At 55.5% G+C, this 56,053-nt stretch carries 55 protein-coding genes and 2 pseudogenes (1 of these 57 cut by a window edge); 30 read left to right on the plus strand and 27 right to left on the minus strand.

What is annotated here, in order from left to right; translation table 11 throughout:
* Positions 1-230: 230 nt before the first annotated feature.
* The 3 genes from MNODULE_RS22065 to MNODULE_RS22075 all read left to right on the plus strand — a co-directional run bounded on the left by MNODULE_RS22065 (position 231) and on the right by MNODULE_RS22075 (position 3,454).
* A complete protein-coding gene (locus tag MNODULE_RS22065) occupies positions 231-593 on the plus strand; it encodes a hypothetical protein (protein WP_168063366.1) in 363 nt (120 codons plus the stop codon).
* A 102-nt stretch (positions 594-695) separates the two neighbouring features.
* Positions 696-2,597 carry a copper resistance system multicopper oxidase gene (locus MNODULE_RS22070; RefSeq protein WP_168063367.1) on the plus strand — a complete coding sequence of 634 codons (1,902 nt, stop codon included), beginning with the start codon at positions 696-698 and terminating at the stop codon, positions 2,595-2,597.
* Positions 2,594-3,454 (plus strand): copper resistance protein B, encoded by an 861-nt coding sequence (locus tag MNODULE_RS22075; protein ID WP_168063368.1) that lies wholly within the window; start codon positions 2,594-2,596, stop codon positions 3,452-3,454. Before MNODULE_RS22070 ends, MNODULE_RS22075 begins: the two co-directional genes overlap by 4 nt.
* Before the next feature lie 153 nt (positions 3,455-3,607).
* On the opposite strand, the gene MNODULE_RS22080 is transcribed toward MNODULE_RS22075, so the two are convergent.
* On the minus strand, positions 3,608-3,769 hold the full coding sequence (locus tag MNODULE_RS22080; protein WP_168063369.1) for a hypothetical protein: 162 nt from the start codon (positions 3,767-3,769) through the stop codon (positions 3,608-3,610).
* A gap of 355 nt (positions 3,770-4,124) precedes the next feature.
* On the opposite strand from MNODULE_RS22080, the gene MNODULE_RS22085 reads away from it, so the two are divergent.
* The 10 genes and pseudogenes from MNODULE_RS22085 to MNODULE_RS22130 all read left to right on the plus strand — a co-directional run bounded on the left by MNODULE_RS22085 (position 4,125) and on the right by MNODULE_RS22130 (position 13,194).
* Complete coding sequence (locus tag MNODULE_RS22085; protein WP_168063370.1) at positions 4,125-4,406, plus strand: hypothetical protein; 282 nt, start codon at positions 4,125-4,127, stop codon at positions 4,404-4,406.
* A gap of 80 nt (positions 4,407-4,486) precedes the next feature.
* Positions 4,487-4,756 carry an SHOCT domain-containing protein gene (locus MNODULE_RS22090; RefSeq protein WP_202882318.1) on the plus strand — a complete coding sequence of 90 codons (270 nt, stop codon included), beginning with the start codon at positions 4,487-4,489 and terminating at the stop codon, positions 4,754-4,756.
* 107 nt (positions 4,757-4,863) lie between these two features.
* On the plus strand, positions 4,864-5,211 hold the full coding sequence (locus MNODULE_RS22095; RefSeq protein WP_168063371.1) for a hypothetical protein: 348 nt from the start codon (positions 4,864-4,866) through the stop codon (positions 5,209-5,211).
* A gap of 49 nt (positions 5,212-5,260) precedes the next feature.
* Positions 5,261-6,700, plus strand: a complete 1,440-nt coding sequence (locus tag MNODULE_RS22100) for an SPW repeat domain-containing protein (protein ID WP_202882319.1) — start codon at positions 5,261-5,263, stop codon at positions 6,698-6,700.
* 6 nt (positions 6,701-6,706) lie between these two features.
* A pseudogene (locus MNODULE_RS25165) lies at positions 6,707-7,612 on the plus strand (glycoside hydrolase family 15 protein); the annotation flags it as partial.
* Positions 7,613-7,673: 61 nt separating this feature from the next.
* Positions 7,674-8,603: a glycoside hydrolase family 15 protein gene (locus MNODULE_RS25170; protein ID WP_272953321.1), complete on the plus strand. Its 930-nt coding sequence runs from the start codon at positions 7,674-7,676 to the stop codon at positions 8,601-8,603.
* Complete coding sequence (locus MNODULE_RS22115) at positions 8,596-9,591, plus strand: SDR family oxidoreductase (RefSeq protein WP_168063463.1); 996 nt, start codon at positions 8,596-8,598, stop codon at positions 9,589-9,591. The genes MNODULE_RS25170 and MNODULE_RS22115 overlap by 8 nt, the downstream gene beginning before the upstream one ends.
* Before the next feature lie 37 nt (positions 9,592-9,628).
* Entirely contained in the window at positions 9,629-10,057 is a 429-nt protein-coding gene (locus MNODULE_RS22120) for a hypothetical protein (RefSeq protein WP_168063374.1), read from the plus strand.
* 66 nt (positions 10,058-10,123) lie between these two features.
* Positions 10,124-10,345 carry a hypothetical protein gene (locus tag MNODULE_RS22125; RefSeq protein WP_168063375.1) on the plus strand — a complete coding sequence of 74 codons (222 nt, stop codon included), beginning with the start codon at positions 10,124-10,126 and terminating at the stop codon, positions 10,343-10,345.
* 74 nt (positions 10,346-10,419) lie between these two features.
* On the plus strand, positions 10,420-13,194 hold the full coding sequence (locus MNODULE_RS22130) for a heavy metal translocating P-type ATPase (protein WP_168063376.1): 2,775 nt from the start codon (positions 10,420-10,422) through the stop codon (positions 13,192-13,194).
* Positions 13,195-13,206: 12 nt separating this feature from the next.
* Here MNODULE_RS22130 and MNODULE_RS22135 read toward each other — a convergent pair whose 3' ends face one another.
* Together MNODULE_RS22135 and merR are read right to left on the minus strand one after the other, a co-directional pair.
* Positions 13,207-15,606, minus strand: a complete 2,400-nt coding sequence (locus MNODULE_RS22135) for a heavy metal translocating P-type ATPase (RefSeq protein ID WP_168063377.1) — start codon at positions 15,604-15,606, stop codon at positions 13,207-13,209.
* A gap of 82 nt (positions 15,607-15,688) precedes the next feature.
* The gene (merR, locus tag MNODULE_RS22140) at positions 15,689-16,090 is read right to left on the minus strand and encodes an Hg(II)-responsive transcriptional regulator (RefSeq protein ID WP_168063378.1); all 402 of its coding nucleotides are present in this window, start codon (positions 16,088-16,090) and stop codon (positions 15,689-15,691) included.
* Positions 16,091-16,249: 159 nt separating this feature from the next.
* On the opposite strand from merR, the gene merA reads away from it, so the two are divergent.
* Together merA and MNODULE_RS22150 are read left to right on the plus strand one after the other, a co-directional pair.
* Complete coding sequence (gene merA, locus MNODULE_RS22145) at positions 16,250-17,647, plus strand: mercury(II) reductase (RefSeq protein ID WP_168063379.1); 1,398 nt, start codon at positions 16,250-16,252, stop codon at positions 17,645-17,647.
* 15 nt (positions 17,648-17,662) lie between these two features.
* The gene (locus tag MNODULE_RS22150) at positions 17,663-18,070 is read left to right on the plus strand and encodes an ArsR/SmtB family transcription factor (RefSeq protein ID WP_168063380.1); all 408 of its coding nucleotides are present in this window, start codon (positions 17,663-17,665) and stop codon (positions 18,068-18,070) included.
* Here MNODULE_RS22150 and MNODULE_RS22155 read toward each other — a convergent pair.
* The 4 genes from MNODULE_RS22155 to MNODULE_RS22170 all read right to left on the minus strand — a co-directional run bounded on the left by MNODULE_RS22155 (position 18,067) and on the right by MNODULE_RS22170 (position 25,198).
* Positions 18,067-18,843, minus strand: coding sequence for a hypothetical protein (locus tag MNODULE_RS22155; protein WP_168063381.1), 777 nt, complete (start codon positions 18,841-18,843; stop codon positions 18,067-18,069). The two genes, MNODULE_RS22150 and MNODULE_RS22155, sit on opposite strands and share 4 nt — an antisense overlap.
* Positions 18,844-19,053: 210 nt before the next feature.
* A complete protein-coding gene (locus MNODULE_RS22160; protein ID WP_168063382.1) occupies positions 19,054-22,212 on the minus strand; it encodes an efflux RND transporter permease subunit in 3,159 nt (1,052 codons plus the stop codon).
* A 70-nt stretch (positions 22,213-22,282) separates the two neighbouring features.
* Positions 22,283-23,917: an efflux RND transporter periplasmic adaptor subunit gene (locus MNODULE_RS22165; RefSeq protein WP_168063383.1), complete on the minus strand. Its 1,635-nt coding sequence runs from the start codon at positions 23,915-23,917 to the stop codon at positions 22,283-22,285.
* A 27-nt stretch (positions 23,918-23,944) separates the two neighbouring features.
* Positions 23,945-25,198 carry a TolC family protein gene (locus MNODULE_RS22170; protein WP_168063384.1) on the minus strand — a complete coding sequence of 418 codons (1,254 nt, stop codon included), beginning with the start codon at positions 25,196-25,198 and terminating at the stop codon, positions 23,945-23,947.
* A gap of 329 nt (positions 25,199-25,527) precedes the next feature.
* Here MNODULE_RS22170 and MNODULE_RS22175 point away from each other — a divergent pair, with 329 nt between their 5' ends.
* The 4 genes from MNODULE_RS22175 to MNODULE_RS22190 all read left to right on the plus strand — a co-directional run bounded on the left by MNODULE_RS22175 (position 25,528) and on the right by MNODULE_RS22190 (position 27,040).
* Entirely contained in the window at positions 25,528-25,995 is a 468-nt protein-coding gene (locus tag MNODULE_RS22175) for a response regulator (RefSeq protein WP_168063385.1), read from the plus strand.
* A 73-nt stretch (positions 25,996-26,068) separates the two neighbouring features.
* Positions 26,069-26,230, plus strand: coding sequence for a hypothetical protein (locus MNODULE_RS22180; RefSeq protein WP_168063386.1), 162 nt, complete (start codon positions 26,069-26,071; stop codon positions 26,228-26,230).
* Positions 26,231-26,465: 235 nt separating this feature from the next.
* Complete coding sequence (locus tag MNODULE_RS22185; RefSeq protein ID WP_168063387.1) at positions 26,466-26,744, plus strand: HU family DNA-binding protein; 279 nt, start codon at positions 26,466-26,468, stop codon at positions 26,742-26,744.
* Between the two features lie 20 nt (positions 26,745-26,764).
* A complete protein-coding gene (locus MNODULE_RS22190) occupies positions 26,765-27,040 on the plus strand; it encodes a response regulator transcription factor (RefSeq protein WP_168063388.1) in 276 nt (91 codons plus the stop codon).
* 31 nt (positions 27,041-27,071) lie between these two features.
* On the opposite strand, the gene MNODULE_RS22195 is transcribed toward MNODULE_RS22190, so the two are convergent.
* The 5 genes from MNODULE_RS22195 to MNODULE_RS22215 form a co-directional block, all read right to left on the minus strand.
* Entirely contained in the window at positions 27,072-27,380 is a 309-nt protein-coding gene (locus MNODULE_RS22195) for a MerR family transcriptional regulator (RefSeq protein ID WP_168063389.1), read from the minus strand.
* Positions 27,377-27,874, minus strand: coding sequence for a hypothetical protein (locus tag MNODULE_RS22200; protein WP_168063390.1), 498 nt, complete (start codon positions 27,872-27,874; stop codon positions 27,377-27,379). The genes MNODULE_RS22195 and MNODULE_RS22200 overlap by 4 nt, the downstream gene beginning before the upstream one ends.
* 10 nt (positions 27,875-27,884) lie before the next feature.
* Positions 27,885-28,166, minus strand: coding sequence for an AbrB/MazE/SpoVT family DNA-binding domain-containing protein (locus MNODULE_RS22205; protein WP_168063391.1), 282 nt, complete (start codon positions 28,164-28,166; stop codon positions 27,885-27,887).
* A gap of 560 nt (positions 28,167-28,726) precedes the next feature.
* Positions 28,727-29,008: a hypothetical protein gene (locus MNODULE_RS22210; RefSeq protein ID WP_168063392.1), complete on the minus strand. Its 282-nt coding sequence runs from the start codon at positions 29,006-29,008 to the stop codon at positions 28,727-28,729.
* 135 nt (positions 29,009-29,143) lie between these two features.
* A complete protein-coding gene (locus MNODULE_RS22215; protein ID WP_168063393.1) occupies positions 29,144-30,859 on the minus strand; it encodes a prolyl oligopeptidase family serine peptidase in 1,716 nt (571 codons plus the stop codon).
* Between the two features lie 804 nt (positions 30,860-31,663).
* Here MNODULE_RS22215 and MNODULE_RS22220 point away from each other — a divergent pair.
* Both MNODULE_RS22220 and MNODULE_RS25550 read left to right on the plus strand, forming a co-directional pair.
* Positions 31,664-32,059: a hypothetical protein gene (locus MNODULE_RS22220; RefSeq protein WP_168063394.1), complete on the plus strand. Its 396-nt coding sequence runs from the start codon at positions 31,664-31,666 to the stop codon at positions 32,057-32,059.
* Positions 32,060-32,132: 73 nt separating this feature from the next.
* Positions 32,133-32,264, plus strand: a complete 132-nt coding sequence (locus tag MNODULE_RS25550; protein ID WP_422666770.1) for a magnesium chelatase subunit ChlI family protein — start codon at positions 32,133-32,135, stop codon at positions 32,262-32,264.
* 96 nt (positions 32,265-32,360) lie between these two features.
* Here MNODULE_RS25550 and MNODULE_RS22230 read toward each other — a convergent pair whose 3' ends face one another.
* Both MNODULE_RS22230 and MNODULE_RS25555 read right to left on the minus strand, forming a co-directional pair.
* Complete coding sequence (locus MNODULE_RS22230) at positions 32,361-33,779, minus strand: putative bifunctional diguanylate cyclase/phosphodiesterase (RefSeq protein WP_422666771.1); 1,419 nt, start codon at positions 33,777-33,779, stop codon at positions 32,361-32,363.
* Positions 33,756-34,067, minus strand: a pseudogene (locus tag MNODULE_RS25555) (response regulator); the annotation flags it as partial. The pseudogene MNODULE_RS25555 and the gene MNODULE_RS22230, both read right to left, overlap by 24 nt.
* A gap of 1,076 nt (positions 34,068-35,143) precedes the next feature.
* Here MNODULE_RS25555 and MNODULE_RS22235 point away from each other — a divergent pair.
* From MNODULE_RS22235 to MNODULE_RS22270, 8 genes are all read left to right on the plus strand, one after another.
* Positions 35,144-35,305 (plus strand): hypothetical protein, encoded by a 162-nt coding sequence (locus tag MNODULE_RS22235; RefSeq protein ID WP_168063396.1) that lies wholly within the window; start codon positions 35,144-35,146, stop codon positions 35,303-35,305.
* Positions 35,306-35,895: 590 nt separating this feature from the next.
* Positions 35,896-36,354: a chemotaxis protein CheW gene (locus tag MNODULE_RS22240; RefSeq protein WP_202882322.1), complete on the plus strand. Its 459-nt coding sequence runs from the start codon at positions 35,896-35,898 to the stop codon at positions 36,352-36,354.
* A gap of 10 nt (positions 36,355-36,364) precedes the next feature.
* Positions 36,365-37,894, plus strand: coding sequence for a CheR family methyltransferase (locus tag MNODULE_RS22245; RefSeq protein ID WP_168063398.1), 1,530 nt, complete (start codon positions 36,365-36,367; stop codon positions 37,892-37,894).
* Positions 37,891-38,529, plus strand: coding sequence for a chemotaxis protein CheW (locus tag MNODULE_RS22250; RefSeq protein ID WP_168063399.1), 639 nt, complete (start codon positions 37,891-37,893; stop codon positions 38,527-38,529). Before MNODULE_RS22245 ends, MNODULE_RS22250 begins: the two co-directional genes overlap by 4 nt.
* Positions 38,530-38,623: 94 nt before the next feature.
* On the plus strand, positions 38,624-40,084 hold the full coding sequence (locus MNODULE_RS22255; protein ID WP_168063400.1) for a HAMP domain-containing methyl-accepting chemotaxis protein: 1,461 nt from the start codon (positions 38,624-38,626) through the stop codon (positions 40,082-40,084).
* A 64-nt stretch (positions 40,085-40,148) separates the two neighbouring features.
* Positions 40,149-42,419 carry a hybrid sensor histidine kinase/response regulator gene (locus tag MNODULE_RS22260; RefSeq protein WP_168063401.1) on the plus strand — a complete coding sequence of 757 codons (2,271 nt, stop codon included), beginning with the start codon at positions 40,149-40,151 and terminating at the stop codon, positions 42,417-42,419.
* Between the two features lie 45 nt (positions 42,420-42,464).
* Positions 42,465-43,517, plus strand: a complete 1,053-nt coding sequence (gene cheB, locus MNODULE_RS22265; RefSeq protein WP_168063402.1) for a chemotaxis-specific protein-glutamate methyltransferase CheB — start codon at positions 42,465-42,467, stop codon at positions 43,515-43,517.
* Positions 43,518-43,584: 67 nt separating this feature from the next.
* A complete protein-coding gene (locus MNODULE_RS22270) occupies positions 43,585-45,360 on the plus strand; it encodes a response regulator (protein ID WP_168063403.1) in 1,776 nt (591 codons plus the stop codon).
* Positions 45,361-45,468: 108 nt separating this feature from the next.
* Here the strand turns inward: MNODULE_RS22270 and MNODULE_RS22275 are convergent, their stop codons facing one another.
* From MNODULE_RS22275 to MNODULE_RS22310, 8 genes are all read right to left on the minus strand, one after another.
* Entirely contained in the window at positions 45,469-45,816 is a 348-nt protein-coding gene (locus MNODULE_RS22275) for a type II toxin-antitoxin system RelE/ParE family toxin (protein WP_168063404.1), read from the minus strand.
* Positions 45,809-46,087 carry a type II toxin-antitoxin system Phd/YefM family antitoxin gene (locus tag MNODULE_RS22280; RefSeq protein ID WP_168063405.1) on the minus strand — a complete coding sequence of 93 codons (279 nt, stop codon included), beginning with the start codon at positions 46,085-46,087 and terminating at the stop codon, positions 45,809-45,811. The genes MNODULE_RS22275 and MNODULE_RS22280 overlap by 8 nt, the downstream gene beginning before the upstream one ends.
* A gap of 148 nt (positions 46,088-46,235) precedes the next feature.
* Positions 46,236-47,504: an ISNCY family transposase gene (locus MNODULE_RS22285; protein ID WP_168063406.1), complete on the minus strand. Its 1,269-nt coding sequence runs from the start codon at positions 47,502-47,504 to the stop codon at positions 46,236-46,238.
* 449 nt (positions 47,505-47,953) lie between these two features.
* Positions 47,954-48,181, minus strand: a complete 228-nt coding sequence (locus MNODULE_RS22290; RefSeq protein ID WP_168063407.1) for a hypothetical protein — start codon at positions 48,179-48,181, stop codon at positions 47,954-47,956.
* A gap of 45 nt (positions 48,182-48,226) precedes the next feature.
* A complete protein-coding gene (locus tag MNODULE_RS22295) occupies positions 48,227-49,231 on the minus strand; it encodes an SPFH domain-containing protein (protein WP_181071182.1) in 1,005 nt (334 codons plus the stop codon).
* Positions 49,224-49,688, minus strand: a complete 465-nt coding sequence (locus MNODULE_RS22300; RefSeq protein WP_168063409.1) for an NfeD family protein — start codon at positions 49,686-49,688, stop codon at positions 49,224-49,226. The genes MNODULE_RS22295 and MNODULE_RS22300 overlap by 8 nt, the downstream gene beginning before the upstream one ends.
* A 26-nt stretch (positions 49,689-49,714) precedes the next feature.
* Positions 49,715-50,218 carry a hypothetical protein gene (locus tag MNODULE_RS22305; RefSeq protein WP_168063410.1) on the minus strand — a complete coding sequence of 168 codons (504 nt, stop codon included), beginning with the start codon at positions 50,216-50,218 and terminating at the stop codon, positions 49,715-49,717.
* 53 nt (positions 50,219-50,271) lie between these two features.
* A complete protein-coding gene (locus tag MNODULE_RS22310) occupies positions 50,272-50,814 on the minus strand; it encodes a lytic transglycosylase domain-containing protein (protein WP_202882323.1) in 543 nt (180 codons plus the stop codon).
* 100 nt (positions 50,815-50,914) lie between these two features.
* On the opposite strand from MNODULE_RS22310, the gene MNODULE_RS22315 reads away from it, so the two are divergent.
* A complete protein-coding gene (locus MNODULE_RS22315) occupies positions 50,915-51,118 on the plus strand; it encodes a hypothetical protein (RefSeq protein ID WP_168063411.1) in 204 nt (67 codons plus the stop codon).
* 32 nt (positions 51,119-51,150) lie between these two features.
* Here MNODULE_RS22315 and MNODULE_RS22320 read toward each other — a convergent pair whose 3' ends face one another.
* The 5 genes in view from MNODULE_RS22320 to MNODULE_RS22340 are tightly spaced (at most 31 nt apart) and all read right to left on the minus strand, a layout consistent with a single transcriptional unit that may run on beyond the window.
* Entirely contained in the window at positions 51,151-54,546 is a 3,396-nt protein-coding gene (locus MNODULE_RS22320; protein WP_168063412.1) for a conjugal transfer protein TraG N-terminal domain-containing protein, read from the minus strand.
* Positions 54,546-54,872, minus strand: coding sequence for a disulfide isomerase DsbC N-terminal domain-containing protein (locus tag MNODULE_RS22325; RefSeq protein WP_168063413.1), 327 nt, complete (start codon positions 54,870-54,872; stop codon positions 54,546-54,548). The genes MNODULE_RS22320 and MNODULE_RS22325 overlap by 1 nt, the downstream gene beginning before the upstream one ends.
* Positions 54,856-55,368 (minus strand): OmpA family protein, encoded by a 513-nt coding sequence (locus tag MNODULE_RS22330; protein ID WP_168063414.1) that lies wholly within the window; start codon positions 55,366-55,368, stop codon positions 54,856-54,858. The genes MNODULE_RS22325 and MNODULE_RS22330 overlap by 17 nt, the downstream gene beginning before the upstream one ends.
* Before the next feature lie 31 nt (positions 55,369-55,399).
* Positions 55,400-55,906, minus strand: a complete 507-nt coding sequence (locus MNODULE_RS22335) for a S26 family signal peptidase (RefSeq protein ID WP_168063415.1) — start codon at positions 55,904-55,906, stop codon at positions 55,400-55,402.
* Positions 55,869-56,053: the 3' portion of a hypothetical protein gene (locus tag MNODULE_RS22340; protein WP_168063416.1), read on the minus strand. The gene runs 127 nt beyond the window's last position; only the last 185 of its 312 coding nucleotides appear in the window; its start codon lies beyond the right edge, outside the window — the gene reads right to left on this strand; its stop codon occupies positions 55,869-55,871. The genes MNODULE_RS22335 and MNODULE_RS22340 overlap by 38 nt, the downstream gene beginning before the upstream one ends.

Here is a 56,053-nt window from a genome sequence, read left to right on the forward strand (position 1 = left end):
CATCACCGCAGCATCCTTGGAAAAAACATCCCTGGCTGCGAAAGAAAAAAGAGCCCTGCGCTTCGTTATCCTAAAACCGGACATTTCTATCTTGGTAGGATTAGGACATTTCTACTTTGGCTTGACACACGCCAAAGCCGTATCTTGACATGCGTTTCGTCAAAGGCATAAACTGAATCACGCGAGGTAAACGCGAGGCAAAGATGTCCCATCTATCCAGAAAATGTTCGATGCTTCTTTTTCTGATCGTCTGGTTTTTCATCTGGGGGATCTGTCCCTGGAACAATGCCTCGTCCGTGGCCCAGGCTGCCGAAGCGGCCCATGCCGAACATGGCCACCACGGGGAAGCCGACGACACCCACCATGCCTCCAAGGGATCCGAGCATAGCTGCACCGGGTCGATCTCTTACAGCATGAAGCTCATAAACGATCGGCCGCCCGATCACAGCACCCCGATCCAGAATCTTACGTTGTCTACCGATTCTGCGATCCCTCTTCACCAGACCCATAGCCTTCCCAGGCCACTTCAAAGACACACCCTTCCGAAATTGTTGACCGAATATTATCAGCTCTACTCTGTCTACCGTATTTAAATCTCTTCCGAAAATGAGAAAATGACACCCATGGCGGGTCCGTTCGCCGCTTCCCGGCGGCGGATACGTCATCTTTATTTGATGTCGAGGGAGGATAACGCAATGAAAACCAACCGTATTTCTAGGCGTCAACTGCTGAAGCGCGCCGGGACGTTGGGGATGTTGGCGGTATTGGAACGCCTCGCGCCCGCCTACGTTTGGGCGAGGCCGACGGAAGCCGCCCAAACTCCGCAACTGAGCGGAAAGGTCATCGACTTGACCATCGCCGAGACGCCGTTCCGTATCGGCGATCGGACCGGGACGGCGCATACGATCAACGGCACGGTGCCGGGACCGTTGCTTCGCCTACACGAAGGCGAAGAAGTCACGTTGAACGTGACCAATCGCTTGAGGGAGATCGCTTCGATTCATTGGCATGGGATCCTTCTTCCTCCCGAGATGGACGGGGTCCCCGGGGTCAGCTTCGGAGGCATCAAACCTGGGACGACCTTCACCTACCGCTTTCCCCTCAAACAGAGCGGGACCTATTGGTATCATAGCCATTCGGGCTTTCAAGAACAATTGGGGGTCTACGCGCCGATGATTATCGACCCGGTCGAGCCCGATCCGGTCCAGTACGATCGCGATTATGTGGTGGTGCTTTCGGATTGGATGTTTGAGGACCCGATGAAAATGATGGGGAAGCTCAAGAAGCAGGCGGGCTACACCAACTTCCAGAAACGAACGATGCGCGAGTTCCTCTCCGAGGCGAAGAAAAATGGCTGGCGCACGACGTTCGACGATTATCGGATGTGGGCGCAGATGCGGATGGACCCGACCGATCTTGCCGATATCACCGGCCACACCTACACCTACTTGATGAACGGACGCTCTCCCGCCTCCAACTGGACGGGACTCTTTCGTCCCGGCGAGCGGGTCCGCTTGCGCTTCATCAATGCGGCGGCCATGTCGATTTTCGATGTCCGCATACCGGGTTTGAAAATGACGGTGGTGCAGGCCGACGGCCAGAATGTGCAGCCGGTCGATGTAGACGAGTTTCGGATCGCGGTGGCGGAGACGTATGATCTGATCGTCGAACCGAAGGAAGATCGCGCCTACACGATCTTCGCCGAGTCGATTGATCGCAGCGGCTATGCGCGCGGCACCCTCGCCCCGCGCGCAGGAATGAGCGCCGACATCCCCAAAGGCCGCCCCCGTCCGCTCCGGACGATGGAAGAGATGGGGATGAGCATGGAAGGGATGGATCACGGAAAGATGAAGATGCCGGAGATGAAGCCGTCCGACGACGAGCAGATGGGGAACATGCAGCACGGCGCAGAGATGGAAGAGATGCCGGGGATGGAGCACGGAGAGGGAATGGAAGGAATGCCCGACAAGAAAGAGGAGCACGACATGCAAGATATGGAGGGCATGCCGGGGATGCCGATGGACAATCAGCGTCGCTCGGAAATTCCCGGCAGCACGCCGGTCAAGCACGGTCCCGACACGCACGGCTCCGGCAACCAAGCCACTCCCGATGTCACGCGCAGCCGCCTGGAGGAACCGGGCGCCGGACTGGGAAACGACGGGTGGCGGGTGCTCGTCTATACCGATCTGAAGAGTCTGCATCCATACCCCGACCGGCGCGCCCCGGAGCGCGAGCTCGAACTTCACATCACCGGACATATGGAACGCTTCATCTGGTCGTTCGATGGAAAGAAGTTTTCGGAGGCGAAAGAGCCGATTCATTTCCGCTACGGCGAGCGGCTCCGCTGGACCTTCGTCAACGATACGATGATGGAGCATCCGCTCCACCTGCACGGTATGTTCATGGAGTTGGAGAACGGCGCAGGTCCCAATCTGCCCCGCAAGCATACGGTCAACGTCAAGCCGGCCGAGCGGGTGTCGGTGGCGATCACCGCCGATGCTCCAGGACCTTGGGCGTTTCATTGCCACCTCCTCTTTCATATGGAAGCGGGGATGTTCCGGGTCGTCGAGGTTTCAGAGCCGGAGGTGCGGTCATGAACACTTCTCTGCAATTTCTCCTGCTGACCGCTCTCGTCTGGTTGATAGGCGCGCCGACTGCCTTCGCGCAGGCCGCGCCAGCCCCTTCCTCCACGGCGGATGCGCCTGCCGCACCCGCCACTTCAGCGGTGCAGGACGGATCGGGCGGACACGAGCGGATACCGTCCAACCTAAAACCGCAGCAGGATTGGCCCAGTCCGGTCGACGATATGGAGCGGTTCACCTTCGTTCTTGCAGACGTGCTCGAATACCGTCCGAAAGGAGATGAGAGCGATTTTCGATGGGATATCGAGGGGTGGCACGGCGGCGACTACAAACGCCTCTGGTTTAAGAGCGAGGGGGAGCGGAACACCGCGTTTAAAGCCGATTACGATATTGATTTCCAGTTACTCTACGGCCGCTTCTTCCGGAAGTACTATGATTTTCAGGCAGGCCTCCGGTCCGAAACGCAGACATTTGGAGGCCAAAACGTAACTCGGGTACAGACAGTCGTGGGGATTGAAGGACTTGCCCCTTATCGTTATGAAGTCGAGTCCGCTCTATTCATCAGTCACCGGGGCGATGTGTCGGTGCGTTTCACAATCACAAAAAATTTCCTGGTGACTCAGCGGGTCGTTTTTCAGCCCCGCCTTGAGACCCACGCCGCCGTTCAGAGAGTCGAGCGGTTTACGACTGGTAGCGGCTTGAACAACATTGAGTTCGGACTCCGCCTACGATATGAAATCCGGCGCGAGCTCGCCCCTTACATCGGCGTCTCGTTCGACCGAAGCTTCTCCGGCACTGCCGACCTCGTGCGGCAAGAAGGGGGCGACCCACGCCAGGTTCGCTTTGCCGCGGGCGTGCGGATGTGGTTCTAAACCTTTCGGAAAGGATCTGTTTGATCCCTTTTCATTTTAAGCCCTCTGCGTTTAAAACTTTTCCTTTTCTACTCATTGAAGCTGGATGAGGCAGGTTCCGCCTTGTTCTTGCGGTGTAAGGACCCATACCTTGACACCGGCCGATGGAAATCTCTATGCTGATGATATGCGGTATTCTTTATTTTTTAATCCAAAATCAAAGTGGCTGGTGTTGATCATCTTGAGTTTTTCTTTTTTAACCCTCTCACTGGCCAATGCCTGTATGGTCCCGGACTGGGCACCCGACGCGGAGGATTGCTGCGTGTTGCCGTGCAAGACGGTCTCCTCTCCGGAGCTGGCCAAAAGTTATTGCAATCTCTCCGATCAGCAGCGCTCCCTTCACGCTGGCCCTCAGCTCCCTCCGCCGGCTATTCTTGTGGAGGACGGGCTTGCTCTGATTGCCGCGTCGATAAAGCCCCCTCCCGCTCTTTTTGCGCCTCAATGTGATTTGAATTATCCCAAGAAAAAATCTTCTCAGGATCTCTCTATCCTTCACCATGCCCTCTTGATTTAATCAAAACTTCCCAAAAGAAAATCTTTCTTCGCCGTTCATCCGCTCATTTTGGCCGTTTCCTATAAAAACTGTCTGATTGGAAGAATATCACGGCATCGGTTGTACGGAAGGCTTTTAATGATCGGAATCAAATTATTTGATATGGAGGGTGATGACCCTACAAAGAAAATGGCTCTGGCTGGGCGGCACCGCCGGCCGCGGCTGCCGCCGCTTACGTTGTTGCTTCTCGCGCTCATCCTGGGCTGTCCCCTGGCCATGTACTACTTGGGCATGACCGGCCATACCCTGGGAGGAGAGGCGGCTCGCGACGGGATGCATGAACATTCAGATCGGTCTGCTTCCAAGCCGAAGAGAGAAGACTCGGAATACAAAAAGGGGAGAATAATGGGTGAAAAATGAAACGAACACCCGGAGCGTTTCTATCCATTTCACAAAATGATCACGGTGGCGGAGGACCGACTTCAGGAGCGCCACTTACCGTGAAGAAGGAGGGATTGGTGCAAAACGGCGGGGAGATGATGTGTCCGATGTGTCTTTCGGTTTTATTGATCGGATTGCTCTGGGTTGTCCTCTTCATCCTGCTGATCGCGGGAATCATCTGGGCAATTCGGCTGGCAAAACGGGAAGGATACTTCTATCGGAAAGCGCGGTCTGCCGATCGGGCCATCGCCATTTTGAAAGAACGCTACGCGAAGGGGGAGATCGATCAAAAAGAGTATGAGGAGAGAAAAAAGGATTTGGCGGCATGATCTTTCATCAGAGACATCCTTTACTTTGAAAGTCAATGGAACTGCATTAAAGAAGTGGGAAGTTACCATACAAAGAGTATGAAAGTAATCAGCAAAGGAGGATGAAAATGAAACGGTTATTTCAGTTTGCGCTGTTGGTCGTTCTGTTAGGGGGCATCGCGTTTGCCCCCGCTTTATCTCAAGAGCAGAACAAGAGAGGCCCCCATTTCCCGCAAAAGAAAACCGAGAAACAGGAAATGGGCGGAATGATGGACGATTCCATGATGTCCAACCAAAACGAAATGATGGCCAAGATGCTCGACACCATGAAAGAGATGGCCCAGATGATGAAAGATCAGGCAAAAGACCCCGATGCGAAGGCGAAGGCCGATCAAATGCTGACCCATATCGATCAAATGAAATCCCAGCATCAGATGATGATGGGAACAATGTCGGGCCGTGGCGGATCAAAATGAAATCGTCTTTCTACCCGGGTCTGGCCCGTTTAGATGATCGGAGATGATTATGAGAAAGATGGATCATATGAAAGAGATGGGCCATTCGATCGGCTCGATGAAACAAGACGAGAAGTACTATATCGAACACCCCGGCGCCATGATGCTGGAGCATCCGAGCATGTACCCCTGGATTCAGCCGATCGTCATGCTGCTCGGCGTCTGGCTGATCTTCAGTCCGATGACGCTGGGCTATCGGAGCCCGGCCATGACTTGGAGCGACATCATCAGCGGGGCGGTCGCAATCGCGATCGCCCTCTTCGCTCTAATCTCACCCCGGCATGCTTGGGTTTCTTATGGCAACACCTTTGTCGGTCTCTGGCTTTTGTTCGCGCCGCTGATCTTTTGGGCATCAGATGCAGCGGCCTATGAGACCGATACGCTGATCGGAGCCTTCTTGATTCTCTTTTCCTTTATCATTCCGATGAGCATGGAGATGCCGGGGCCGGAGGTCCCGCCCGGCTGGTCATACAATCCATCGACCTGGGTCCAGCGGGCGCCGATCATTGCGCTCGGACTCTTCGGTTTCTTTCTGGCCCGCTATATGGCCGGCTACCAGCTTGGCTATCTCTCTTCCGTCTGGGATCCTTTTTTTGGAGAAGGAACGAACATCATCCTTAAGTCGGAGGTGTCGAAGGCCTGGCCAATCTCGGATGCCGGTCTGGGCGCGGTGGTCTACCTGATTGAGGCCCTCTCAGGGGCGATGGGGGATGCTCGCCGCTGGCGGACGATGCCCTGGATGGTGGCGATCTTCGGTTTGGCGGTCATTCCGCTCGGTGTGGTCAGCGTGGCGCTGGTGATCATGCAGCCCTTAGTTATCGGACAGTGGTGCACGCTCTGTTTGGTTGCAGCAGGCGCGATGCTGGTGATGATTGCCCTCTCGCTCGACGAGGTGATCGCGATGATCCAATTTCTGGCCAAGAGCCATCGCGCCGGGAAGCCTTGGTGGCGGGTCTTCTGGACCGGCGGAACGCTCCCCGACGCGCAGGAGAAGGCGGGGCCCGACCGGCTCCCTTCCTGGGAGCCCTCTGCAATGGCGTGGGGGGTGACCGCCGGATGGAATCTGATCGTCAGTACGGCGGTCGGAATCTGGCTGCTGTTCGCCCCTGCCCTATTCGGAATTGACACAAGATCGTCATCGGCCGATAGCGACCGCTTGGTCGGCGCGCTGGTAATCACCATTGCCGTCATCGCATGGGCCGAAGTTGGTCGGACGGCACGATATCTGAACCTTCTTCTCGGCGCATGGCTGGTTGTTGGAACCTGGTTTTTAAGTGGTGGATCGCCGGCGATCCATTGGAGCGATACGCTCTCAGGCCTCCTTTTAATTCTTTTAAGCTTCCCGTTGGGAAGAATCCGGGATGCGTACGGCAGCTTCGGTCAATATGTCACTTGGATGCCGGGTCGCAAAATAGAGAAGCCGGCCGAACGCCAAAGAAAGGCGGCATAGGAGAGAATGGATCATTATCGGGCGATTTCAGACTACGGCGTGACCGGCAACCTGCATACGGCCGCTCTGGTCTCTTCGGGGGGATCGATTGATTGGGCCTGCCTCCCCTCTTTCGACTCCCCTGCTTTTTTCTGTCGGCTTTTGGATATCAATGTCGGAGGCTATTTTCAGATCCATCCGGTCGGAGTTTACAAGGTCGAACGCGCTTATCTGGAGAGGAGCAACATCCTATCGACCACCTTCTCAAACGGTTTCGGAAAAGTGCTGCTCATCGATCTGATGCCGATCTCTGCAAACGAAGAAGCGCCCCGGGAAATCTTAAGAAAAGTGGAAGGAATCGAAGGGAAGATCGATCTGGAGGTGCTGTTCAGGCCGACGCCCCAATTTGCGAGGGTGACGCCGACCCTCTCTCCGAGGGAAAATAGGCTTTGGGTCGAGGGATCCGAACCTTTTGCCGCGCTTCGTACGGCCGGCTCTGCACGACCGCTGCAGACCATCGGCTGGAAAATTGAAAAGGGGCGGGCCGAGCGGATCGTTCGGGTAAAAGCGGGCGAGGCGCTCTATTTCCTCCTCTCCTACCATCAGAGAAAGGATGAAGAAGCGGCAGAAAATAATTTCTCGTTGCAGGCAATGGAGGCGCGGATTTCCCGGACGTTGGAGTACTGGCAGACCTGGGCGAAGAAGTGCCGCTATCATGGCCCTTATCAAGGGGCTGTTCTGCGGAGTGCTCTGACCTTGAAGCTTCTTACCTTTGCGTCGACCGGGGGGATTGTCGCCGCGGCGACGACATCGCTCCCCGAAGCGATCGGCGGGGTTCGCAACTGGGATTATCGCTTTGCCTGGCTGCGCGATTCGGCGCTCATCCTCTATTCGCTCATGGCGCTCGGCTATCAGGAGGAAGCACACGCGTTTTGTAAAAATGATAATGAAAGCCTGCGTCAAAAGCTGCATGAGGAATCAGCCGATCCAGATCATGTATCGGATCGATGGAGGAAGCGAGCTTCCGGAGCAGGTTCTCTCCCATTTAGAAGGCTACCGGAGCTCTCAACCGGTGCGGGTCGGAAATGCCGCGGCCAAGCAGCTTCAGCTCGATACCTTCGGCGAGCTGCTCCATTGCGTTTATACCCATCACTGGAGAGACCATCCCCCTCCCTCCAAGGAGGATCTGAAAGATCTCCTCTGCCTCATCTCTCATGTCACCGATTTTGTGCTGACTCGTTGGAGGGAGCCGGATCATGGGATTTGGGAGTTCCGGGATCGGCCGAGATATTTTGTTTATTCGAAGGTGATGTCCTGGGTGGCGCTCGATCGGGCGATCAAGCTGGTCCGGGAACTTAAACTTCCTCTGGAGACCGGGAAATGGGAAGAGGCCGGAGAAGAGATCAGACGGACCGTTTTAGAGAAAGGATATGATCCGAAACTGGAAAGTTTCGTTCAGGCCTTCGATGAAACGGCGCTCGACGCCTCGGCGCTCCTCTTCCCGATCTTAGGATTTATCGCTCCGGATGATCCGAAGATGGTCTCCACCGTCGGAAAAATTCAGGAAGCGCTGAGAAGCCGGCACTTTTTATACCGCTATATCATGGATGACGGCCTCCCCGGTCGGGAGGGGGCATTCTTAGCCTGCTCCTTTTGGCTGGTCGATGCCTTTACCTTGATGGGGAGGGTGGATGAAGCCGAAGCCGAAGCCGAATTCGAACGTCTTCTCACGTTTGCCAATGATCTCGGCCTTTATGCCGAAGAGATCGATCCGATCACCGAAGAGGCATTGGGTAATTTTCCTCAGGCCTTTACGCATGTCGGCTTGATCAATGCCGCGGTGAACCTGGAAAAGGCCAAGCAAGGAGAGCAAAGGGAAAATTTCAGCGAAGAGGCTGCAAAAGAGGGATCGTATGATGAATAGAGCAAATCAGTCAGAAGTCGTTGTCATCACCGGGGCCTCGGCAGGCATCGGACGCGCCGTCGTCCGGGAGTTTGCCAAGCGAAAGGCGCACATTGGGCTGGTTGCGCGCGGCCGGGACGGACTCGAGGGGGCGCGCAAAGAGGTCGAGGCGGAAGGGGGCAGAGCGCTGGTCCTGCCGACCGACGTCGCCGATCCTGAGCAGATCGAGATGGCCGCAGCGGCCGTCGAGGAGACCTTCGGGCCGATCGATATCTGGATCAACAACGCCATGGTCTCGGTTCTCTCGCCGGTCAAAGAGATGACCCTTGAGGAGTTTAAACGGGTGACCGAGGTGACCTATCTCGGCTATGTATACGGAACCCTGGCCGCCCTTCGCCGAATGCTCCCGCGAAATCGCGGGGTCATCGTTCAGGTCGGATCGGCCCTCGCCTATCGATCGATCCCTCTGCAATCGGCCTACTGCGGCGCCAAACACGCCGTCAAAGGCTTCACCGAATCGCTCCGCTCCGAATTGATTCATGATGGAAGCCGTGTCCGGGTCACGATGGTGCAGTTGCCGGCGCTGAACACGCCGCAGTTCAGCTGGATCAAGAGCCGGATGCCGAATCATCCGCAGCCGGTCCCCCCGATCTTTCAGCCGGAGGTGGCGGCGGAAGCGATTGTCTGGGCTGCGCATCACACCCGGCGGGAGGTCCATGTGGGAATGCCGGCGGTGAAAGCGATCTGGGGAGAAAAGTTTATCCCGGGCCTCCTCGATCATTATCTTGCCTCCAAAGGCTACAGCGGGCAGCTGACCGATGACCCGGTCGATCCCAACCGGCCGATCAACCTCTGGGAGCCGCTGCAGGGCGATTATGGGGCGCATGGGATCTTTGACAGCCGGGCCAAAAGCAAAAGCATGCAGCTGTGGGTCACCACGCATCGCGGTTGGTTGGCCTTTGCCGGCGCCGCCCTTGCTATTGCTGCCATCATCGGGGTGGTGATTTGATATTCGGTTTTTTTACCAAAATAGAAAGGAGAAAGCCATGAAACAGTTCTTACAGCTTGCACTGCTATCAATCCTGCTGGGAGGCCTCCTAGCGGGACCTGCTTGGTCTGAAGAGAGAAAGGCGAGCCCCGCGCAACTGCGACGGGACACCCAAGGCCCCTCTTCGTCTCAGGAGGAGGATAAAGGCTCCTCCTCACAGATGGAAGTGAACGGGATGAAGGGTGGCATGATGGACGATTCCATGATGTCGATGATGTCCAGGCATCATGACATGATGGGAAACATGCTCAATACCATGAAAGAGATGACTCAGGTCCTCAAGGAGGAGGCAAAAGGCCCTGATACCAAAGCCAGAGCCGATCAAATACTGGGTAACATCAAAAAGATGGAAAATCATCATAAAATGATGATGGGCATGATGAATAGAATGATGCCCGACCATGGAGGAGGAACACCAAATAAGTAAACCTTAAATAAATTAAAAAACAACGAGGCATTTGAATAACCTCAAACGAACGAAGGAGGATGATCAATGTGTATGATGTGTACGATGGATATGATGCACCGGCACAGGCCGGAAGAAGAAATGGAAGGGATGGGGATGTGCTCTATGTGCGGCGGGACCGGCATGACGAAAGGGGAGGTCAAACCGGAAGAGGCTAAAAAGACGTTAACAAAATATGCCGAGCAGCTCCGGTTGGAACTGAGCGACATCGAAAATCAACTTAAAGAGATGGAAAACAGGGCGGCTTAACTTACGGATGGGGAGGAACTTTTCGTCCTCATCCAAGCAGGTATGGAAGTTTCTGAGGCATAATAAGAGGAGATGTGGCGATTATCAGTTTGATTGTCATGATGACCGGTCTGGTCTTAATTGCATTCCTGCTCTTTTTTTTCTTCGGCCCGAAACAGGGAAAGGCGGCAGCCCTCCAGGCCGGCGTGCAGGAGATAACGATCCGGGTCGAGGGCGCCTATCAGCCGAACCGGGTCGTCGTCAAAGCCGGGATGCCGGTGCGGCTGAAGTTTGATCGACGCGAAGGGACCGATTGCTCAAATCGTGTTGTCCTTCCCGACTTCGGGATCTCGCGCGCCCTGCCGGCATTCGCCGCCACATCGGTTGAATTCACCCCTCAGAAGCCGGGGGAGTACCCCTTTTCCTGCGCCATGAATATGTACCGGGGGACGCTGGTCGTCGAGCCCGATGAGAAAATGAAACAGGCCGAGAGGGCAGCGTCCCCCCAACAGATCCCTTCTAAGGTGACACCGCATCCAAGCGCCGATGAGAAACCGGCCCGCGCTGAGTTTTTGATCCGGGGGATGCGCAGCATCACCACAACCACTGCGATCGAGGATTTGATCGAACGGCTGCCGGGGGTGGAGCAAGCACAGGTCAATGCGGCCACAGAGCGGGTGACGATTGACTATACCCCCGGACAGGTTTCGCCCGATCAGATGGCGCGCGCGATGGCAGACGCCGGATACCAGGCCGAGCCGGTGACCTCCGAAGAGGAGACGGCCGATCGCTGGGCGGCCTCCCGGGAATCGGAGGTCGCCGATATCAGACGCCGCTTTCTCGTCTCCCTGGTTCTGACCGTTCCACTGCTGATCGGCGCGATGTGGCATGAGTTCTTCCCGATGCCGGGCGGGCCGCTCGGCGCCTTGATCGCCCTCCTGGCCGACCCTTACATTCAACTTATTCTCTCCACGCCGGTCCTCTTCTACAGCGGCTGGGGGTTCTTCAAGGGGACCTGGTTCACCCTCAAGAACCGAACCGCCGACATGAACACGCTGATCGGGATCGGCATCGGCGCCGCTTACCTGTATAGCCTGTCGGCCACCTTGTTTGACGACTGGCTGCGTCGCCGCGGGGTCGAGGCAGGCGTTTATTACGAGACCGCGGCGGTGATCGTCACACTGATCTTGCTGGGGCGCCTGCTGGAGGCGCGGGCAAAGGCCGGCACCTCCGCCGCCATCGAGAAGCTCCTCTCGCTTCAGGCGAAGAGGGCGCGCGTCCGTCGGGATGGAAAAGAGATCGATCTCCCCGTCGAGGAGGTCCGGGTCGGAGATCTTGTAGTCGTTCGGCCGGGGGAGAAGATCCCGGTCGATGGGGTGATCCGGGAGGGGGAGAGCGTCATCGACGAGAGCATGGTGACCGGCGAGAGTGTCCCTGTGACGAAAGGTGAGGGGGACCCTGTGATCGGCGCGACCCTCAACAGCGCCGGCGGGTTTGTCTTTGAGGCGACAAAGGTCGGCAGGGAGACGATGCTGGCGCAGATTGTCCGGCTGGTCCAGCAGGCGCAGGGATCGAAGGCGCCGATTCAGCGGCTGGCCGATCTGGTCTCAAGCTATTTTGTCCCGGCCGTGATCATCATCGGCGTGATCACCTTTGCCGTCTGGTTCGTCTGGGGGCCGGCGCCTGCATTTGTCTTAGCGCTCCTGAACACCGTGGCGGTGCTGCTGATCGCTTGTCCCTGCGCCTTGGGGCTGGCGACGCCGACCTCGGTGATGGTGGCGACCGGCAAGGGGGCCGAGAACGGCATTCTGATCAAAGACGCCGAGGCGCTGGAGGTGACCGGCAAGGTGACGACGGTGATCCTCGATAAGACCGGCACGCTGACCGAAGGGCGCCACGCCGTCCGGGATTTGATTCCTGCAAAGGGTATCTCCAAAGAGGATCTGTTGCGCTGGGCCGCGGCGACACAGCGGGGCTCGGAGCACCCGCTGGCGAAAGCGATTGTCCGCGCGGGCGAGGAGAAGAAAGTCTCCATCCCGCCGCCGAAAGATTTTCGCTACTTCACCGGCAAGGGAACGGGGGCGGTCGTGGAGGGGGCCGAGCTGCTCGTCGGCAACCGCCGGCTCATGGCCGAGCGGGAGATCAGCGTCGCTTCGCTGGAAGATCAGGCCAAGCGGCTAGACGAAGAGGGGAAGACGGTCAACTTCATCGCCCGCGAGAGCCGTCTAATCGGCTTGATCAGTTTAGCCGATGTGGTCCGGCCCACCTCGCAAGCGGCTGTGGCGGAACTCCACCGCCTGGGAGTGAAAGTGGCGATGATCACCGGCGACAACTGGGGGGTCGGCCGCGCGATTGCAAAGGAGCTCGGGATCGACACTGTTCTCGCCGAGGTCTTGCCGGAGCACAAGGCCCAGGAGGTGGCCAAACTCCAACGCCAGGGAAAGATCGTCGCGATGGTGGGGGATGGGATCAACGATGCCCCGGCGCTCGCGCAGGCCGATGTCGGGATCGCGATCGGCTCCGGGACCGATGTGGCGATTGAATCGGCCGATATCTCTCTGGTCAAGAACGACGTCTTCGACGTCGCCCGGGTGATTCAACTCTCACGGGCCACGATGCGAAACATCAGGCAGAATCTCTTCTTCGCTTTTGTCTACAACGGCCTCGGTATCCCGATTGCGGCCGGCGCGCTCTACCCGTTCACTGGTCTTTTACTCTCTCCGATTATCGCTTCGGCGGCGATGGCGGCCAGTTCCATTTCGGTGGTCCTCAATGCGCTCCGATTGAAGCGATTTCAGATGCCCGCAGGCGTGGCCAATGAAAGGGGAATCGGCCTCTCCGAGCCTCAGGAGCGGAAGAAGGCGGCCTAAGGAGAGGCTGAATCAAGCCTCCAGCGCGGTATATCCGGCGTCATCGAGCGCGTTCTTGAGCTGCGGTTCTTTCACTTTTGCCGGCTCATACCGGACGACCAGATGCTTTTGCGCGACCTTCGGCTTGACTTCGCGTACACCGGAGATCGGCCTCAATCTTTCGCGGATCGTCTGAGCGCACCCTTCACAGACCATCTTCGGAATCAAAAACTCCACTTCGGCAAGTTGAACGTTTTCTTCCGCCTCGGCTTCATGCTCGAGCGGAATTCGGCGGATCCGAAGGGTGTTGAGGAGAATGGCGAAGATGCTCAGGATCATGAAGCCGATCGCATAAAGCGGGGTAATGAGGCCGAGGGCGGCCAAGAGCATTCCGATGATATTGAAAAGCACCGCCACGACGACATTTCCGGTCATCGTGCGATAGGCCGCGCTGCCCAACGTCAGCGCATTCGCCACCTCTTCGAGCCGGTCGCTCACGAGGATCACCCCCGCCGATTCAATCGCCACATCGGTTCCGGCGGCAATGGCGATTCCGACATCGGCCTGCGCCAGCGCCGGGGCGTCATTGATCCCATCCCCGACCATGGCGACTTTACGACCCTCTTTTTGGATCGATTCGATCGCAAAGACTTTTTCAGGAGGAAGGAGTTCCGCTCGGACCTCATCGATGCCAAGCTGTCCCGCGATTGCTTCTGCCACCGGCTTCGCGTCGCCGGTGAGCATGACCGTCCGGATGCCCTGTTCCTTTAACCGCTCGATCGCCCGCGTCGCCCCCCTTCTCGGCGTGTCTTGAAGCGCAATCATCCCGGCAAGATCCCTATCGCGGGCAAAGAGGACCACCGTCTTTCCCTGAGCGGAGAGCTGTCTTAACCGAAGATGGCCCCCCTCCAGAAGCGCGACCCCTCGTTCTTCCAGGAAAGAGGGCTTCCCTGCGAGAATCTCAACCCCCTCCACTTTTGCTGAAACCCCCTTCCCGGGAAAGGCCCGGAAGTCTTTCACTGCGACCGGCTTCGCCCCCTCTTTCTCGGCATAAAAGTGAATCGCCTGCCCGATCGGATGTTCGGAGGGGCCTTCGACAGCTGAAGCAAGGGCCAGAAGATCGGCTTCGTCCACGCCCAGAGGAACCACATCGGTGACCGTCGGGCGTCCGTAGGTTAAGGTGCCTGTCTTATCGAAGAGCACCGTGTCGGTGATCGAGAGCTCATGAAAGACTTCGCTGGCTTTCACGAGAAGTCCGATGGAGATCCCCTTGCCGCCGGCGATGGCGGCGAGCATCGGGGTGGTAATCCCCAAGGCACAGGGATAGCCCATGATCACCGTCGTCAGGAGAACGAGGACGGAAGCGACCCCGTTTCCGGTGGCAAGCAACCATCCAGCAAAGGCCACTCCCGCAACGATGAATACGACCGGCCCATAATAGTTCATCAGGCGATCCGCCAGAAGCTCCAGGGGTGGCTTTCGGTCGGCGATCTGCGTCATCAGTCTAACGATCTGGTTCAAGAAGCTCTCTTCGCCGACTTTCGTGACGCGGATTTTGAGCTCGCCGTCGAGGTTGAGCGTTCCACCGATGACGTCGCTCCCCGCAGACTTGGCAGAAGGGACCGACTCCCCGGTGAAGCTCGATTCATCGACGCTGGCGCCGCCTTCAATCACTTTTCCATCGAGCGGAATCCGCTCGCCCGGCCGGACGATCGTCACCTCTCCGGCTTCCACCTCACTGGTCAGCACTTCGACAGGGTGCTCCCCGCGCAACACCCGCGCTCTTGCCGGTTGAAGCGAGAGGAGTTTTCGAACCGCTTCGGCCGCTTTTCGCCGGGTGTCGAGTTTAAAGTAGCCGAAGAAGAGATGGAGCGCCATCAACCACGATGCCACAGGGAGGAAGTTCGGCCAACGGGGGTCGAAGAGGGAGAGAACCCCCACAATGAAAGAGCCCCAGGCGCCGGCGGAAAGGAGGACGTTGGCGTTGATGACCCGCTGACGAACCGCCAAGAGGGTTTTTCTCAGAATCGGCTGACCGACCCAGAAAAGGATAAAGGCGGCCACCGCTAAGCTAAAATAAGCCCTCCACTGCTGAGGCAGCCCAAAGAGATTTAGAGGATCAATGATCACATCGATCACGGCGAGGATCATTCCGAGCGTGCTTCTCCCTTTAATCAACTTGAAGAGGGCTTGATCAGTGGCGTATTGTTGCGTCTCCGTGGAGGAAACGCTGTATCCCAGCTTTTCGACGGCCGCCGCGAGATCCGCTTTGCTGATTTGAGAAGTGTCGGCCTCCACGAGAACAATCCCATGAACAAGATTGACCATCACTTTCTTTACGCCTGGATGGCGCTTCAGCGCTTTCTCCACGCTCATGGTGCAAAAGGAGCACATGAGCCCTGATACCTTCAGTTGTACCGTTTCTGTTGCCATGCCAAAGTCCTCCTCGTCAGAAAAGCGACGAAATCGGCTCCGAGGGACGTGGCGATCTTCGGTAGCCGACTCTTGAATAAGATCAATCTTCGTTCTTTGCTTCCAAGATGGGGCATTCGCTGGTGGGCCCACGCCCGCTGCAGGCGTTTGTCACCTTGACCAGGGCCTGTTTCATTCTTTTCAGGTCCGCTATTTTTACCTCGATGTCGGAAATTTTGGCTTCGGCCCGTTGTTTGACATCACTGCAGGTCGTATGCCGATCGACTCGCAAAGAGAGAAGCTCCAAGATCTCCTTGAGAGAGAACCCAAGTTCCTGGGCGCGCTTGATAAACTGAATGCGCGCCACGGCGTCTTCAGCGTACTGCCGGTAGCCCGACTCCCGTCGGGGGGGCTCCAGGATCAGCCCGCGCCTTTCATAATAACGGACCGTTTCAACCTTGACCCCTGCTCTTTTGGCCAACTGGCCGATGGTCAGACTCTTCATCTCTCAACTCCATTGCTACTATAAACCCTGCACCTAGGTGTAGAGTCAAGTCCTTTATTTCTCCATTCACATCAGGATTCATTTTAACTTTTAGTTGTAAAATCAACTCATATTGATATATTAAAAATAAGCGGCTCTATATGACAAAGGGAGGAAGAGATGCGGCAGTTTGATCTGGTTATCTTAGGAGGAGGCTCCGGGGCCTTTGCCGCGGCAATCAAGGCGCGGGAGCTCAATCAGTCGGTGGCCCTCATCGAACGCGACCGATTGGGCGGCACCTGCGTTAACCGCGGCTGTGTTCCCTCAAAAAATCTTCTGAAAGCGGGTGAGGATTTCTACTACCACCGCCGTTCTCATTTCCCGGGCATTCATCATGGAGAGGGCAGATTCTACTTTGAAGAGGTGATGGCGCAGAAGCGCCAGGTCGTCCAGAAAGAACAGAAGGGCAAGTATGCCGATGTGATCTCCCATCTCGGCATCACTTCCATTCCTGGAATGGGACGATTTGTTTCAGATCGAGAAATAGGGGTCAACGGCGAGCGGGTCGCCGGCGAGAAATTTATTGTTGCCACCGGGGCCAAGCCTGCGATTCCGCCGATTCCGGGGATCGAAGCGGTCGATGTCTTGACGAGCACGACGGCACTCGAACTCGAATCGCCTCCCGAATCGATGATCATTTTGGGGGGCGGCTTTGTCGGACTGGAGTTTGCCCAGATGTATCACCGATTCGGCTCGCGTGTCATTCTTCTGGAGATGAAGCCCCGCATCCTGGCGGAGCAAGAGGAATCGATTTCCGAACGGCTCACCCCGTACCTGAAAGAAGAGGGGATCGACATCGTCACCGGAGCAAAAGCGACCCGGGTGCAAGGCCGTGGCAGGATGAAGATCATCACCGCGGAGATCGATGGGAAAGAGAGAACCTTCGAAGGGGAAGCGCTGCTGGTCGGCGTCGGCATCACCCCCAATAGCAGAGAGCTTGGATTGGACAAAGCCGGCGTTGAGGTCACCCAAAAGGGATATATCCAGGTCGATGACGAGATGCGGACCACGAATGAGAACATCTATGCGGTCGGGGATGTGGCCTCAAAAATCGCATTGGAAACGGTGGCGGCCGCGCAAGGAAGCATTGCTGCGGAGAATGCCCTCACCGGAAGTCACCACACATTTGATTATCTCTCTGTCCCGAGCGCCGTCTTTACTCATCCGGAGGTCGCCTCGGTCGGCCTCACAGAGAGGAAAGCGGAAGAGATCGGGATCGCGTGCTCCTGCCGGAGCCTGGAGTTTAAGGTCGTCCCCAAGGCCGATCTGATCCATGAAACGAAAGGCTACATCAAAATGGTCATTGAGGCGAAGACCGAGCGGGTGATCGGCGTGCACATTCTGGCTTCCGGGGCGGCCGATTTAATTCATGCCGCGGTCATGGCGGTAAAGTTCAAGCATACGATCAGGGAGATTCGCTCCACCCTTTTCGTCTTTCCGACCCTGTCGGAGTCGATCAAGTTGGTGGCTCAATCGTTCACAAAAGATGTGGCCAATCTCTCTTGCTGCATTGAATAGGATAGAGGAGGATTCATGATCCAGGATGAACTGCTTTCTGCCCAGGTCGGCCTCTTCTCGGCGCTGGCCGATCCGACGCGGCTTCAGATCTTAGAGTTGCTTCACCAGAAAGGGCCGATGCACGTGACGAAAATCTACGAGGCGCTCGGCAAACCGCAGAATCTCGTCTCCCACCATCTCAATTGTTTGAGAACCTGTGGATTGGCCGAAATGGAGAAACAGGGCCGGATGGCGATCTACCGGGTGGCAAATCCTGAGATCGATCGAATCCTCGATTGGGCGCATAAGCAGGTCATCGTGCAGGCGGAGCGATCTTATCTTGCAGCTTGGTGGGGAAGAAAGGACACACTGGAAAACGATCCGGGAAAAAATATGGCAAAAAGTGAAGTTTTTCTCAAGTTGTATTCCCTACGAAGAATTTAAAATCGGTCTTTCTCTTTGTTCTGGCTCTTTTCCCCTTTCTCATCAAAAAAGGAGAGGTCAGGTTTCCCTTGCGGCGTTAAAGCCAGCTCGGCGCGGCGCGCGCCGCTTTTGTCATAGAGCTTGAGGCCAGGGCTCCCATCCGGCTGTAGACCGAGCCCTGCGCGCAATTTGCCATTCCGGTCGGAGAGGATCATCGCCGAGCCGCCGTCTCCGCCGACTCCAAGCCCAATACGCACTTTATCCTTCGGATCGAAAAGACCCAAGCTTGGACTTCCATCGAGCAGAATCAGACTCATGCGCCGATCACTCTTCTGATCATAAAAGTATAGGCCCGGGTTTCCTTTGTGATTCAAGCCGAGACCAGCCCGCAATTTACCATTTTGATCATGGAATGCCAAACCGGGACTGCCGTCTTCCATCAGGCTCAAGCCGGCGCGGGGCCTGCCATTCTGATCTGCAAGATTAAGGACAGGGCTTCCATCTGCGAGCAGACCGACCGCAAGGCGGGGTCTTCCTTCTTGATCGATAAGGTGCAACCCCATGCTCCCATCTGGCTGGATTGCTAAGGACGCACGGACTTTGCGATCCTTATCTACGAGGGAGATCTCCTCCGCCGCAATCATTCTGGCGGGATGGGATTCTGTTTGATCAACGTCCGGGATCTTCTGGGCCGATGCGAGATTATCAAGAAGAAGCCAGGCCAAAAGACCACTGGCCAGGCCTGAGACCATCGCTAAGCCGAGCATCACTGCATATTGGTTTCTGTTCATCATTTTCGCGTCCTCTTGAAGTTCGCCAGAAAGAATTGAAGAACCCTGCCCCAGAGGGTGGGGATTCTTCGACCCGAGGGAAAAAGAACCACTTTTATTTATTCGATCGCCAACCTCGCTCTAGAAGGGCAAGGATTGCTTCACTGCGCTCAGCGAAGTGAAAAGAGGCACTATGCGCGTCTAATAGCTGCACTTTGCGCTTGCTGTGCGCGTTCAATGCGCCACCTCCTGCTCCACCCTTGGTCTCTTTTCGATCTGATTCATCAGGCTCGATTTCCTCCAGAGAATGTAGATGACCGGCAGGACCAGAAGCTCCAGGATTGTCGCCGTGACCATCCCGCCGACCATCGGAGCGGCAATCCGCTTCATGACATCGGCGCCGGTGCCGGTGCTCCAGAGGATCGGGACCAAACCTGCAATCGTGGTCGAAACCGTCATCAGCTTCGGGCGGACCCGCTGGACCGCCCCTTCCATCGCCGCCGCATAGAGGTCGGAGAGGGTCGCCATTTTCCCTTCCTCCCTTCTCCGGTAGAAGGCTTCATCCAGATAAAGGATCATCACCACGCCGGTTTCGGCATCGACGCCCGCCAGCGCGATGATCCCGACCCAGACCGCGATGCTCATGTTGTAGCCCAAAAGATAAATAATCCAGGTCGCGCCGATCAGCGAGAAGGGAATCGCCAGGAAGATGATGAGGGCCTCCTGAACCGATTTGAAGTGAAGATAAAGAAGCAGAAAAACAATCAGAAGGGTCAACGGGACCACATACATCAATAGGCCCTTGGCGCGCTCGAGATATTCGTACTGTCCGGCCCAGATCAGGCCATAGCCGGCCGGCATCTTCACCTTTTCCGCCACGACCTTTTTGGCCTCCTGCACAAAACCGCCGAGGTCTCTCCCCGCCACATCGACAAAAACGGTGCCGGAGAGCATCCCGTTTTCATTTTTTATCATCGGCGGTCCTTCCGTATATCCGATCTTGGCTACCTGCGCCAGCGGGATCTGTGCGCCGCTCGGCGTGGCTACAAGGACCCGTTTGAGTTTCTCGATGTCGTCCCGGTACTCCCTGGGATAGCGGACATTGATCGGATAACGCTCCCGGCCCGCGATGACCTGTGAGATGTTTTTGCCGCCGACGGCCGATTCGATCACTTCTTCGATCTCCCCCACGGTCAGCCCGTATCGGGCCGCCTCCCGGCGGTTGATTTTAAAATCGAGGTAATAACCGCCGGTGACCCGTTCGAAGAAAGCGGAGCGCGTTCCGGGCACTGTCCCCATGACCCCCTCAATCTGGCGGCCGATCTTCTCGATCTCCTCCAGGTTTGCTCCGAGGATCTTGATCCCGACACTGCTTCGGACACCGGTCGCCAGCATCTCGGTCCTCGTCTGGATCGGCATCCACCAGATGTTCGGCATTCCGGGAAATCGGAGTTTTTTGTCCATCTCGGCAATGAGCTTGTCCCAGGTCATCCCGGGCCGCCATTGATCTTTCGGTTTTAAGGTGATGGTCGTCTCCGTCATCGACAGCGGCGCGGGGTCGGTGGGGGTCTGCGCCTGGCCGATCTTGCCGAAGACCCGCGCAACCTCCGGAATCTCTTTGAGCATCTGATCCTGAAGTTTCAAGATCCGCGTCGCCTCGGTGATTGAAATACCGGGCAGGGTCGTCGGCATATAGAGGATCGTCCCTTCATTCAAAGGGGGCATAAATTCAGATCCCAGCTTTAAAAAAACAGGAACAGTGGAGAGAAGAAGCAGGACCGTCAGCGCCAGGACCGTCTTCGGCCATCGGAGGACCCATCGAAGGGCAGGATCGTAAATCGCAATTAAAAAGCGACTGATCGGATTTTGCGCTTCCGACCGAATCTTTCCCCGAATGAAAAGGACCATCAACACCGGGGTGAGGGTGATCGCAAGAAACGCGGAGAAGAACATGGCGAAGGTCTTGGTATAGGCGAGCGGGCTGAAGAGCCGCCCTTCCTGCCCTTGCAGGACAAAGATCGGGAGAAAACCGACGGAGATGATCAAGAGAGCGAAGAAGAGGGCCGGCCCGACCTCTTTGGCCGCGTCGATGATGACGTCGGTGCGGCTTCCAACTTTTCCATTCTCCTCCCACCGCTCCAGCTTCTTATGGGCATTCTCCACCATCACGATCGAAGAGTCGACCATCGCCCCGATCGCGATCGCAATCCCGCCGAGCGACATGATATTCGACGTAATCCCGAGGTAATACATCAGAATAAAGGAGATCAGGATCGCCACCGGTAGGGTAATGATCGCGACAAGGGCGCTCGGAAGATGGAAGAGGAAGACCGCCGTCACGATGCTCACCACAATCGCCAGTTTGATCAATTCTTCCTTCAAGGTATCGATGGAGGCATGAATCAGCTCCGAGCGGTCATACGTCGGCACAATTTTCACACCCTCCGGCAGGGAGGGTTCGATCTCCTTAAGCTTCGCCTTCACATTCTCGATCACCTCCAGGGCGTTTGCGCCATAGCGCATGACGATAATCCCGCCGACCACCTCTCCTTTTCCATCCAATTCGACCACCCCTCTGCGGATGTCGGGGCCGAAGCTCACGCGCGCCACGTCGGCCACACGAATGGGGGTGCCTTGCTGAGTGGTCCCCAGCACAACGCTTCTGAGGTCGTCGAGGGACTGAATGTATCCCCGGCCGCGGACCATATACTCCCGGCCCGCCTGCTCAATGACCCGTCCTCCCACATCGTTGTTGCTCATCCGGATCTGCTCGGTCACCTCGCGAAGGGAGATGTTGTAGGCCAAGAGTTTATTCGGGTCGATATTCACCTGATATTGCTTCACGAAACCGCCGATCGAGGCGACCTCGGCCACTCCCGGCACCGCCTGCAGCCAGTAGCGAAGCGTCCAATCCTGAAAAGAGCGAAGCTCCGCAAGGTCATGCCGGCCCGTCTCATCCACCAGCGCATATTCATAGACCCAGCCGACGCCGGTGGCGTCGGGACCCAATCGCGGCGTGATCCCTTCCGGGAGCTTGTCGGAGACCCCCTGCATATATTCCAAGACCCGGCTTCGCGCCCAATACATGTCGGTGTCATCCTCGAAAATAACGTAGACGAACGAGAAGCCGAGCATCGACTGCCCCCGAACATTTTTCACCTTGGGGGCAGCGATCATCGAAGTGACGATCGGGTAAGTGATCTGGTCTTCGACCAGGTCCGGACTTCGACCGGGCCATTCCGTGTAGATGATCACCTGGACATCGGAGAGGTCGGGAATCGCATCCAATGGGACCTTCCGCATCGCCCAGATTCCCCAGGCCGAGAGGAAGAAGATCATCAAAAAGATGAGGAACTTGTTTTTTGCGCTGTATTCAATGATTTTTGCAAGCATGGTGACTCCTGTCGGTAAATCGGCTTTCCGGAGGGGTCTGGGGATCATCCGCACGACCCCTCCGGCCCCATCACATCCCAGGCATTCCCTCCATTCCTTCCATCTCGCCTCCGCCGGCCTCCAGGGTGAATTTTTCCTGGACCTCCGGCTTTCCGGGCGAGGTCACGATCGCGGTCACCTCCCACGTCCCGGCCATGCCGAACTTGGCTTTACCTTCATATTGGCCGTTTTTAAAGGAGGCCGGCGCCTTGACCGCCTTCATCCCCGGCATCGGCATGGTGTAAGAAAAGACGACCTTGGCGTTCTCAATCGATTTTCCGGAGGCATCGACCACTTTCAACCGAAGGAGGTTCTCCCCCTCTTTCGGAGGGGCTGGCTCGGTCGACAGGGTCAGTGTGAGATCGCCTGCCTTCTTGGTTTGGGGTCCTGTGGGAGCTTTCTCCCCCTTCATTCCTTCCATCCCTTTCATGTCCATGTCCATTTCACCCATCTGGGCCTGCTCCATCTTGACGCCGGCCATCCCGAGCGCCCCCATCATGTTGGCCGACGCCATCAGCTTGCTTTCGGCATCGATCAGGAAATTGGCCGAGGTGACAATCCGCTCTCCCGCCGTGAGCCCTTCTAAAACTAGATAATCACCGTCAAGCCGGCGCGCCTTGATCTCGCGGGGCGCATACATCTCCATCCCTTTGTCAATGAAGACGATCTGGCGCAGGCCGGAGTCGAGGATCGCCGACTCGGGAATCACAAGTCCCTTCCCCACAGGAGACTTCAATTCCACCTGGGCGAACATTTCCGGTTTCAACTTAAAACCGGGGTTCGGCAGTTCCAGCCGGACACGCACCGTCCGGGTTTGGGGATTTAAAAAAGGATCGATGAAAGTAACCTTCCCGCGAAACTGCTCTCCCGGATAGGCATCGACCATGATGTCGGCCTCCTGCCCTGTTTTGATGTAGGAGAGCTCGTATTCATAGACATCGGCAAAGACCCAAACCGTCGAGATGTCGGCAATTTCGTAAAGGGTCATCCCAGGGGTCACGCGCATCCCCCTGGTTCCCTCCCTTTTGGTCACGATACCGTTGATCGGCGCATGGATGGTCATATAGGTCTGGGGGGTGCCTCGCTTCTCAAGCTCCTGAATCTGTTTTTCGGTAATCTCCCACAAAAGGAGCCTCTCTCGGGCCGAAGAGACCAACGTCTCTCCGGTCTCCCGAACATCGGCGATCGGGCTTGCCGCAAGTTTTTCCTGACTCCTTTTAGCCAGTAGATACTCCTGCTGTGTGGAGAGCAAATCAGGGGAGTAGAGTGTGAAGAGCGGCTCTCCTTTTCTCACCTCCTGACCGGTGAAGTTGACAAAGAGGTCCTGGATCCAGCCATCGATCCGAAGATTGATCTGAGCAAGCTTCCGCTCATCGTAAGCCACCCTGCCGACGGCTCGAATGACCTTCTCCGCCTCTTTCTCCTGGACCTGGGCGATTTTGACCCCGATCAACTGCTTTTTTTGAGGGGTCAGCATCGCCATCGCCTGACCGGTCTCATTGGTCCCCATGTTCATTCCTTCCATCTCCTGCATCGCCTGCGCTGTTTCGGTGATCCCCATTGCCTGATTGTGGGTCATGCGCAAGGTGAAGAAAGCCCCAACCGCGATCATGACGAGCAAGAAAGCGATCTTCGCTGTTCTCCTCATTTTTTGTAACTTTTTCATGTGGATATCCTCCTTTATCATTTTTTATTAAAACGCTCTTCCAACCACCTCTTCCAACTCGGCCAGGTTTTTGTTCACATCCGCCAGAAATCGAAAATAAGTGAGCTCCATTTCCCGTAGATTTTGCTGCGCCTCAACTAGCGTCAAGAAATCATTCTTCTTTGTCTGATATCCGACAGTCGCCGCCTCCAGCGATTGCTCGGCCAGCGGTAGAATGCCGTCTTCATAGAGTTTGACCAGCCGCCTGTTTGTCTGAAACCGGACAAAAAGATCTTTGACCCGAAACTGCGTTTCATTGATCGCCGCCTGATAGGCGGACTGGGCACGCATTCGCTCCGCCTCGTTTTCACGAATCCGGGCCTCATACTTTTTCTTATTGAACCAGGGGAGATTGATTCGAATCGTCGCCATCCATCGGTTGGGGCCGTCGTGGACATCCCAATAAGCAATCTCTGTCATAAAATCCGGAAAGAGGTCCCGTTTGGCCAGCTTCACCGCCTCGGCACCGCGCCGAATCGCCAGGACCTGCATTCGATTTTCGGGCCGCTCCTCCTCCGCCTCCTTTTGCAGCGTCTCCAACGGAAGCTCGAAGAATGGAACCGTGGGTGTTTGAGGCGCCCCCAGCGGAGATTGGGGCGGCCGATTCAAGAGAGCATTCAGTCGCGCCACGGCGGTCTCCCGCTCTTGCTCCAGAGTAATCAGCGCATTGGAAAGATCCAGCAGCTCCACCTGGGCGCGGATCACATCCTGCTGACCGACTTCCCCCACCGCAAATTTCTCCCGGGCAATTTGAGAGAATCGTCGGGCCAGTTCTACCTGCTCATGGTGAATGTCGAGCGCTTTATGCGCAAAAAAGAGGTCGTAGTAGGCCTGCTTGGCTTGGGCGATGATTCTTTTCTCCACGCCATGAAAATCTTCACAAGCCATCGCGCTTTCCAGCTTCGCGACCCTGCCTCGAAGCTCCCTTTTTCCAAAAAAGGGAACGTTTTGAGAGACGATATACCAGGTCTCATTCGCATCAAACAGATTGAAGTTCGAAGGGATCGACCACTGCATCAGGCCGACCTGGGGATCGTCGAAGGCACGGGCCTGTGGAATTCGCTCTTCCGCCGCGTCCACTTGTCTTCGTGCCGCTGAAATTTCCGGGTTCCTTTCGGCAACCTGTTGAAGGACCTCTTCCAAGCTGAGTGTTTCAAAAGATTCCTCCTCGGCGCCAAAAACGCCGACCGGCACCCCAACCGTGCAAATGAGAAAAATAAAGGACAAGAGAAGTCGTTTCATCGTAGACCACTCCAGCTTATTTAAATATGAGTTGAGTAAATGTAGAGATGAGCAATCACCGCTCTGATTTTCAGACGAGCAGGCGATCACTTACGATTCGTTTTTGTAGGGGATTGATTTAAAGCAGAAGGGTACGGTGGAGGATAAAGAGATCCTCTTGGGGCTGTTGTATGGAATGATCTAATTCAAATCGGGATAAGAAAACGGGAGGAGGGGCTTTGAGCGAGTGGGCGATCAGGGCAAGCCCATCTTCCACAAGAACTGCCGGCGCGGGGAGCTGGGGCCCGGAGTGCAGCGAGCGCTGTTGATTAGATAGATCGCAGTAACTCTTGGCCAGCTCCGGTGAAGAAACCGTTTTGCATGGTAAGACGCAGCAGTCATCGGCCTTCGGCGCCCAATCCGGAACCATGCAAGCGCTGGCCAATGAGAGGGTCAGAAAGGAGAACCCGAGGATAACGAGAATCAACAACTTTATTTTTCTACTCGAAAACATAAACTCTCCCAATGTCTACAAGAGAATACAGATTCGATTGGTTTATGTCAAGGGATTGATGACCACCACCTTGTCCAGAGCGGGGATCGATATAAGATCAATTCACATCGGGTATATAAAGGATCAAGAGGTAGGCGGAATGGAAGTCAAGCATACGATTTTAATTGTTGATGACGAAAGGGGTTCTCGGGAATCACTCAAGATGATCCTCACACCGCATTACCGCATCGAGGATGGCGGAAGAGGGTCTGCAGGCCCTGCAAATCATCCAAAAAAGAAAATCGATGTGGTGCGCTTGATCTGAGAATGCCGGGAATGGGTGGACTGGCTGTCCTGCGGGCAATCAAACCGATGATTCCCAAATTGAGGTCTTGATCATGACTGGATATGGGACGATCAAAAACGCGATTGAGTTGGTTCGGCTCGGTGCGTGCGGTTATCTGACGAAGCCATTTAACATTTCTGAATTTACCAATGAGATTGTCCAGGCGATCGAGAAGAAAGGAAAAGTAGATCGGCTCAATCGGCAGTTCACATAGAGGATGCTTCACCTTGCTGCTGTCTTCTCCTATTGCAGTTTCTCATAGTTTTTTTTCTGGAGGATTTCTTTCCCACCGGAAACTACGAATCGAGTCTCCCTGGTTTTTGATGAACTGAAGAGGAGGGACAATTCTCCCTTCAGTTAAGAATCATCCTTAGCGTTTTCTTTTGACTTTCGGTGACCGACTCGCTAAAATTCCGTACTGTTTTACCAATCTCTTCCAGGAGGGTTGTATGAATAAAACAGATCTTATCGATGTGATTGCGAAAGCCCATGCGGGCAGTGGTCTCACCCGAAAGGCCGTCGTGGCGATTGTGGATGATACCTTCGCGGCGATCGCGAAAGGGGTGAAGAAGGCAGGTCGGTTCTCCTTTCCGGGCTTCGGAACCTTTACCGTGAAGGCCCGTGCCGCACGAAAGGGGAGAAATCCTCAGACCGGTCAGCCGATTAAGATCAAAGCGTCCAAATCGGTGAAATTCAAGGCGGCGCCGGGGCTGAAAAAGAGTTTATAGATCAGAGGAGAGAGGCGAAGATGCCGACAGCATTGAAGAAAGCGGTGGTCGAGATCAAGAAAGAGGTCGTTCCAAATCCTGTCAAAGCGCGACAGATCACTCCCCGGGAGATGGAGGTGCTCCGGCTGGCCGCACTCGGATTTAAGAACAGGGAGATCGCCGAACAGCTCGGCGTGCGGCCGAAGACGGTCGAAACGCACCGCGCGAACATCATGAACAAGCTCGCCTTCCGAAACGTCGCGCAGCTGGTCCGATACGCCATCGCGAAGGGAATCATTCCCATCGACGCCGAATAGGCGTCCCATCTACCCCGGGAAGACCGCCGCTTTAAAAGAGCCGCTTCTGTTTGAGCCGATTCGAGGCGATCTCATAGGCTTTCTCGAGGGTCAGTCCGTTCCGATGCATCGCGAGGATCTGTCGGAACAGCGGAATCTGCTCCCGATCATAGAGTCGTCTGGCCCGCTCCCGCACCGGTTTGGCGACCACCGTGAGATACTTCCGCTCGACCAAATAATGGACGGCGTCCCGAAATCTCACCTTCTGCTCCCGGGCGCCCGGGCAGGCGGCGAGAAATTTCCGAAGGGGAATAAACCGCTCATCCTTCGGAAGCGCGCTGACGAGCTTCACATGACTCATCTTTTCCGCTCTTCGAATTCGTTCTGAAGCCATATCACCCCCTCGTATCCGATCCGAACACATTGACGTAATTTCCAGAAACCGCCCCCGTCGAGGAGGACCGAGATTTTCTTCCTCTCCTCCTCTCCCGAGGCCCCCTCCTGGCCGCTGACGAAAAAGCGCGCCGGCCCATCCATCGCGATATCGAGCTGCTTTCGTTTTTCGTGATACTCATGCAGCAGAGAGACAAGCGATCCCTTCTGCGGCTGCTCCAGCCCCCAGCCGATCTTGCCGAGATCATCGCTGCTTAAGCGAAAGACCAGCTTTCCCTCCCAATCGTATTTGCGGCCGCCCGCTTTGGGGATGATCTTCTCTTTTCCCGGGAGCGCGCCCGCGAGCTCGAGCCAGACCCCATACTCGCCGCGAAAGTATTTCCCGCTCATCCGCAGGGCGGCACTCCCTTTCTGCCAAATTTCTTCGAATTCCCAGACCCGAACGGCTTCCGTCTGATTCATCGGGATCCTTTTAAGATTTCGGTTTTCGGTGCCGGACCTTCGCGGGATCGATCCCCATCCGGCGCACCTCTTTCTCGGCCCGGGCGTAGTCCTTCTCGTTGGCGGCCGTCGAGAGCAGAATCTCGGCGCGCCTCTGCTGGCTGTCGGCCGGAACCACGACCGCGGGGCGAAGGACGATCCCCTCGTCTCTGATTTCGGCGAGGACGACCGATCCTTCTTCCAGGCCGAATTGCCGGCGCAGCGCCGCCGGCAGCACGATCGTTCCTCGCTTCCCGATCCGGACGACCTCCATCCCGCTCCCTGTCGAATTGTCTGATTATCAGAAAATCAGATAATCTGATTATAAAGACCTCGGCGCCGGGTGTCAATGAGAATCCCGCCCGCTTCCTTCCGAGTTAATTTAACGGAACATTCCGTTAACGGAATAATGATTCCGCCCGCCCCCCGGCATCTTCCCGCCCTCGCACGCGGAGACCCTGCCGCGCCCGTCTTGCCTTTCCTATCGGCCCGTTTTCGAGTTTTCGAGAATTTTGAGAGAGTTTTGTCGCCCTTTCGCGTGTGTGCCGGGGGGAGGAGCAGGGAGGGCCGCGAAGGGGATGGAGCGCTCGCGCGGGGTATGCGGGCGGGGGAGGGGTGGGGCCCGTAGGGACGCGGAATGGGAGTGGGGTTAACGGAAGGTTCCGTTAAATAAAAGGGGATAGGCTGATTTTAGACTGAAAGCACTTCAATGGATGGGAGAGCGCCTTTTTCTTCGCTGGATGAAGGATGGAGAGCAGCGGGTGTGACTCTCAGAGAGCACTTTCGGCAGTTATTCGTCTTGTGCTGGAAGTTCGGGCGATGTATCGGATGTTGTCACTCAGTGGATTTTCCGTGAACAAGTCTGGCACTCAGAAGAATCTCTTTAGCGCTGATGAGTGCGGTCCTGGCCAATTCTTTCTGTTCTGGATTAATTGGTGCAGTTTCGAGCAGAGCCTCAATCTCTGAAATGCACTTGAGGATCGACCGATAATCTTCATCGTTGATCCGGTTCTCTCCTGAGGCATCACTTCTGAAGCTCGATTGGACGAGGGAGATAAGGCGCGCTTTGATTAATTCCAGCCGCGCGAGTGCATTTTCGGTCTCATCGGGCTGCATCGAGATTCCCGAACGAGATACGAAAAAAGACGAGCGATTTTGTTCCTGTGCCTGACGAATTCATAAGCATGTTGCTACCGATTTCTGAAAAGTCCATGGCGGTGAGTGGTCGTATGGCAAGGGGAACGCATCCGGTTAATGTTTAGCCAATGAACCAGACTGATTGCCTCCGACCTCCAGGACTTCGAAGGCGAATTGAAGCATTCTCTCTTGATACAGGATGAGTTGCTTCACTTGAGCCGCAATGCCAAAATGACCTGCATCTACCCAATGAACTTCGATCGTCTTGCCAAGCGATCGCATCTTCTTCTCATAAAATTCGATTTGGCGAGCGGGGGTTCTTGTATCGCTCTTGCCTTGAAAGATCAGTAATGGAGCCTTGACCTGTTCGGCGTAGGTCATCGGGGAGCTTGCGGCATATTGCTCGGGCCGCTGCACCGGACTCCCCCCGAAGAAGGCATCCGTATAGGCTTTGATGGTGTCGGCGGAGTCCTCATAGGCCAGCGCCCAGTCTGCGATCGCCGTTCCGGCCATGCCACCGGCCCAGAGAGCAGGATATTTTCCCAAAGCCAGAAGAGTGAGGTAGCCGCCATACGACCAACCGGTGAGGAAGATCTGGTTGGGATTGGCGATTCCCTCCCGGACCAACCACGTGTGAGCGGCCGCGAGATCTTCCACTTCCCAGTATCCGGGATTCCCCCAGATCTTCTCTTGAAAGGCGCGCCCGAAGGTCGTCGAGCCGCGGTAGTTGATCGTGAGGAAAGCAAATCGGTGATCGAGCCATGCCTGACTCCAAACAGAGAAGCACTCCGTGAGGGCCATCTCGGGTCCACCATGGATGGAGAGAATCGTCGGGAAGGGACCATCGCCCTCCGGTAGAGCCAACCAACCTTGAATCGGTTCTCCATCCGATGATTGAAATGTGATCGACCTCCAGGGTCGCGCGGGTATCGCCGGACCAGCATTAAGTGCCGATTTTTTCCGAGCCCCTGTCTTTCCATCCAGAATAATGACTTCGGCCGGATGCGTCGCATCCTGCCATCGAAAAAAGAGATCTCCGTTTATCCCAAAACAGGTGCCGCCGCCGAGGGGGCCGAAGGTCCCACTGGGGTGAGTGAGCCGGGTGAGTCTATTATCGGTTATGTCATAAAGGTAGAGTTGCTGGACGGCCCGGTTCATCTGCATGAGGAGCAGGCGTCGTCCGTCGGCGGACCACGCCACAGGAAGCAGCGCTCCATCGATCTCATTGAATTCCAAATCCCGGCGCTCTTTGGTGCGGGGATTCCAGAGCAGCGGCCGCTCGACCCCAGACCGCGTCGTCGAGGCCAGTAGACGAAAATCGCCTGAAATCGGGGAGAAAGCCACCCCCCTCAGGGTATCCTTCGCTCCGTCTTGAAGTGTTGCGATCCGGTTTCCTGAGGTCGTATCGTAGGCCGTCAGAGAAATATGAAGCTGTTCTCTCTGCTCGGTGGATCCCGCCACGACGATCTCTCCCCCGAAAGAAAGAGAAAGACCCAGAAGCGCCTGCGCACTATGGTGGATGAGGCGGGGCGCTCCGATGGCGCCTCCTGGTCCGAGGTTAATGCAATAAAGGTGGAAGAGACCTTCCTTTGCGAGAAGGATCCCGAAGACGTTTCCGGACGGGCTGAACGCGTAGTCGAAGGTCGAATAGGGGGGTAGATTCGGGGTGAGATCCTCCGGGGCGCCTCCATGAAATGGAACGCGCACCAAACGTCCGATCTCGTTACCCTGATTGTCCTGAAAATAGGTGACATACTCTCCCTCTGGAGAAATCAGACCATGCATGACCCCCTCGGGGGCGTCGGTCAGAGTGCTGAGCGCTTCTCGCATAAGGTCCCACGCATATAGCTGGAAAACACCCGTTTTGTTTAGACAAACCAGGCCTCGGGAGGGGTTGGAGCTGGCTAACTGGACGCATGAGAGAATGGGAGCACGGAATCGTGATCTCCACAAAGAAGCTTCATCGCGCTGAAGGCGCTTGGTCATCGAAGGGCCTTTTTGATTTCTAATTCTTTAGGAAAGCATCCGGGATTGTTGCTTTAGATCGTATTCTTATTAAGTTCCAATTTTAGCCGCCTGATGATCTCCTCTACTTCTCGTTCTTCTTTTTGAACCCTCTCGATCCGGGGAATATACTTTTTGGAACCACAGCCGGCACAAGGATTCCTCAAATTCAGAACTTCTATTTCACAGAAAAAACATAAATAGCGAATGTGTTTTACGGTGACTTTGTCGCTCAATTCAATAACTCCGCAACTCCGCGGTCAGTTTTCAGTATTAGATTGTCTCTCTTTTAACGAGCGTCCGTGTTAACACAGCGCCATGCTCTTCATGAAGCATCTTGAGTTCGCTGTGATAGTGGCTTGCCTCCGCCCTGGCCCTGATCCCGTCGTTTCGAAAATTGATCGCTGTGATTCCCAAAAAAATGATGAGCGCTGTTTGCAGTACAATCACACCGACGAGCAAGATTCTCTTTGTGGTAATCATACCCTCCTCCATAAAGCGCGTTGTGATAGGCACATTACCCCGGAGGATACCCATTACGCCCAAAAAAAATCAATGGGAAAATGAACCGAAATGGCATTGAAGTATTGTTTGGCTCATTCTATGATGCTGTACCACTGTGGAGGAGAGATGATGGATATAAATTGGGAAGAATTGGAAAGACAGATTAAAGAATTTCGAATGGCCGAGAAGGTCGAAGCGGATATCAATTCCAAATATGGAATCTTGGTGAACGATTTCACAAAGGAGAAATTTCCAGAGTGGCAGAAAAAGATGGGACCAATCGTGCGCGATATGATCCAATCGAATAAGGACGATCCAGAGGCAGCGGCAGAGGCCCTGATTTTAATTCTTCTGCAAATGGTTCATCAAATCGCCCAACATGAGGTTCTGCTGGAATATGTCGAGAACTATAATGCGAAGATGCTCCAGCAGCTTAGAGCCATGGATGAAAGAACAGTTTCATTGATTCAAGTACTCGCTGCGAAAGGGGTGATTTCAGAGAAGGACTTTCATGCGGAATGATAAATCGGCACGATTATAAAAGCTGATACTGATCTGTATGAATAAACTAAATTATTCCGATTAATCAGAAGGTATTCGGTATGAACTTCAGCCCTTTGATGAACCTTCTCGAAGGTTGATCACAGTGGCGATGGAGAGGCTGGACCTGTCTGCGCGAGCATACAACCGTATTTTGAAAGTGGCGCGGACGATTGCTGATCTGTAGGGGCGGGAGATCATCTCCTCGCCGGATATTTCTGAAGCGGTACAGTACCGGAGTTTGGATCGGAAGACCTTCGGGGAGTGAGGAAGGTTGGCAAGGTTATTTCAATCTCCAGGAGGATTCCCGCAGCCAACGGGTAAGATCCTCAGCCGGCACCGGCCTGCTAATAAAGTAGCCTTGAGCCTCATCACAACCAAAAGCGGATAACTTCTCCAAAAGGTCGCCGCTCTCCACCCCCTCAGCCACAACATTGAGACCGAGATGATGGGCCAATCCAATGGTCGATTTTACGATCATCGCATTCTTATTTTCAGTCATGCCTAGAATGAAGGATTTATCAATTTTAAGCGAACTCACCGGTAGCTTCGCTAGTGAAGACAGGGATGAATAGCCGGTACCGAAATCATCAATCGAAATCTGGATCCCCATCCCGCTCAAGCGGGTTAGAACTTCCACCGCATGTGTAGGATCTGACATGATTGAGCTTTCTGTAATTTCTAATCCCAAACAGGTCGGTTCGAGATGATAGGTCAATAATAGCTGTGCAATGAGGTCCGGAAGCTGTGAGTCCTGGAGATTCCGCCGAGACAGGTTGACGGCCACATTGATTTGGATGCCTTGTTGCTGCCAGGTATGGCACTGTTGAAGGGCGGCATTGAGGACCCACTGAGTCAGTGGCTTGATCAAGCCACTTTTTTCCGCAGGAATGATAAACTCATTCGGGGGAATGAAACCATGCTCCGGATGCTGCCAACGCGCGAGTGCCTCCACGCCGACGACACAGTCCGACTCCAGATCGACTTTTGGCTGGAAGTGCAGCAGCAACTCGTTTTTGTCGATTGCATGTCGCAATTCTCCCAACAGGACGAGCCGACGGGGGCTATATTGGTTTAGCTTCTCTTCATAGATGGCGTAGCCATTTCCGTTTTCCTTGGCGGTATACATCGCTACGTCCGCCCGCTGAAGAAGCGTTTCGGGATTTGCGCCATGGTCGGGATAAATCGCGATTCCTATGCCGAGCTCTACTTCGATGGGCAGGCCTTCAATCATCATCGGTTTCTCCAGCGCATGGAGGATCTTCTGCGCAACCGCGTGAATATCGTCTTTTCCGGTGAGTCTCGGCAGCAGCACCGCAAACTCATCCCCGCCGAGCCGGGCGACGAGATTCGGTTCGAATAAAATGTCGGAGAGAAGCAGGCCGACCTGCTGTAACAGGTAGTCCCCTCGATGATGCCCCAGTGTATCGTTAATCTCCTTGAATCGATTCAAATCCATCAGTAAGAGGGCCAGCGGATAGTTTCCAAACTGCGCCGCGGTAATGGCCGCCTGCAGACGGTCCTGAAGCAGCGTCCGGTTCGGAAGCACCGTCAGCGCGTCATGATATGCCAGGTGTTTCACCATCACCTCCGACTTACGGTGTTCCCGACGCAATTTCGCCTGGTCCAGTTCACGCGCCATCGTGGGAACAAGCCGCTTCAGATTCCCTTTGATGATGTAGTCGTTGGCGCCGGTTCTCATCGCGGCAACTGCGATCTCCTCGCCGATCGTCCCGGATACGAATATGAACGGAAGATCGGGATTGTCCTCTCTCAACAGCAGCAATGCCTGCCCGCCGTTGAAATGCGGCATGCTGTAGTCAGAAAACACGATATCCCAAGCCTGCTGGTCCAATGCTGCTGCCATCTTTTCTGCGGTATCCACCACTACTATCTGAGGATCATACCCCCCCTTTATGAGCTCCTGGGTCAACAGCTCCGCATCTTCATAGGAATCTTCAATAATTAAAACCCGGATTATCTCACCCATGGGAAACTCCTTCCATACTTGATCATGAGAATCGATCTGTCTCTCATGTGCACTCCGCGCCGCCGTTAAGAAGACAAATGAACGAACATCCGAGAATATGAACTCATACAGGCGTTTCCAGGTTGTGTAGGAGAGGTAGGCATCGTAGCTAACCGTTAAATCTCAGCGTGAGAATATTCCACAGTAGAATAATTTAACTATACCATTCGATCAGAGAATAGGAATCAAAGAAAAGACGTAGGTTTTAAGACTCAGAGAACCCAGGAAAATTAAATCAACGGAAAAAGGCAGCGACCTGTTCTCTTTGGGGGATAGGCAGTCCTCCATCTGGAAAACCTATTGTCAGCGGCAAGAAGTATTACCAGATCGACGGGCCGTCTCGGCGTTTGATAGAGATGGAGATCGAGCGCTTGGGGCTCTCCGCTTCTGACAAACGAACAAACTGTTTTCAAAGCCTATTATTTTTCTGATCATTCTCTATCGGAATGTTTTTTTTTGACATGTTTTGAAAGGGTATGGTAAAGATACCGGCCAAATTACATTAAGGGACTAAGCTCTCGTAAAAATCAGTGTGGTAAAAATTTATTGTAGACTTCTCGCTGTACTCCGGCCAAGGATGGCTGTTGGTTTTTCACTGTTCCATCGCTCTGAGGAATTCTTTGAGACTGATCGCCGGTCGGGAAAGCAGCAGCTTCTGTATCCGCCCAAAAGGTACTTTATCCTCCCACCTTTTTGTTTCTAGCAACCTGCTCTTGTTTTTAGAAATAGATTCCACCGCTTGATTGGCTTTGCTGCATTCATCTTTCTCTGCCTTGCTTTATTCACACCGGACTCCGTTCGAGCACAGACGAACGGGAAGATTCTCTAAAGCATTTCAGGTGATACGACTCCAGGATGCGGGACTACATCGACTCAACCAATGCGTTCGGTGTTGCAGCAAACACGTTTGCTGGCGGTACCGCCATTCAGTCGGTGTTGTGTGCTTCGCCGACGAAGAATGAGCTTATCGCCGGGTATGTGAATGCTGCCGGGGTGCTACAGGTGATGTGCTTCAAGGGGACGGCCTGGAGCAATGAGTGGTCGATCACCGTCGGCGCCTCGGGACCCTTACTATAATTGTGTTCGTAACTGCCTATCTGACAAAGCCGTTTCACATTTCCGAAGTTATCCATGAGATCGTCCAGGCGATCGAGAAGAAAGGAAGAATCGATCGGCTCAATCGGCAATTCATCGGATAATGTTTCAGTTCGCCTCTGTCCTCTCCTATTGTCGCAAAGAGAATCTATGAGAAACGTTATCGATGATACCTTTTGGCGAGCGGGGGTTCTTGTATCGTTCTTGCCTTGAAAAATCAGAAGAGGAGCCTTGACCTGTTCGGCGTAGGTCATCGCGGAGATTGCGGCATATTGTTCGGGCCGTTGTCGAATGATTCTTCATTTCCCTTCAGCATGTCCACAGAAAATATGCCAACCCCAACGTTCGCCTTACGGAATCGGTGGATATTGAGGCTTCCCGATATCAGTTGAGAAAATGATATCTGAGGTCTGGAGGGGAACCTGACAGATAGGGACGTTTTCCGGTTGCACCCGCATCAAGCGGATCCACTCAGCGGTCTCACTCATCAGAATCATCAGGAAAGCATCGCAGCTCCCATTTTTACCTGCACAAAACTCTGAATGTCACCCCCGCGCGTGCCCAGTAGGGCACAAACATCTGAGTTCTAAGGTATACTTAAAAGGCTAATCCTCTCAAGATCGGATATCCGCGTCGTAACAGCATGATTCATTAAAGTCGGGTCGTCATGATTTTCACAGAAGATGATCAATCAGTGAAACGTTTGAATCAGTTTCTCGGGTTTTCACTGGAGGAGAACCAATACGCGCTTCGTCTCTCGGTGGTGGATAGAACCGTTCGCGTGGTGGAGGTCACTCCTCTTCCGAAAGGACCGGAGATCGTCTGCGGCATTGTCAACGTACACGGAGTCATCCTCCCTGTCGTCAATATCCGCAAGCGCTTCGGCTTGCCGGAGCGGGCGATTCATCTGAGCGATCAGCTGATCATTGCACATACCCCAAGCCGGCCTGTTGCGCTGATCGTGGACGCAGTGAGCGGCGTCGTTGAGCGCCGGGAACAGGAGCAGATCGCTGCGGAGAAGATCGTCCCCGGCCTGGAATATATCGAAGGCGTCGTAAAATTCAAAGATGGAATGATTCTTATTCACGATCTCAACAAGTTCCTTTCCTGGGAAGAGGAAAGGGCACTGAATGAAGCGATGAAGAAAATCTGAATTGGAAAGAATGGACATCGGGCCCTTAGACATCGAGCTCTCTCGTCTCAGCGACTTTATCGCTTCTCGCCTAGGCTTGCGCTTTCCAAGAGAACGCTGGCGCGACCTCGAAAGGGGAATCGGCTCCGCCGCCCGTGATCTGGGCTTTCGGGATATCGGATCGTGTATCCAATGGCTCCTCTCCTCCCCGTTGACCCAACGCCAGACCGAGATTTTAGCAAGCCACCTTACCGTCGGAGAGACTTACTTCTTCCGGGAGAAAAGAAGTCTCGCGGTCCTGGAGGAATCGATCTTTCCCGAGTTCATACGCGCGCGCCACATAGCGGAGCGATCCTTAAGGATCTGGAGCGCGGGATGCTGCACGGGTGAAGAGCCCTACTCCATCGCGATTCTGCTCGATAAGTTAATTCCCGATCTGCAGAATTGGAACATTACAATCCTGGCGACCGACATTAATCCCCGGTTTCTTCAAAAAGCCTCCGAAGGGCTGTATACCGAATGGTCCTTTCGCGATAGCCCCTCCTGGATTAAGGAGCGGTATTTTGAAAGAAAAAAGGGGGATCGTTTTGAGATCTCTCCAGAGATCAAGAAGAGGGTTACATTCTCCTATCTGAATCTGGCCGAAGATGTCTATCCGTCGCTGACGAACAATACCAACGCGATGGATGTCATCTTCTGCCGGAACGTCCTGATGTATTTTGCTCCGGAGCGTACGAAGAAGGTCGTCGATCGTTTTTACCGCTCTCTGATTGACGGCGGGTGGTTGATCGTCAGCCCCAGCGAGACTTCACAGGCGCTTTTTGCACAGTATGCAACCGTCAATTTACCCGACGTAATTCTTTATCAGAAGGAGAGCGATCTGTTGAGGACGACTCCATCGGCGGAAGCGTTCCCGGCGATACCGGTTGAAGCGCCGAGGAGTTCATTTCATCCACCGGTTCATTTCCTTCCGGAGCCTGCGGCGGAGGTTGTCCTCGCTCAAGAAACGGGAATTTTTCTTCCATTAGAAGATCAGAAACAGAGGACGGCGGAGACCCGGCCGGATTCTTATGCAGAGGCCGCGGCGCTGTACGACCAGGGGCGTTATCCGGAGGCGTCTGAAAAAATTGCCGGGCTGCTTAAAGATCATCCGGATAACGCGAAGGCGATGACTCTCTTGGCCCGGGTCTACGCCAATCAAGGCAACCTTGCTGAGGCGCTCCAGTGGTGTCAAAGAGCGATTGCTGCAGACAAACTGTCTGCGGAGGGCCATTATCTACTGGCCACTGTCCTCCAAGAGCAAGGTCACATTGCGGACGCGGTCCTCTCACTGAAGCGGGCGCTTTACCTTGACCCCGACTTTGCATTGGCGCATTTTGCCTTGGGAAATATGACCCGACAGCAAGGCAATTTCAAAGCGTCGGAAAAACATTATGCGAACGCCCTCTCGCTTTTGAATGCGCGCCGGTCGGAAGAGGTCCTGCTGGCGTCCGAGGGAATGACGGCCGGGAGACTCGTGGAGATCATTCGATCGACGACGTTTAAGGAGACGGTCGCATGAAGAACCGGAAGATAACCCCGCGGCGAAATCAGACGACGCCTCTCGATTGGGACGAAGTCCGCCGCCGCATCAAAACTGCGCAATCGGCGCTTGAACAAAGATTGACACCGACGCCCGATGAACAGCGAGAAATCCTCAAAATCCGGGCCAGGGCGCTGGCCCAGGAGCCCGGAGCGAAGAAAGCCGCCGAAGCGGATCTCGATGTCGTAGCGTTTTTGTTGGCTGATGAGAAGTATGGCATCCAAGCATCCTATGTTCGTGAGGTCTATCCGTTGAAAGATCTCACGCCGCTGCCGGGGACGCCGCCGTTTGTCCTTGGGATGATCAATCTCCGCGGGCGGATCCTCTCGGTCATTGACATCAAGAAGTTCTTTGATCTTCCGAAGAAAGGGTTGACCGATCTGAACAAGGTCATCATCATTTACTCGGATAAAATGGAGTTTGGTATTCTTGCGGACGGTATTTTGGGTGTGCGCGGCATTCCGCTTGGCGACATTCAGCCGCCGCTCCCGACGCTGACGGGCATTCGGGAGGAATATCTGAAAGGGGTCACGGCGGAACGGATCGTGATTTTGGACGCGGAGAAGCTCTTATCGCACCCTGCAATCCTTGTGCATGAAGAAATGGAAACATAAGCCGGGAGAAATAGAAAATGCTTCAATTCTCGCCAGATCTCCGGCGGACCGTAGGAGCGGTCGGCTGTTCAGTTGAAAAAGGAGGGGTTAAACCATGACGATCGGAAAAAAGATCATCGGCGGCTACGCAGTGGTGTTGGTGATCCTGGTGATTGTGACAGCAACCGCGTTTTATTCCCTCAGCGTCATTGAAGAAGCCTACACTAACTTTATCGATGTAGAAGCGCAGGCGATTCTCGCCGCCACGACGCTTCAGCTGGAAGCGAGAAACCAGACGGCTCAGTATCGTGGGCTCCTCCTTTTTCCTGAAGACCAAAGTCGGTTTTTGAACGACCTGCGAGACAGTTCAGGACAGTTTAACGCGCTGGTTGAGGGTTTACGAAAACTCTCTGTGTCTGAAGACGGGCGGCGTCTTATCGAAGAGATCGCAGGAATCCAAAAGAAATTGAGAGAGGCGCAGGAAAGGGGTGTTACTCTGGTCCAGCAAGGAAAACGAAGCGAGGCGGTTGCTTTGAGCGATAAAGAAACGCTTTCCCTGTCTGTCGAATTGCGGGAAAAGTCCGGCCAGTATATTGAACTTCAGCAGAAACGACTCGCCGACGGACGCGCCGATATTTCAAGAACACTGGGTCGTTCCACATTTTTGCTGATGACTGCGTCGCTCCTTGCTCTGATTTCCGGCCTGACGATCGGCGTTCTTCTTACGCGATCGATCACGCGACAACTGCGTGAGGCGATCGCGCAACTCTCTTCTTCCTCGGCGGAGATCTTGGCGATGACGACGCAGGTGGCGGCGGGTGCGGCGGAGACGGCGACGGCGATCAGCGAGACGACCACGACCGTGGAGGAGGTGAAGCAGACGGCTCAGGTGGCCAGCCAGAAGGCGAAGTATGTCTCCGAGACGGCGCAGAAGGCGTCGCAGAGCTCTCAGACCGGTCGCAGATCGGTGGAGGGGTCGATCGAGGGGATGGGCCGAATTCGGGAGCAGACGGAGTCAATCGCGGAGAGCATCGTGCGGCTGTCCGAGCAGAGCCAGGCGATCGGGGAGATCATCGCGACAGTGAGCGATCTGGCGGAGCAGTCGAATCTTCTGGCGGTGAATGCCTCGATCGAGGCGGCGAAGGCGGGGGAGCAGGGGAAGGGCTTTGCGGTGGTGGCGCAGGAGGTGCGGAGTCTGGCGGAGCAGTCGAAGCAGGCGACGGCCCAGATACGGACGATCCTAAGCGACATCCAGAAGGCGACGAGCGGGGCGGTGATGGCGACGGAGCAGGGGAGCAAGGCCGTGGAGGCGGGGGTGGCGCAATCGACGGAGGCGGGGGAATCGATCCGGGTGCTGGCGGAGAGCATCGTGGAGGCGGCGCAGGCGTCGACGCAGATTGCGGCATCGAGCCAGCAGCAGTTGGTGGGGATGGATCAGGTGGCGATGGCGATGGAGAACATCAAGCAGGCGAGCACGCAGAACGTGGCCAGCACGAAGCAGGCGGAGACCGCGGCGCAGGGTCTCCACGAGTTGGGACAAAAGCTCAAGCACCTTTTGGAGCGGCAACAGGTTTAAGATCGCAGGGCCAGCGCTTTGGGTACGAATTGGCACCGAATCCGGAACCGAATGGAAGGTTGTCATGCCTAAAAAGGATGAGGACTTTTTAAAAAGACTTCTGGAGACGTTTAAGGTCGAAGCACAGGAACACTTAAGTGCCCTATCGTCCGGTCTGCTTGAATTGGAGAAATCGCCGGATCGGGTCAGACGGACAGCGCTCGTCGAGATGGTTTTTCGGGAGGCGCACAGCCTGAAAGGGGCCGCCCGGTCGGTCAACGCGGCGGAGGTAGAGGCCGTGTGCCAAGCCATGGAAAATGTCCTGGCCGGTTTGAAACGGGACGACATCGCTCCATCGCCGGAGTTGTTCGATCTGCTCCACCAGGCGGTGAATGGCCTTGAAGGACTTCTCGCCGCGCCGGAATCGGGCCGAATCGATGTGAAGTTAAAGGTGCAAACGCTGATCCGGCAGATGGAGAGCGCGTTGAGGTTGGCGCCGCCTGCCTTCCAGAAAGAGATTCCCAAACCAACCGAAAGCAACCTGCAGGTTGCACCCGAGAACCGCTCCTTCACCGAAACGATTCGGATTCCCGCGGCGAAGTTAGACGCGGTTTTGCTTCAGGCGGAAGAGCTGCTTTCGGCAAAACTGACGACGAGTCAGCGCGCCGGTGAATTGCGAGAGATCCGCGCCCTGCTATCGGCCCGAAAAAAGGAGCGGGCGAAAATCGATCCTATTTTTAGAGCCATCCAGCCGTCGGCCGAAAAGAAGGGCCCGCGAAACGGCGCGGCCCCGCCGGACCCGAAAATCATGAAGCTCCTTGAATTTCAGCAACAGGACGTCGTCCTGATGCAATCGCTTGAAAACAAACTCGCCGAATTGATCCTATCGACCGACCGCGATCAACGGTCGCTGGCCGGGATGGTGGATAACCTTCTCGATGACGCGAAGAAGATTTTGATGTTTCCTTTCTCCTCCCTCCTGGAAATCTTTCCGAAGCTGGTTCGCGATCTCTCTCGGGATCGGGGCAAAGAGGTGGAATTGATCATTCGCGGGGACGAGATTGAAATCGATCGGCGGGTTTTAGACGAAGTCAAGGACCCGCTCATTCATTTAGTGAGAAACGGGATCGATCACGGCATTGAAAAGCCGTCGGAGCGGGAACAAAAACGCAAATCACCTCGAGGAACGATCACCATCGCCGTCTTGCAAAGAGACGGCGGCAAGGTGGAGGTTCTGGTCACCGACGACGGCGCCGGGATTGACGGTGAGAAGGTCAAACCGGCCGCTCAAAAACTCGGCCTTGTTTCTCCGGAAGAAGCCGGGCGCCTCAGCGAGCAGGAAATTGCGGGACTCATTTTCCAGTCCGGACTCTCCACGAGCGCCATCGTTACCGATCTCTCCGGCCGCGGCTTGGGCCTGGCGATCGTCCAGGAGAAGGTCGAGAAGCTCGGCGGGGTGGTGACGGTGGAAACGAATCCGGGGGTCGGGACGACGTTCCGGATGGTTCTTCCATTGACGCTCGCCACGTTTCGAGGAATTCTGATCCGTGTGGAGGAGCACCTCTTTGTTCTTCCCTCGACCCATGTCGATCGGGTGGGGAGGGTCGGCAGAGGGGAGATCAAAACGGTAGAAAACCGGGAGACCATTCGGCTGGATGGACAAGCGGTTTCGCTGGTACGAATGAAAGATGTGCTCGGTCTTTCCGGAAAGAAGGCCGTCGCCGAATCGACCGACAACGTCCGGATTGTCGTCCTCGGTTCGGCCGGAAAGCGGATCGCATTTTGGGTAGATGAAATTCTCTCCGAGCAGGAGGTGCTGGTCAAGGGGCTCGGCAGGCAGCTTTCCCGCGTGCGGAACATCGCCGGGTCCACCATCCTGGGGACAGGCAAGGTGGTGGCGATCCTGAATGCGCACGATCTGATGAAATCGGCGGTCAAGCGATCCGCCTCCCCGGCGGGAGCCGCGGCGACTCCGGAAGAGGTCAAGGAGAGAAGGAAATCGATTTTGGTGGCGGAGGATTCGATTACCTCCCGGATGTTGGTGAAAAACATTTTAGAGGCGGCGGGATACGACGTCAAAACGGCCGTGGACGGCTTGGAGGCGTTTACAACGCTCAAGACGGAACCATTTGATCTGCTGTTGTCGGACGTGGAAATGCCGAGGATGAGCGGGTTTGAGCTGACAGCGAAGATTCGGGCCGATATCAAGCTCTCGGAGCTGCCCGTTGTGCTGGTGACGGCCCTCGAATCGCGTGAGGACCGGGAACGCGGGATTGATGTTGGCGCCAGCGCGTATATTGTGAAGAGCAGCTTTGACCAGAGTAATTTGTTGGACGTCGTTCGACGGCTTATTTGAGCGGCCGATCGGTGGGCGTGACAAGATCCTAAACCGGAGTGATCGGTGATCAATGTGCTGGTGGTGGAAGATTCCCGCGTTGTGCGTGAGTTCCTGATTCATCTTCTCGGTTCCGATCCGAACATTCGGGTGATCGGGGCGGTGGCCGATGGGGAGGAGGCCCTTGAGGCCGTCGCGCGTGAAAGGCCCGATGTGGTTACGATGGACATTCATATGCCGAAGATGGATGGCCTGGAGGCAACCCGCCGGATTATGGAGACAAATCCGGTGCCGATCGTAATCGTGAGCGGGAGCGGGGATCCCAAAGAGGTCGCAACGACTTTCCGCGCCATGGAAGCGGGCGCGCTGGCCGTTCTGCCGAGACCGGTGGGGATGAACCATCCCGAATATGAGGCGATGGCGAGAGAATTGGTGCAGACCGTCAAACTCATGTCCGAGGTAAAGGTCGTCAGGCGATGGGCGCGGATTCAGCGGAATGGGGCGATTGTAAGCGCCGTTCGTGCCCCCCCCCTGCCCAAACAATCCTTGGCGGAAATCAAGCTCGTCGCCATCGGCGCTTCGACCGGTGGACCGCTGGCGCTTCAAACCATTCTATCCGCGCTTTCAAACCGCTTTCCGGTTCCCGTTTTGATCGTTCAGCACATGGTGGCCGATTTTATTCCCGGTTTTGTCGAATGGTTGGATCAAACTTGCTCTCTTCCGGTCCGTGTGGCCGCGCATGGCGAATCTATTCTTCCCGGTCATGCCTATATGGCCCCCGGCGGATACCAGATGAAAGTAGAAACGGGACAGAAGATCTCGCTGACCAGGGATCTGCCCGAGAACGGTCATCGCCCGTCGGTGTCCTCTCTCTTCCGCTCGGTTGCACAGGTCTTCGGAAGCCGCGCCGTCGGCGTGCTGCTCACCGGTATGGGGAAAGACGGCGCCGAAGAATTGCGGTTGATGAAAGACCAAGGAGCAATGACATTCGCGCAGGATGAAGAAAGTTCGGTGGTTCATGGAATGCCGGGGGAAGCGATCAGGCTTGGCGGGGCGGCCTATGTGCTCCCCCCCGATAAAATCGCCGCCGCGCTGACCAGTTTGGCAAATAAGAAATGAGTCGACGCGAGATCGGGAACCCGGGCGCTCAGCCGGCTCTGCTCTTGTTCCTAAAGGAGAATTGAGAATGCCGTCCCCAAAAGAAATCAAGAACAGTGGTATCGAGATCCTGATTGCCGAGGACAGTCCGACGCAGGCCGAAGCGCTGAAACTCATCCTCGAGCGACACGGTTACCAAGTGACGATCGCGGCCAACGGCCGAAAGGCGGTTGCCGCGGTTTACGAACGGAAGCCGGCGGTCATCATCAGCGATATTATGATGCCTGAAATGGATGGATATGCCTTCTGTAAGGCGGTCAAATCCGACGAGCGGATTAAAGACATCCCGGTGATCCTGGTGACGACGCTGACCGATCCGAGAGACATCGTCAAGGGATTGGAATGCGGCGCCGACAATTTCATTCGTAAACCGTATGACGAGAAGTACCTGTTGTCGCGGATCGACTGTCTCCTCATGAACCGGGAGCTGCGCAAAAGTGAAAAGGTGCGGTTCGGGATGGAGATCAGTCTCATGGGCCAACGGCATAATATCACCTCGGAACGGCAGCAGATTCTCGATCTGCTCATTTCGACCTACGAGCAAGCGGTCCATATCAACGAGGAGCTGGAGGCCCGGCAGAAGGAGCTCGCGCATTCAAGCCAAGTGCTCCACGGCTTGTACCGCATCGCTGAGGGTCTCAACCGGTGTACGAGTGAGCAGGAAGTGGCCGATAAGGCGTTGGAGCGTGCAATGGAATTGCCCGGCGTTCAAGCGGGATGGTTCTCTCTTCGGGACGGGGTGTCCGGTTTCCATGTCGCCGCGGTCCGAGGCGTGCCTCCTTCGCTGGAGCTTCCCGGTGCCATGGAAGGAGATTGCCTCTGTCGCCGAAAACTCCTCTCCCACGATCTGGGCCACGTGACGAACATTCTCGAATGCGAGCGGCTCCAGAAGGTGAAAGACGATCTGCATGGGTTGCGCGGCCATGCCAGCATTCCTTTGAATATCGGCGACCAGACGTTAGGGGTGATGAACTTGGCGGGACCGGATCGGGGATTGTTTGACGACGACGATCTGAAAGTATTGTACAGCGTCGGGAATCAAGTTGCCATCGCGCTGGAGCGGGCGCGGCTGCATGCGCGGGTCCTCGACCGCACCGCGCAATTAGAGGCGGCGAATAAAGAACTGGAAGCCTTCTCCTACTCGGTATCGCACGATCTAAGGGCGCCGCTGCGCCATATCAGCGGATTCGCTGAAATGCTCAAAGAGAACCAAGGGGCGGCGTCGGACGAAGAGAGCCAACGCTGCATCAACACCATCATGAATTCGTCAAAGAAAATGGAGCGATTGATCGACGATCTGCTGGCCTTCTCACGGATGGCGAAGACCGAGATGCATCTCGAAAAAGTAAATCTGGATCAACTCGTCCAAGAAGTGATCAAAGATTTACAACCGGAGATCGAGCGCCGCGAGATCGCCTGGGTAATCGGTCCCCTGCCGGACGTGGAGGGAGATGGGGCGATGTTGCGGCAGGTCTGGGTCAATCTAATCGGCAATGCGGTGAAGTATACCGGGACCCGCGTGAAAGCCGAGATTGAGATCGGCAGCCGGCCGGCGGGGCAGGAGCCGCTTTTTTTTGTTCGAGACAATGGGGTGGGATTTGACCCGCAGTATGCCGACAAGCTCTTCGGCGTGTTCCAGAGGCTGCACCGATCGGACGAGTTTGAGGGAACCGGGATTGGACTGGCCAACGTCCGTCGGATCGTCCACCGCCATGGAGGCCGGACCTGGGCCGAGGGAAGGGTGAACGGCGGCGCGGTCTTTTATTTTTCCTTGCTCAGCAGAGACAGGCATTCCCTTGAGTGAGCCGAACCGATAGGGGGCGTTGAGGATTCAGAGAATAAATAGAAAAGTGGAAGCCTGTGAGTGTAAAACGGGAACGATGAAAGCAGGTCTCGGGACGAATCCGATGCTTTATTTATCATCGTCGGGACGCGCTCCTTCAGGCGATGAGGGCTTTGGGAAAGTAAAGGATCTCGCACCGTGACGCACGGTAAGGATCTGGACCGCTGATTTTCCGGGTAAGATCCTGTAAATAATGCGGTAGTTCTCTACGATCAACTCGCGGAGACCAGAGGAAGGAAATTCCGGTACGAAGCGGCCTGATTTCGGAAACCGAGCCAGGCGGGAAACCTTTGTTTTGATCTGTTTGACGAGCTTTCTGGCTGCGGTAGGATTGTCGGCTTGGATATACTGCGCAATTTCCAATAAGCTCTGAAGCGCAGGATTCGTCCAGGCAATGGCGTAAGGCCGCTTAGCCATTTAGCAGCGAATCCAGTCGCCGCATCGCATCCTTGTGCGAGACCACTTCGCCTCGCTCGGCCGCCTGAAGCCCTCGGACGATTGCCTCCAGCAGTTCCAAGCGCTCGAGTCGATCCTCATACTCCTTCATATCCTCAACAACTGCGGCGGACCGGCCCCTCTGTGTCAGGATCAGTGGACGGCGCGTTTTTTTAATCTTCTCAAGCAGCTCAGCCGCATTGGTGCGAAAATCGGTTACGGGAATGATATCCTCAGTCAGTTTTGCTTTCATTCAAATATTTCCTTTAAAAAGTCTTTCTCTAGTACTTCTGAATATCCTTAAAAATACCTCAAAATTCAAGTAAAGTCAATCTAATACCAAACTGGTGTCAAGCCAAAGTAGAAATGTCCTCTTTCTACCAAAATAGAAATGTCCGGTTTTAGGTGGGTGGGGTGGGCACTCTTTTTTCTGCCCGACCGAACTGAAACTTCCTCCACGGATGCTCCGAGCAAGGCGTGCTGCTCTTGGGGGTTTGGCTCCTGTTGGCAGGGGGCTGCACTTTGACCGGTCGGGTGAGAATCTCTGAGTAGCGAAGACTCCTGCCTTGATGCATCAGATGCAACGAGCCGTCCAGTCGCTCTTCGATGCAGAGCCTCTCTGCCCGGATATTCTCCTGAATCTGATACAGCTTGCCTTCATAGCAGAGCGTCCAATCCTTCCTCAGTACCCGCTCGCTCTTAATGCAGAGAATCCGATCCAACTCTCTTGCTGGGGGAGCCGTCCGATGCAGGTCTGCCGCCTTGGCGGGGGCAACCTCGAATCGCTTGTTGTAGATCAGAAGATACTTCTCTAAGAAGCGATTTGCCTCTTCAATGCTGGCGATCTTCTCTAGCCGCATCTCCTTAATCAGCCGGTCCTGAAAGGTGCGAAAGAGCCGCTCAATTCTCCCTTTGGCCTGCGGGGAGTCCGCATGGATGACTTCGACCCCCAATTCAGCAAGACTTCTCTGAAATTGGCTCATCGGCTTACTATCCAATAGCTGCTCTTCTTCGGTCTGCTTGGCAGTCGATTTGTAGCTCGAGTGCTTGTCGAGGTAGATCCCCAAGGGAACCCCATACTGCCGGATGTAGCGCCGAAAGCTGTCCATGGCAGGGTAGGTGCCTTCGTACTCATAGAAGCGGGCATACACGCGGCTGGTGGCATCGTCGATGTAGGCCATCAGCACACAGTGCGGGCCTCTGCCTTCCAGCCAATCGTGATGCGAGCCGTCCATCTGCAACAGCTCCCCCCATTGCGCTCTTCTCTGTCTCCATCGCCGATGCGGCCGCCTCTTCCTGCTCGGATAGACAACTCCTTCTGCTGCCAGCCACAGTCGCAGCGTCTCATCGCTGATGGCAATCTTATCTCGCTCAGAGAGCTTCTCGGCCGCAAGCGTCGGCCCAAAGCCCGCATACTGCTCGCTGTAGAGCACCAAGATCTTCTCTTTGCGCTTAGGCGCAATCCGACGGTTCGAGGGCCTGCCTCGGCTGCGATGACACAGCCCCCGCTCCCCTTCCTCTGACAGCCGCTTCTCAAGCCTGCGGATCTGCCGCACGCTTAACCCCAGATGCTCCGCCGCTTGCTGCTGCGTCAGTTGCTTCTCAATCACCTGCTCGATAATATGCAGCCGTCTGGCTTCCTTGCTCCTCATCACCAAAATATCCTCCAAAGCTCCCCTGCCTCCTCCTTAAAAAAAGAAAACAGTGTAGCTCACATGAGGACATTTCTACTTTGGTAAAAGCGGACATTATCACTTTGGGATTACATCTAATACCAAACTGGTAGTTCGAGGCATGGAATAGGCAATGTCGCATAACAAACATTATGTAAAGCATTATAATTAGGTAATCTCTTAGTTCCTTGACTCCGCTACTCACCTTTTCTGCAAGAAGTCTCAACGAAAAAAATGGGCAACGAACGGGCTCATCTCGCGCTTGGCGAGCGGCAATGCGGAGTTCATATATATGAACTCCATCCGCTCAGGCCAATCGTTATCTGTTTTCTTCATCACCTACTCCAATCTCTCTCCAGGCTCGATATATCGATTTTGGAACACTCGAGGGTCGGCACGATCCGAATTTTTTCCCGAGATATTCGGCCTATAAAGTTTCGCTTTCGCTAGGATCTCAGGTCGATCGGTTGAATATCGACCTTTACATTTGAATTCAAGAAATACCGAATCCCGTCCCGCATCACATCTTTGATGGGACACTTTTTCCGATCCGCAACGATCGTTAAGAGCGCTTGCTCGGTCGGGGCGAAATCTTCCAGGGAAACCGCGTGTGAATCGGCGGATACCCTCCGCCTACCGCTTCGCTTGCGGATTAAAGCTGTGTCCTCTGCCATGATTGCTTTCTCCTTATCGAGTAAGTGCGATTGATCGGCTTGCCGTTAGGGTTGTTCCACCTTCCTCTTGCTTCCGTTCAAGAGCTCCCGGATTCCACCCAGGGCCGATAGGATGCCGGTGGCTTCGTAAGGAACCATGATGAGCTTGCTCTTCTCCCCTCCGAGGATCGTCTTCGAGGCTTCCAGGTATCGCATGGCGATGAGATACTGGATGGCATTTTGGTCCGGCGATTCCTTGGTCGCATTGATGATTTGCGCGATTGCCTTCGCTTCTCCTTCTGCCGCCTTCTGGCGGGCCTCGGCTTCCCCCTCCGCGATGAGAACCTGAGATTCTTTAAATCCTTCGGCTTTGGTAATCTCCGCGGTCTTGATCCCCTCTGCCTCGAGAATCCTGGATTGCTTCATTCCCTCCGATTCGAGGACCGCGGCGCGCTTGGCTCGCTCCGCACGCATTTGCGCCTCCATCGCATCCCGGATACTCGCGGGAGGGATGATGTCTTGTAGTTCAACGCGATTGACCTTGATTCCCCACTTTCCTGTCACATCGTCGAGGGTAGTCCTGAGCTTTTTATTGATCTGATCGCGTGAAGAGAGCGTTGCGTCTAAATCCAGCTCTCCGATCAAGTTTCTGAGCGTCGTCTGTGTTAGTTTTTCAATCGCATCCGGCAGATTCGCGATCTCATAGACCGTCTTTACAGGATCTGTGATCTGAAAATAGAGAACCGCATTAATGTCGATCTGGACATTATCTTTGGTGATCACCGCCTGTTTTGGAAAATCATAGACGGTCTCCCTCAGATCGATCCGGCTGATCCGTTCTTTTTTGATGATCGTTCTTCCATCGATATCGGTGACGGCATAGCGCCAGTCGATCTCCCGCGGCTTGTCAAGCAAAGGGATGATAAAGTTGATTCCGGATTTAAGATCTCGATGATAGGAGCCGAGGCGTTCAATCACAATCGTCTCCGCCTGTTGCACGATCCTCATGCCGAGAACCGCAATAAGAAGGAGAAATCCGGCAACCAGGATAAAGAGAGCGACGCTAGCCATTTTGGACTCCATTTAAATGGGCTTTCTTTACGGTCAATTCAGTTCCTTGGACATGGATTACCTCGATCACTTCATTGAGCTCTATCGGCGCATTCTTTTCCGAGATCGCTTTCCAGTCATCACCTCCGACAAGCACCCGCCCGCGGCCGATCTCCGGGTCGATTCGTTCACATACTCTTCCCTTTTGGCCGATTAAAGCTTCGGCGTTCGTTTTTTGGCGGCCGGCAGGAAGATAGAAATATTTCTCCACGATCGGCTTGACCGTGTAGAGGAACGCAGCTGAGACGATAAAGAACGTGAAACTCTGCGCGGCAAAACCAAGTTCCAACCCGGCTGCGAGCGCGGCGGCGAGGCAGCCGACCCCGGCGCCGGCGAGTGCGAACCCGGCCGTGAATATTTCGGCGGCCAGAAGGAGTATTCCCGCGATGAACCAGATCTGCCAAGGTGCGAAATCCATTTCTGCTCACAATTTGCTGGCGCCGGCTATCCCAGATGAATTTCGATCGACTTGCTATCGCACAGCATCGCCGCATTCTCATCGAAGATGCACGCCCTGCCGATCGCCAGGAGATTCCCCGTCCGGCTGATCTCTTTTGACTCTGTGGGGCTGTCACTGCAGGTAAGGCTCGCCGACTCACTGGAATCCCGCCCACCGTATTCACAGACCCGGAGCGCCATGCCCTCGCTCTGACAACTGGCGTGCAGCGGGCAATTCAGGCTAAATACCCGCGTTTGATCGGAGAGTGCGAGGGCGTCTTCGCCCACGTGTAACTCAAAGGTATACAGTCCGCTCGGGCTCGAGTACGATACATCCCACCCCACCTGAATCTGTTTTCCGTCATCGATGATCGCGGGGCTGATCGAGAGCTCTTTCAGATTCACGAAGGAGTCTGACCGGCGCTCGCCCTCCCGCTGCAAGCCACAGGCTGCCAGGAAAAATGTCCCGATCATCACCATTCCGAGAAGAGATCTGGGGCATCTCTTCATCCTGCTTCTCCGCCGATCCGATCGAGCAAACAACCGCTCTTGGGGTATATCCGCTAACGACTTGCCGACCGAGAATCCATCTCCACCATGGAACGAAGCATCCGGTATATGAACCGTTCGTATTTCCTTCTCTTCTGATCGCTTCGCGCGTTATAACAACCAACTGCGGTCCAGTTGTAGCCGTATTGCGTAATGCATCCTGAGAGAATCCAGGCGCCCACCTTTACGTTCTGGCACGGATTGCTGAGCGATTTCCAAATACTCTCACCCAGATGGTCCGCCCATGACGAGTTGATCTGCATCAGCCCGTAGTCATAGGTCCCGTTTGCATTCCGGTTGATCGCTTCGGGGTCCAGCCGCGATTCATGGCGGGCGATCGCCTCGAGTAGCTTCGGAGAGATCGCGAACATCCGGCCCGCTTCGTCGAAGCAGAATGCCTCCACATTTTTGGACGAGACGAGAAAGAGAAGTAGAATCGCCGCCGTGAAGAACCGCCGCGAGGCCCGCCTGCGTCTGAGGGTATCTGCGCGGGGTGTTGTCTCCGAGAGAATCGGCCGCCCGAGGCCATTTTGCATCGTTCGTTTTGACTTTCTCATCTGCACTTGCTACCCTATTTACATAGGAAAGAGTCGAGATGATTCTGATCGCCCATCTTAAGCCCGAGAGGGTGAATCGAATTTCGGAGCGTGCTCATCCATGAAGACCCTCCTTTTGATTCTTGCCGCCATCATCGTCTACGTCCTCTCAAGCCTCTTCCGTTCGCGAAGCGGAAGCCGCGTGATCTCCCGCCTCGAAGAGGAGGAAGAATACCTCGATGATCTTGGTCGGCGCCGAGAGGCGGAAGAGCACGATCCCTCCATCCCCGGCAGTACGGCCTGGTTTACGCACGACACAGACTGACCGCCTCCGATCAAAAAAATCTTCAACCCCCATCATCTGCTCCGGTCACTTTGCTTCTCGCTTCCGCCTTCTTGGCTCTCCTGTCGATGCATCCAGCCGTCAACATAGCTGGCGACGGTGGAGAGGACGCTCAGCGCGCTCTGTTTTAAATCTTTTGCCTCTTCGACCTTCTGGTAAAGCGGCCGGGTGAATTCTCCGGCCCTTCGCGCGATCAACTCAAATGCTCGCGAATCAGACAACCCCTTCTCCTCCGCCTCCGAGACCGCGTCTTTTAAAACACGGCTATAGGCGGCGCCGACCAGATTGACGGTTTCAACCGTGCGATAATCAAGGCCGGCCGCGCCTTTAGGCCGGATCGGCATGGCGAAGTCCCCGGGAGCCCTCACATCGACGGCGCCCCCCGCATGCATCGAATCTGTCTGGAAATGCTGCATGAGGACCTTCCAGTCGTTGACCAAGCCGCTGACCGTCCCGGCGACCGCCGCGTCATATTGGAACCGATCGAATCTTTCGGGATTCGACTGGTGCTGACCCTGCTCCCAGACCTTCTTCGCCAGTTTTGGATTGTCGGTGAGCGCCATCTGCAGGGCGTTTTGTAATAAGAAGCCGGCGCCGATGATCTCCTGCTCAAGATCCTTATGAAGATGCTCGCGCCCGCTCGCGCTGCTGACAAAGTCTTTCGATGCGATGGAGCCGCCGCTGGCGACCGCAAGATCGCCTGGCATCGTCCCTTGGCTGGGGTAGTGACCCTCCACGCGGGCCGATCTTCCCTGATCGGCGATATTTCTTAACCCTTCGACGATGTTCGGAAGGATTCCGCGCTCCTCCAGAACATTCGCCAAGCTCTTGAGCTGCTCCGGCTTAAAAGTCCCCGTGAGCGTCATTCCCTCTTCCATGGACGCTTTTGCGACGTCAAGCCCGACCCGCCGGATGTCCCCCTGACTGTCCTGGAGCATGTTGGTTCGAATGGCGCCAGGAGAAGCGGGTTCGTCCGGACCGAGATTGAATTCAGCCAGGGCGGCACCTCGATCGGCACTGAAGACAAAGGTTCCGTCCCCATTGCTCTTCGGTCCAGGAAGGATCGCATAGTCTTTAAGGCTTCCGACCAAACTCATCCGCATGCCGTTGGAGATCCCTTCGATTTGGACCGTCCCGCCTCGAACGGAAACGGTGCCGCTGCTGAATTCAAAACTCCCCTGCTGCGTGTCAACCACCAGCCCCTTCCGGGGGTCGATCTCCTGATACGAGACACGCTCCTGGATCGCCTGCTCACCGCGATAGAGGGAGGCGGCTACAAGCGCCCCCGAAGGGCTGAATTGATACTCAAACTTCATGCCGGGCGCGATCGCCTGCGCCACCCGCGTCATGCCGGCCGCTTCCGCGTCGGACTTTAGCGCGCCGACGTTCTCTTCATCGGTAATCCCCGTCTTCCTGAGAACGCCGCCTTTATACTCTTCGGAGCCTTGGCTATCGGTTGTGGAGGCCTCCACGATGCGGCCGCCCGAAATGGTCATTCTTCTCTCGCGCCCGTTCTCATACCCCTGAATCGACCCGCTCACAATCTGCTCCGCCCCATCGCCGTCTTTCGCTACGATCAAATCGGAAGCGGCGCTAAACACGCCGCCGTTTTCCGAGCGGAACGTGCTCCCTTTCTCGTAAACCGCCGACTCTCCGTTGTCTGTTTTCTGACCCCGCATGACTCCCACTCGGCCCTGGAAGCCGCTTTGGAAATCACGCGCGAATCCCTCTCCGACAGGGGTGGCGGCGCTGATCGAGGAGGTCTGAATGGGGCTGCTGAATGAGCCTGTCTGTTGCGCGTAGCTGTGTGCGGCGCGTGTTGAATCCCAGGTGTTGCTTCCGGCGGAGAACCGCGCGGCGCTGCCGGTTCCGAGGTAGCTTGAATAATCCTGCCTGTTTGCTTTCGCCGAGTTGTAATGGAGGTTTCCGTATGAGGCGCTCCCCGCGGCCATCTCCCCCGCGGGTCCTCCCGCCTGGCCGCCGATCGAGCCCGCCGCCGCGCCGCTGATCGCGGAGAGGGCGACGAATGAAAAACCCCCGGCGACAAACGCGGCCATGGTTGGAATCATCCAGTAGAGAGAGCCGGCCATGTTCACATAGTCGAGCAGACTGCTGTCGACGATCTCTTTGGACCGGATGATGTAGTTCCCTCCGGCCGAGACCGTGAGAAAATGGCTTGCCTTCACATTGATGATCAGATTGAGGATTACATCCCCCAACTGCCAGAGGGAGAGCCACAGAAGGGTGAAGAGAAAACCGAGAGCGACCTTCCCCATCATCGGCGTGAGAAGAAGCAGAATGAGGAGCGGGATGAATGTGACGAGAATGACCGTTAAGATCCCTTTCAACACCGGAATGTATTTCGAGCCGAGGATGCCGGTCAACGCGAGGTTCTGGCGGACCGTCTCCTCCGCTTTTCCGCTCCCATAGCCGAGCTGGGTTGCGGAGATGCCGTGCGCGGCCGCCCAGCTGGCATACCCTTCTCTTAGGTGATTCATCGAGATCGACTGCAGAAGGAAGCCTTCTCCGGTGGCGGTGTAATTCAGAAAATAAGGAGATGCGACACCGATAACATTCGACAGCTGCAGCGAAGAATACCCGCCCAACGAGGCGCCGGCGTATGGAAGGCCGGTGTCGGTGATATAGGTGCTCAGCCGCCCGGTGAGCTGCGTGTACGCATTGAGGCAATGATCGACGGCGCCGTTGGTATTCGCGCTGTCATAGAGGAGGGTGGTTCGAGCCGGGTTCGTGTTTCCGAGATCTTCCCAGAGGGTGCCGGAGGAGACCAGCGCGCCCTCGTTTTTGGTCCCATCCAAAACGTCCGGAACGACGCAGTCGACGACATACGCGTTGATCGAGAGGTAGAGATAAGGGTCGATGATCCGCTGCTGTCCCGCCTGAAGAAGCGCTCCGATCCCGGAGAAGAATCCGGAGTTCGTGTATTTTAGATCATCCGGGAGCGAGAAGACCGTCTCCATCCGCTCTCCCATGACTTTTTGCAGGAGCGAGAACCAGGCGATCGGCCGCGCGACGCCGATCGGGACCTCGGTGATGACCTGGTCGTAGGCCGCGTTCTGCCGATCAATAATGACGACATCGGTCTTGACGGCGGTAAACAGAGACCAGACCAGAATTTGCGCGATGTAGACCTTCGGAAGCATGAAAGGGTCCGCTCTGGTAAACAGGTTGCCGGAATAGGTGACGATCACGTACACCAGCGATAGCAGGGCGACGATTTTGAAGAGGCCGATGAAATCGCCCGTGCCGATCAGCCATTTCGTTCCGTTGAGGACCTGCGCGATAATATCGCCGTAGCCCCAGGTGTAGATCGTCTCATCCGCGAAGCTGGTTTCCGGAAGAAGAAGGAGTAGAGTCGCTGCAAGCGAGACTAACCGCAATGTTCGGTTCATCACGAAGATCCCTCACCGCCGGGCAACGCCGAGGCCTTTGAGAAAATCTCGTCGGGTGGGTAGAGCGTCCCCACGAGAAGATGCCCGGACTCCGGATAGAAGTAGACCGTATTCTCTTCCGTATCGACCTCAAACAGGCCCGGGATCGCGGTCGCCTTCACTTCTCTGAATCCAAACTGAGGATGGCGTCCGAGGAAAGCGCGCTCTACCTCGACGAGCGAGGGGCGACCGACCGGAGGGATAACGCACCCCTGGAAATCATCGGCCGCGCTGCATCCGACCAGCAGGGCGAGAAAACACCCGGCCAGCCTATTTCGACTCCCCATCGCAGATCCCCCTTTCCGAGACACACACCCGCCGGCACTTCCAGGCGGATTCTTCTTCCTCGTTGCAGCGCTCCGCGCCGGTACTCACGATGCGATCGATCACGACACCCCGGCGCAAGAGCATCGCCTCGGCCGCCTTCGCCCGCCGGCGCGAGAGGGCGCGATTCTGATCCGCCGATCCCTCCGGCGAGGCCATTCCGATTAAAGTCACCCGATCTCCCTGGGTGAATAGATCGAGCTTAACGCGCTCGTCGGCGCGGACTTCAGCGGACTGACGATCAAAGTAGAGAACGACTTCTTTTGTCCGCGCCGTCTCCGTCCTCTCGTCGGAAGAAGCCTCGTTTGTCGCTTCGGGCGGAGCCAATCTGATCGCCACCGCCGGTCTTTTTAATAAAGGATGCAGGCTGATCGACTGGTGATGCTCGACGAGGACATGCTGCTCGACATGTAGATAATGTTCGATGCCCGTACCTGGTACGTCGAATCCAAAGACCATGCTTTCCCCCCCCTTTTTTAGGAACAGGTTTCTAAATAATCGGCCGCATCCGGTGAACGATGAATTTCTCATCGACCAAACCGTAATAGCGGCTGTCATAGCTCATCGGATGCGACGCCAAGACGAAATACGATTTCTCCGGGATCGTTCCGTCGTATGTCATGATCCGCAAGGGCCGGCCTGCGCTGTCTTTGAATTGCGCTCTGGCGATTTCCCTCCCATTACAGTAGAAGACCCCCTCTTCGACCCGAAGATAATCCCCCCCTCGGCAGGCGACCTGCTTTATCAAAAATCGAACATGCTCCACATATCGGTTCTGAAAGAAGACCCTCAATTCGACATACTCTCCCGTCCGGTAGTTGCTTCCGGGCGGAGATTCAATCCAGATCCGCCAGGGAAATGAGCGATCTTTGGTCGCCACGATCTTGTAAGGCAGCCGCTCGTAGACGACGGGAAGAGCCGCGAAAACAATCAGAGCGGCGAGAAAGACCGCGCTGATCTTAATTTTTCTGCTCAAAGCGGGCTGTGATATCTTCATGTTTTCCCAACACGCATTGTTTGATGAAGACGAGCGGCTCTTCTTGAAGATCCCGCTCAAGCTGTCCGAGGAACGCCTTCTGGCGCGCGAGCGCTTCATCAAAGGTGATCTCTCCGTCTTTGGCCAGCTTCACCCATTTCGCCTTCT

This window comes from Candidatus Manganitrophus noduliformans (genome assembly GCF_012184425.1).
Taxonomy (GTDB): domain Bacteria; phylum Nitrospirota; class Nitrospiria; order SBBL01; family Manganitrophaceae; genus Manganitrophus; species Manganitrophus noduliformans.

What these genes read in the sequence shown, in the direction of transcription:
- MNODULE_RS22065 (WP_168063366.1), top strand. Translation starts at nt 231, where the DNA reads ATGCTTCTTTTTCTGATCGTCTGGTTTTTCATCTGGGGGATCTGTCCC.
- MNODULE_RS22070 (WP_168063367.1), top strand. Translation starts at nt 696, where the DNA reads ATGAAAACCAACCGTATTTCTAGGCGTCAACTGCTGAAGCGCGCCGGG.
- MNODULE_RS22075 (WP_168063368.1), top strand. Translation starts at nt 2,594, where the DNA reads ATGAACACTTCTCTGCAATTTCTCCTGCTGACCGCTCTCGTCTGGTTG.
- MNODULE_RS22085 (WP_168063370.1), top strand. Translation starts at nt 4,125, where the DNA reads ATGATCGGAATCAAATTATTTGATATGGAGGGTGATGACCCTACAAAG.
- MNODULE_RS22095 (WP_168063371.1), top strand. Translation starts at nt 4,864, where the DNA reads ATGAAACGGTTATTTCAGTTTGCGCTGTTGGTCGTTCTGTTAGGGGGC.
- MNODULE_RS22100 (WP_202882319.1), top strand. Translation starts at nt 5,261, where the DNA reads ATGAGAAAGATGGATCATATGAAAGAGATGGGCCATTCGATCGGCTCG.
- MNODULE_RS25170 (WP_272953321.1), top strand. Translation starts at nt 7,674, where the DNA reads ATGTATCGGATCGATGGAGGAAGCGAGCTTCCGGAGCAGGTTCTCTCC.
- MNODULE_RS22115 (WP_168063463.1), top strand. Translation starts at nt 8,596, where the DNA reads ATGAATAGAGCAAATCAGTCAGAAGTCGTTGTCATCACCGGGGCCTCG.
- MNODULE_RS22120 (WP_168063374.1), top strand. Translation starts at nt 9,629, where the DNA reads ATGAAACAGTTCTTACAGCTTGCACTGCTATCAATCCTGCTGGGAGGC.
- MNODULE_RS22125 (WP_168063375.1), top strand. Translation starts at nt 10,124, where the DNA reads ATGTGTATGATGTGTACGATGGATATGATGCACCGGCACAGGCCGGAA.
- MNODULE_RS22135 (WP_168063377.1), bottom strand. Translation starts at nt 15,606, where the DNA reads ATGGCAACAGAAACGGTACAACTGAAGGTATCAGGGCTCATGTGCTCC.
- merR (WP_168063378.1), bottom strand. Translation starts at nt 16,090, where the DNA reads ATGAAGAGTCTGACCATCGGCCAGTTGGCCAAAAGAGCAGGGGTCAAG.
- merA (WP_168063379.1), top strand. Translation starts at nt 16,250, where the DNA reads ATGCGGCAGTTTGATCTGGTTATCTTAGGAGGAGGCTCCGGGGCCTTT.
- MNODULE_RS22150 (WP_168063380.1), top strand. Translation starts at nt 17,663, where the DNA reads ATGATCCAGGATGAACTGCTTTCTGCCCAGGTCGGCCTCTTCTCGGCG.
- MNODULE_RS22155 (WP_168063381.1), bottom strand. Translation starts at nt 18,843, where the DNA reads ATGATGAACAGAAACCAATATGCAGTGATGCTCGGCTTAGCGATGGTC.
- MNODULE_RS22160 (WP_168063382.1), bottom strand. Translation starts at nt 22,212, where the DNA reads ATGCTTGCAAAAATCATTGAATACAGCGCAAAAAACAAGTTCCTCATC.
- MNODULE_RS22165 (WP_168063383.1), bottom strand. Translation starts at nt 23,917, where the DNA reads ATGAAAAAGTTACAAAAAATGAGGAGAACAGCGAAGATCGCTTTCTTG.
- MNODULE_RS22170 (WP_168063384.1), bottom strand. Translation starts at nt 25,198, where the DNA reads ATGAAACGACTTCTCTTGTCCTTTATTTTTCTCATTTGCACGGTTGGG.
- MNODULE_RS22180 (WP_168063386.1), top strand. Translation starts at nt 26,069, where the DNA reads ATGACTGGATATGGGACGATCAAAAACGCGATTGAGTTGGTTCGGCTC.
- MNODULE_RS22185 (WP_168063387.1), top strand. Translation starts at nt 26,466, where the DNA reads ATGAATAAAACAGATCTTATCGATGTGATTGCGAAAGCCCATGCGGGC.
- MNODULE_RS22190 (WP_168063388.1), top strand. Translation starts at nt 26,765, where the DNA reads ATGCCGACAGCATTGAAGAAAGCGGTGGTCGAGATCAAGAAAGAGGTC.
- MNODULE_RS22195 (WP_168063389.1), bottom strand. Translation starts at nt 27,380, where the DNA reads ATGAGTCATGTGAAGCTCGTCAGCGCGCTTCCGAAGGATGAGCGGTTT.
- MNODULE_RS22200 (WP_168063390.1), bottom strand. Translation starts at nt 27,874, where the DNA reads ATGAATCAGACGGAAGCCGTTCGGGTCTGGGAATTCGAAGAAATTTGG.
- MNODULE_RS22205 (WP_168063391.1), bottom strand. Translation starts at nt 28,166, where the DNA reads ATGGAGGTCGTCCGGATCGGGAAGCGAGGAACGATCGTGCTGCCGGCG.
- MNODULE_RS22210 (WP_168063392.1), bottom strand. Translation starts at nt 29,008, where the DNA reads ATGCAGCCCGATGAGACCGAAAATGCACTCGCGCGGCTGGAATTAATC.
- MNODULE_RS22215 (WP_168063393.1), bottom strand. Translation starts at nt 30,859, where the DNA reads ATGCGAGAAGCGCTCAGCACTCTGACCGACGCCCCCGAGGGGGTCATG.
- MNODULE_RS22220 (WP_168063394.1), top strand. Translation starts at nt 31,664, where the DNA reads ATGATGGATATAAATTGGGAAGAATTGGAAAGACAGATTAAAGAATTT.
- MNODULE_RS22230 (WP_422666771.1), bottom strand. Translation starts at nt 33,779, where the DNA reads ATGAGAACCGGCGCCAACGACTACATCATCAAAGGGAATCTGAAGCGG.
- MNODULE_RS22245 (WP_168063398.1), top strand. Translation starts at nt 36,365, where the DNA reads ATGGACATCGGGCCCTTAGACATCGAGCTCTCTCGTCTCAGCGACTTT.
- MNODULE_RS22250 (WP_168063399.1), top strand. Translation starts at nt 37,891, where the DNA reads ATGAAGAACCGGAAGATAACCCCGCGGCGAAATCAGACGACGCCTCTC.
- MNODULE_RS22255 (WP_168063400.1), top strand. Translation starts at nt 38,624, where the DNA reads ATGACGATCGGAAAAAAGATCATCGGCGGCTACGCAGTGGTGTTGGTG.
- MNODULE_RS22260 (WP_168063401.1), top strand. Translation starts at nt 40,149, where the DNA reads ATGCCTAAAAAGGATGAGGACTTTTTAAAAAGACTTCTGGAGACGTTT.
- MNODULE_RS22270 (WP_168063403.1), top strand. Translation starts at nt 43,585, where the DNA reads ATGCCGTCCCCAAAAGAAATCAAGAACAGTGGTATCGAGATCCTGATT.
- MNODULE_RS22275 (WP_168063404.1), bottom strand. Translation starts at nt 45,816, where the DNA reads ATGGCTAAGCGGCCTTACGCCATTGCCTGGACGAATCCTGCGCTTCAG.
- MNODULE_RS22280 (WP_168063405.1), bottom strand. Translation starts at nt 46,087, where the DNA reads ATGAAAGCAAAACTGACTGAGGATATCATTCCCGTAACCGATTTTCGC.
- MNODULE_RS22290 (WP_168063407.1), bottom strand. Translation starts at nt 48,181, where the DNA reads ATGGCAGAGGACACAGCTTTAATCCGCAAGCGAAGCGGTAGGCGGAGG.
- MNODULE_RS22295 (WP_181071182.1), bottom strand. Translation starts at nt 49,231, where the DNA reads ATGGCTAGCGTCGCTCTCTTTATCCTGGTTGCCGGATTTCTCCTTCTT.
- MNODULE_RS22300 (WP_168063409.1), bottom strand. Translation starts at nt 49,688, where the DNA reads ATGGATTTCGCACCTTGGCAGATCTGGTTCATCGCGGGAATACTCCTT.
- MNODULE_RS22305 (WP_168063410.1), bottom strand. Translation starts at nt 50,218, where the DNA reads ATGAAGAGATGCCCCAGATCTCTTCTCGGAATGGTGATGATCGGGACA.
- MNODULE_RS22310 (WP_202882323.1), bottom strand. Translation starts at nt 50,814, where the DNA reads ATGAGAAAGTCAAAACGAACGATGCAAAATGGCCTCGGGCGGCCGATT.
- MNODULE_RS22315 (WP_168063411.1), top strand. Translation starts at nt 50,915, where the DNA reads ATGAAGACCCTCCTTTTGATTCTTGCCGCCATCATCGTCTACGTCCTC.
- MNODULE_RS22320 (WP_168063412.1), bottom strand. Translation starts at nt 54,546, where the DNA reads ATGAACCGAACATTGCGGTTAGTCTCGCTTGCAGCGACTCTACTCCTT.
- MNODULE_RS22325 (WP_168063413.1), bottom strand. Translation starts at nt 54,872, where the DNA reads ATGGGGAGTCGAAATAGGCTGGCCGGGTGTTTTCTCGCCCTGCTGGTC.
- MNODULE_RS22330 (WP_168063414.1), bottom strand. Translation starts at nt 55,368, where the DNA reads ATGGTCTTTGGATTCGACGTACCAGGTACGGGCATCGAACATTATCTA.
- MNODULE_RS22335 (WP_168063415.1), bottom strand. Translation starts at nt 55,906, where the DNA reads ATGAAGATATCACAGCCCGCTTTGAGCAGAAAAATTAAGATCAGCGCG.